Source organism: Streptomyces sp. RP5T (assembly GCF_003933965.1).
Classification (GTDB): domain Bacteria; phylum Actinomycetota; class Actinomycetes; order Streptomycetales; family Streptomycetaceae; genus Streptomyces.
The window spans coordinates 1-43,620 of record NZ_RSAJ01000010.1 but is presented as its reverse complement, the minus strand read 5'-3'; the positions used below and the strand labels follow the sequence as shown (position 1 = coordinate 43,620).

43 protein-coding genes and 1 pseudogene are annotated in these 43,620 nt (G+C 70.7%); 20 read left to right on the top strand and 24 right to left on the bottom strand.

The window, feature by feature from the left end:
• Nucleotides 1-809: 809 nt before the first annotated feature.
• The 7 genes from EHS43_RS02255 to EHS43_RS02225 all read right to left on the bottom strand — a co-directional run bounded on the left by EHS43_RS02255 (nucleotide 810) and on the right by EHS43_RS02225 (nucleotide 8,570).
• Nucleotides 810-1,757 (bottom strand): endonuclease/exonuclease/phosphatase family protein, encoded by a 948-nt coding sequence (locus EHS43_RS02255; RefSeq protein ID WP_125188849.1) that lies wholly within the window; start codon nucleotides 1,755-1,757, stop codon nucleotides 810-812.
• A gap of 405 nt (nucleotides 1,758-2,162) precedes the next feature.
• The gene (locus EHS43_RS02250; RefSeq protein ID WP_125188848.1) at nucleotides 2,163-3,437 is read right to left on the bottom strand and encodes a PHB depolymerase family esterase; all 1,275 of its coding nucleotides are present in this window, start codon (nucleotides 3,435-3,437) and stop codon (nucleotides 2,163-2,165) included.
• A 541-nt stretch (nucleotides 3,438-3,978) separates the two neighbouring features.
• On the bottom strand, nucleotides 3,979-4,515 hold the full coding sequence (locus EHS43_RS02245) for a lytic transglycosylase domain-containing protein (protein WP_125188847.1): 537 nt from the start codon (nucleotides 4,513-4,515) through the stop codon (nucleotides 3,979-3,981).
• A gap of 16 nt (nucleotides 4,516-4,531) precedes the next feature.
• Nucleotides 4,532-4,945 carry an STAS domain-containing protein gene (locus EHS43_RS02240; RefSeq protein ID WP_125188846.1) on the bottom strand — a complete coding sequence of 138 codons (414 nt, stop codon included), beginning with the start codon at nucleotides 4,943-4,945 and terminating at the stop codon, nucleotides 4,532-4,534.
• Nucleotides 4,942-6,027 (bottom strand): B12-binding domain-containing protein, encoded by a 1,086-nt coding sequence (locus EHS43_RS02235; RefSeq protein WP_125188845.1) that lies wholly within the window; start codon nucleotides 6,025-6,027, stop codon nucleotides 4,942-4,944. The genes EHS43_RS02240 and EHS43_RS02235 overlap by 4 nt, the downstream gene beginning before the upstream one ends.
• Nucleotides 6,024-7,634, bottom strand: a complete 1,611-nt coding sequence (locus EHS43_RS02230) for a PP2C family protein-serine/threonine phosphatase (RefSeq protein WP_260470348.1) — start codon at nucleotides 7,632-7,634, stop codon at nucleotides 6,024-6,026. The genes EHS43_RS02235 and EHS43_RS02230 overlap by 4 nt, the downstream gene beginning before the upstream one ends.
• A 513-nt stretch (nucleotides 7,635-8,147) precedes the next feature.
• The gene (locus tag EHS43_RS02225; RefSeq protein WP_125188844.1) at nucleotides 8,148-8,570 is read right to left on the bottom strand and encodes a helix-turn-helix domain-containing protein; all 423 of its coding nucleotides are present in this window, start codon (nucleotides 8,568-8,570) and stop codon (nucleotides 8,148-8,150) included.
• A gap of 105 nt (nucleotides 8,571-8,675) precedes the next feature.
• Here EHS43_RS02225 and EHS43_RS02220 point away from each other — a divergent pair, with 105 nt between their 5' ends.
• Nucleotides 8,676-9,284 (top strand): malonic semialdehyde reductase, encoded by a 609-nt coding sequence (locus tag EHS43_RS02220; protein WP_125188843.1) that lies wholly within the window; start codon nucleotides 8,676-8,678, stop codon nucleotides 9,282-9,284.
• A 264-nt stretch (nucleotides 9,285-9,548) separates the two neighbouring features.
• On the opposite strand, the gene EHS43_RS02215 is transcribed toward EHS43_RS02220, so the two are convergent.
• From EHS43_RS02215 to EHS43_RS02205, 3 genes and pseudogenes are all read right to left on the bottom strand, one after another.
• Nucleotides 9,549-9,890, bottom strand: a complete 342-nt coding sequence (locus EHS43_RS02215; protein ID WP_125188842.1) for a hypothetical protein — start codon at nucleotides 9,888-9,890, stop codon at nucleotides 9,549-9,551.
• 99 nt (nucleotides 9,891-9,989) lie between these two features.
• Nucleotides 9,990-10,349 carry a hypothetical protein gene (locus EHS43_RS47345; protein WP_260470347.1) on the bottom strand — a complete coding sequence of 120 codons (360 nt, stop codon included), beginning with the start codon at nucleotides 10,347-10,349 and terminating at the stop codon, nucleotides 9,990-9,992.
• A gap of 119 nt (nucleotides 10,350-10,468) precedes the next feature.
• Nucleotides 10,469-10,900, bottom strand: a pseudogene (locus tag EHS43_RS02205) (NAD(P)-dependent oxidoreductase); the annotation flags it as partial.
• A gap of 414 nt (nucleotides 10,901-11,314) precedes the next feature.
• On the opposite strand from EHS43_RS02205, the gene EHS43_RS48725 reads away from it, so the two are divergent.
• The 3 genes from EHS43_RS48725 (at nucleotide 11,315) to EHS43_RS02190 (ending at nucleotide 12,613) form a co-directional block, all read left to right on the top strand.
• Nucleotides 11,315-11,479, top strand: a complete 165-nt coding sequence (locus tag EHS43_RS48725; RefSeq protein ID WP_312023402.1) for a hypothetical protein — start codon at nucleotides 11,315-11,317, stop codon at nucleotides 11,477-11,479.
• Nucleotides 11,480-11,682: 203 nt separating this feature from the next.
• On the top strand, nucleotides 11,683-11,907 hold the full coding sequence (locus EHS43_RS02195; protein ID WP_125188841.1) for a hypothetical protein: 225 nt from the start codon (nucleotides 11,683-11,685) through the stop codon (nucleotides 11,905-11,907).
• A 163-nt stretch (nucleotides 11,908-12,070) separates the two neighbouring features.
• A complete protein-coding gene (locus EHS43_RS02190) occupies nucleotides 12,071-12,613 on the top strand; it encodes a hypothetical protein (protein ID WP_125188840.1) in 543 nt (180 codons plus the stop codon).
• Here EHS43_RS02190 and EHS43_RS02185 read toward each other — a convergent pair.
• Nucleotides 12,603-13,961 (bottom strand): NAD(P)/FAD-dependent oxidoreductase, encoded by a 1,359-nt coding sequence (locus tag EHS43_RS02185; RefSeq protein ID WP_125188839.1) that lies wholly within the window; start codon nucleotides 13,959-13,961, stop codon nucleotides 12,603-12,605. The two genes, EHS43_RS02190 and EHS43_RS02185, sit on opposite strands and share 11 nt — an antisense overlap.
• Nucleotides 13,962-14,259: 298 nt before the next feature.
• Nucleotides 14,260-17,040, bottom strand: coding sequence for a LuxR family transcriptional regulator (locus EHS43_RS02180; RefSeq protein WP_125188838.1), 2,781 nt, complete (start codon nucleotides 17,038-17,040; stop codon nucleotides 14,260-14,262).
• A 517-nt stretch (nucleotides 17,041-17,557) separates the two neighbouring features.
• Here EHS43_RS02180 and EHS43_RS02175 point away from each other — a divergent pair.
• The 3 genes from EHS43_RS02175 to EHS43_RS02165 all read left to right on the top strand — a co-directional run bounded on the left by EHS43_RS02175 (nucleotide 17,558) and on the right by EHS43_RS02165 (nucleotide 20,802).
• On the top strand, nucleotides 17,558-18,301 hold the full coding sequence (locus tag EHS43_RS02175) for an SDR family oxidoreductase (RefSeq protein WP_125188837.1): 744 nt from the start codon (nucleotides 17,558-17,560) through the stop codon (nucleotides 18,299-18,301).
• A gap of 84 nt (nucleotides 18,302-18,385) precedes the next feature.
• Nucleotides 18,386-18,856, top strand: coding sequence for a carboxymuconolactone decarboxylase family protein (locus EHS43_RS02170; RefSeq protein WP_125188836.1), 471 nt, complete (start codon nucleotides 18,386-18,388; stop codon nucleotides 18,854-18,856).
• A gap of 326 nt (nucleotides 18,857-19,182) precedes the next feature.
• Nucleotides 19,183-20,802: an MFS transporter gene (locus tag EHS43_RS02165; protein WP_125188835.1), complete on the top strand. Its 1,620-nt coding sequence runs from the start codon at nucleotides 19,183-19,185 to the stop codon at nucleotides 20,800-20,802.
• Nucleotides 20,803-20,832: 30 nt separating this feature from the next.
• Here the strand turns inward: EHS43_RS02165 and EHS43_RS02160 are convergent, their stop codons facing one another.
• Nucleotides 20,833-21,960 (bottom strand): PP2C family protein-serine/threonine phosphatase, encoded by a 1,128-nt coding sequence (locus EHS43_RS02160; protein WP_185806082.1) that lies wholly within the window; start codon nucleotides 21,958-21,960, stop codon nucleotides 20,833-20,835.
• 430 nt (nucleotides 21,961-22,390) lie between these two features.
• On the opposite strand from EHS43_RS02160, the gene EHS43_RS02155 reads away from it, so the two are divergent.
• Complete coding sequence (locus EHS43_RS02155; protein ID WP_125188833.1) at nucleotides 22,391-22,648, top strand: hypothetical protein; 258 nt, start codon at nucleotides 22,391-22,393, stop codon at nucleotides 22,646-22,648.
• A 151-nt stretch (nucleotides 22,649-22,799) separates the two neighbouring features.
• A complete protein-coding gene (locus tag EHS43_RS02150; protein WP_125188832.1) occupies nucleotides 22,800-23,036 on the top strand; it encodes a hypothetical protein in 237 nt (78 codons plus the stop codon).
• 15 nt (nucleotides 23,037-23,051) lie between these two features.
• Here EHS43_RS02150 and EHS43_RS02145 read toward each other — a convergent pair whose 3' ends face one another.
• The 3 genes from EHS43_RS02145 to EHS43_RS02135 all read right to left on the bottom strand — a co-directional run bounded on the left by EHS43_RS02145 (nucleotide 23,052) and on the right by EHS43_RS02135 (nucleotide 25,599).
• On the bottom strand, nucleotides 23,052-23,486 hold the full coding sequence (locus EHS43_RS02145; RefSeq protein ID WP_125188851.1) for a VOC family protein: 435 nt from the start codon (nucleotides 23,484-23,486) through the stop codon (nucleotides 23,052-23,054).
• Nucleotides 23,487-23,912: 426 nt separating this feature from the next.
• Nucleotides 23,913-24,917: a ketol-acid reductoisomerase gene (gene ilvC / locus EHS43_RS02140; RefSeq protein WP_125188831.1), complete on the bottom strand. Its 1,005-nt coding sequence runs from the start codon at nucleotides 24,915-24,917 to the stop codon at nucleotides 23,913-23,915.
• Nucleotides 24,918-25,035: 118 nt separating this feature from the next.
• Nucleotides 25,036-25,599: a GNAT family N-acetyltransferase gene (locus tag EHS43_RS02135; RefSeq protein ID WP_125188830.1), complete on the bottom strand. Its 564-nt coding sequence runs from the start codon at nucleotides 25,597-25,599 to the stop codon at nucleotides 25,036-25,038.
• Between the two features lie 239 nt (nucleotides 25,600-25,838).
• On the opposite strand from EHS43_RS02135, the gene EHS43_RS02130 reads away from it, so the two are divergent.
• A complete protein-coding gene (locus EHS43_RS02130; protein ID WP_125188829.1) occupies nucleotides 25,839-26,939 on the top strand; it encodes an AMP-binding protein in 1,101 nt (366 codons plus the stop codon).
• Nucleotides 26,939-28,333, top strand: a complete 1,395-nt coding sequence (locus EHS43_RS02125; RefSeq protein ID WP_125188828.1) for an aldehyde dehydrogenase family protein — start codon at nucleotides 26,939-26,941, stop codon at nucleotides 28,331-28,333. Before EHS43_RS02130 ends, EHS43_RS02125 begins: the two co-directional genes overlap by 1 nt.
• Nucleotides 28,334-28,506: 173 nt before the next feature.
• Here EHS43_RS02125 and EHS43_RS02120 read toward each other — a convergent pair whose 3' ends face one another.
• Both EHS43_RS02120 and EHS43_RS02115 read right to left on the bottom strand, forming a co-directional pair.
• Nucleotides 28,507-29,127, bottom strand: a complete 621-nt coding sequence (locus EHS43_RS02120) for a DUF5134 domain-containing protein (RefSeq protein WP_125188827.1) — start codon at nucleotides 29,125-29,127, stop codon at nucleotides 28,507-28,509.
• A 17-nt stretch (nucleotides 29,128-29,144) separates the two neighbouring features.
• Nucleotides 29,145-29,531, bottom strand: a complete 387-nt coding sequence (locus tag EHS43_RS02115; RefSeq protein ID WP_260470349.1) for a cupin domain-containing protein — start codon at nucleotides 29,529-29,531, stop codon at nucleotides 29,145-29,147.
• Nucleotides 29,532-29,902: 371 nt separating this feature from the next.
• Between EHS43_RS02115 and EHS43_RS02110 the strand changes: the two genes are divergently transcribed.
• Nucleotides 29,903-30,799, top strand: coding sequence for an RNA polymerase sigma-70 factor (locus EHS43_RS02110; protein WP_125188825.1), 897 nt, complete (start codon nucleotides 29,903-29,905; stop codon nucleotides 30,797-30,799).
• Nucleotides 30,800-30,899: 100 nt separating this feature from the next.
• Here the strand turns inward: EHS43_RS02110 and fdxA are convergent, their stop codons facing one another.
• Nucleotides 30,900-31,292 (bottom strand): ferredoxin, encoded by a 393-nt coding sequence (fdxA, locus tag EHS43_RS02105; protein WP_125188824.1) that lies wholly within the window; start codon nucleotides 31,290-31,292, stop codon nucleotides 30,900-30,902.
• Between the two features lie 202 nt (nucleotides 31,293-31,494).
• Here fdxA and EHS43_RS02100 point away from each other — a divergent pair, with 202 nt between their 5' ends.
• From EHS43_RS02100 to EHS43_RS02090, 3 genes are all read left to right on the top strand, one after another.
• Nucleotides 31,495-33,225, top strand: coding sequence for an L-aspartate oxidase (locus tag EHS43_RS02100; protein WP_125188823.1), 1,731 nt, complete (start codon nucleotides 31,495-31,497; stop codon nucleotides 33,223-33,225).
• Nucleotides 33,226-33,340: 115 nt separating this feature from the next.
• Nucleotides 33,341-34,084, top strand: coding sequence for an SDR family oxidoreductase (locus EHS43_RS02095; RefSeq protein WP_125188822.1), 744 nt, complete (start codon nucleotides 33,341-33,343; stop codon nucleotides 34,082-34,084).
• Nucleotides 34,085-34,272: 188 nt separating this feature from the next.
• Nucleotides 34,273-35,277, top strand: a complete 1,005-nt coding sequence (locus EHS43_RS02090) for an RNA polymerase sigma-70 factor (protein ID WP_125188821.1) — start codon at nucleotides 34,273-34,275, stop codon at nucleotides 35,275-35,277.
• On the opposite strand, the gene EHS43_RS02085 is transcribed toward EHS43_RS02090, so the two are convergent.
• Both EHS43_RS02085 and EHS43_RS02080 read right to left on the bottom strand, forming a co-directional pair.
• A complete protein-coding gene (locus EHS43_RS02085) occupies nucleotides 35,231-35,953 on the bottom strand; it encodes an RNA polymerase subunit sigma (protein ID WP_125188820.1) in 723 nt (240 codons plus the stop codon). The two genes, EHS43_RS02090 and EHS43_RS02085, sit on opposite strands and share 47 nt — an antisense overlap.
• Nucleotides 35,954-36,111: 158 nt before the next feature.
• Nucleotides 36,112-36,768 (bottom strand): TetR/AcrR family transcriptional regulator, encoded by a 657-nt coding sequence (locus EHS43_RS02080; protein ID WP_260470346.1) that lies wholly within the window; start codon nucleotides 36,766-36,768, stop codon nucleotides 36,112-36,114.
• Nucleotides 36,769-36,940: 172 nt separating this feature from the next.
• Here EHS43_RS02080 and EHS43_RS02075 point away from each other — a divergent pair, with 172 nt between their 5' ends.
• Nucleotides 36,941-37,678, top strand: coding sequence for an SDR family NAD(P)-dependent oxidoreductase (locus EHS43_RS02075; RefSeq protein ID WP_125188819.1), 738 nt, complete (start codon nucleotides 36,941-36,943; stop codon nucleotides 37,676-37,678).
• Nucleotides 37,679-37,846: 168 nt separating this feature from the next.
• Complete coding sequence (locus tag EHS43_RS02070; protein WP_125188818.1) at nucleotides 37,847-38,251, top strand: OsmC family protein; 405 nt, start codon at nucleotides 37,847-37,849, stop codon at nucleotides 38,249-38,251.
• Between the two features lie 93 nt (nucleotides 38,252-38,344).
• Here EHS43_RS02070 and EHS43_RS02065 read toward each other — a convergent pair whose 3' ends face one another.
• From EHS43_RS02065 to EHS43_RS02055, 3 genes are all read right to left on the bottom strand, one after another.
• Nucleotides 38,345-39,064: an alpha/beta fold hydrolase gene (locus tag EHS43_RS02065; RefSeq protein WP_125188817.1), complete on the bottom strand. Its 720-nt coding sequence runs from the start codon at nucleotides 39,062-39,064 to the stop codon at nucleotides 38,345-38,347.
• Between the two features lie 48 nt (nucleotides 39,065-39,112).
• Nucleotides 39,113-40,063 carry an alpha/beta hydrolase gene (locus tag EHS43_RS02060; RefSeq protein WP_125188816.1) on the bottom strand — a complete coding sequence of 317 codons (951 nt, stop codon included), beginning with the start codon at nucleotides 40,061-40,063 and terminating at the stop codon, nucleotides 39,113-39,115.
• A 127-nt stretch (nucleotides 40,064-40,190) separates the two neighbouring features.
• A complete protein-coding gene (locus EHS43_RS02055; RefSeq protein WP_125188815.1) occupies nucleotides 40,191-40,967 on the bottom strand; it encodes a DUF427 domain-containing protein in 777 nt (258 codons plus the stop codon).
• A gap of 424 nt (nucleotides 40,968-41,391) precedes the next feature.
• On the opposite strand from EHS43_RS02055, the gene EHS43_RS02050 reads away from it, so the two are divergent.
• From EHS43_RS02050 to EHS43_RS02040, 3 genes are all read left to right on the top strand, one after another.
• Entirely contained in the window at nucleotides 41,392-42,339 is a 948-nt protein-coding gene (locus EHS43_RS02050; RefSeq protein WP_125188814.1) for an alpha/beta fold hydrolase, read from the top strand.
• 130 nt (nucleotides 42,340-42,469) lie between these two features.
• Nucleotides 42,470-42,964: a cupin domain-containing protein gene (locus tag EHS43_RS02045; protein WP_125188813.1), complete on the top strand. Its 495-nt coding sequence runs from the start codon at nucleotides 42,470-42,472 to the stop codon at nucleotides 42,962-42,964.
• 227 nt (nucleotides 42,965-43,191) lie between these two features.
• Nucleotides 43,192-43,563, top strand: a complete 372-nt coding sequence (locus EHS43_RS02040) for a hypothetical protein (RefSeq protein WP_125188812.1) — start codon at nucleotides 43,192-43,194, stop codon at nucleotides 43,561-43,563.
• The last annotated feature ends 57 nt before the right edge of the window (nucleotides 43,564-43,620 follow it).

The following is a 43,620-nucleotide window of genomic DNA, read 5'->3' as shown; positions in this document are numbered from 1 at the left end:
CATACGCATACCGGGTTAAAACAAAGATAGAGAACGACCTCTAGGAGAATCGTGACGTCGACGGGCGGCACCGAAAGCGCGGTCAGCCCACCCATTTGACCTGGAAATGCCCTGCCACCCCTCCCCCATGCCGGCTCCGCCGCACGGCGTGGTGCTGTACGTCAAGCTCTCGACCGGTCGCTCAGCCTGAGCTGCACTCCGAAACAGGCCTTGCCTCACCTGCTGCCCTCAAACGCAGGCCCCGAGTGAGGGGCCCCCTTCCCCACCGTGCGCTGTGACCGGTGAGCCTTGGAGTCAGCCCTCAGCGAGTGTCGGGCCGGCGGGGCAGAGAGTGTCCGGTGAGCGCGGGTGCAGGGCGTGGCAGAAGTGGTTGTGGGAATGCGCATCCGGCGCAGGAGATCACGGGTGGCGCGCTTGCGCAGTGTGCCGGGGAGGGTGACCAGGGCGGTGCGAGGGGATGTCTCACGACCGGACCCGGCCGTCGGAGCCCGCCGACGCGAGCGTGCGGCGTCCGGTGCGAACGCCACCGAGAACACGCTCTCCCGCTCGTTCTTGAACGTCGTCACCAGCCGGTGCCGCGCCACGTCCCACAGCCGTATGGTCCGGTCGTCGACCCCGGAGGCCGCGCGCTCCGCCCGTAGGGGGCGAACGCCACCCCAACCTTCACGCGGGGGGCAGCATGCCTAGACCGCCCGCGAACAGGATCGTGTCACGAGCTCTGCAGAATGCTCACCTCCACGGAGCCGCAACAGCCCTGAGCGGGCGCAGGCTGCTGTCGGCACAACCTCTCTAGTCGACCCGGCGGCTGCTCAGGAGACCTCGAGGTTGAAGATGACGGGGCAGTGGTCGGATGCCTTGGGCTTGTCCTGCCCCACCCCCGGGAAGCGAGGGCCCTTGTACCGGGTGGCACGCAGCGGGGTCCCCTTACGGAAGATCTCCGGAAGCGCCTGCGGTACCGCTCGGGCGAGCGACACCGACGGCAGGAGGTAGTCCAGTTGCCGGTATTCGTCCGCGTCGTCCCAGTAGTGCGTCCACTGGTCCTCCTCGGGGAGGCGGGCCACGACGTTCTCGATCTGGGCCCAGGTGACGAGTTGATCGATGCCCGAACTCCCGTCGCCGTCCGGTTCCAGATAGTCGTTCAAGTCGCCCAGAACCACGAACGGATGGTCTCCCGGAGCCTCGTGGCCGAAGCGGTCGGTGACTATGTCCATCACCTTCTTTGCCTGGCGTTCCCGCTTCCCGCGTGTCTGCGCACGTCCACCGATCATCGATTTGAAGTGGTTGACGAACAGCGTGACCGATGTTGTCTGCCCCGGGTGCGCCTCGACATCTATGTCGACCTCAAGGCAGTCACGGGAGAACAGCGATGCCGTCGGGCTCGCCGGGTCCATGAGGTGCTGGTACGAACGAATACGCGTGATCGGCAGCTTCGACAGCACGGCGACGTCAATCAGCCGAGGGTCGTTGCCGTCAACCCCGGCGACATAAGGGTATTCGGAACGCCCCCCGAGGGCCTGAGCCCGGAAATGCTTGAGCGTGTCGACGTTCTCCACCTCTTGCAGGCAGAGCACGTCGGCCCGCAGCTCCCGAACCGCCGCCCCCGTGATCGCCTTGTCGTCCACGCCCAGTTCCTCGAAACGGGTCTGGTCGACAATCCACCCCCGCGTATTGGCAGTTGCGGGATCGACGTCGGCTCTGAACCGCCAGCGGGCAAACAGGTTCTCGACGTTGAACGTGGCCAGTCGCAGCGTTGTCATGGGTGCTCCCGAGAAGACGGGACTGGAGTAAGGCCGCTGCACAGCAACGGGCATGGGTGCGTGCGAGGCAGGGGCGAAAGATGCTCTGACAGAGTCGGCATTCGCTGGTGACAGCACGCCCGCACCGCTACGTCCAGTCTCCCGCCGGGCACGACGGCTGGCAAACGCAGGCTTTTGTGTGACCCGCCACTCGCAGTTGATTGAACGCGAAGCTGTGGAAGACGGCTATGTCGTCTGCGCCGGGACCGGTGCGGAACTTGGCGGCGTCCTCGGTGAACGTGGTGTCACGGAAGAAGTGCATCCCGTTCTCGATCCCCCGCTGCGAACGGGCCGGTTGCCCGGTCACCTGGTGAACAATGCCCCGATCCGCTCAACCAAAGGGATAGGGGCACCGCCCACCGCTTGTCAGTGATGGTGCTGGGCCGCCATCCACTGCCAGATGTGAGTTCCGCTGACGCTGGGGTCATTGCGAGCGACGTAGATCCACGACCAGTGGCCGTTGAACTGGTGGCCGTTCCAGACGACGTGGTCGTAGAGCGTCATCAGTGAACCGGGGATCACGTCATGCGCGTGCACGGTGTTGGCCTGCGGGTCCACGGTGGTGTCGTCGCGGGAGGTGACGAGCCAGGTGGGCGTGCTGATCCGGGCCAGTTCGCTGTCGGGGATCAGGGCTGCTCCGCCGGGCGGGAACGGTGCAACGACTCCGCAGATCGGAACCGACGCGGCGAACAGAGTGGGATAGACGGTGGTCATCTTCATGCTCATGTAGCCGCCGTTGCTGCAGCCGGCGACGTAGATGCGGTCACGGTCGATGCGGTTCCTGCGCGCCACTTCGTCGATGATCTCGTGGATGAGGGGGGCGAAGCGCGGGCCGTCCTCCATCCAGTACGAGGTGCTCTGCGGGGCGACGACGTAGGCCCCGTCGAAGATGCGCTGTGCCTGGGGGGTGGCGAAGCCCAGGGCGCCTCGGTTGGCTCGTAGCGTGGTCTCGTTGTCGTAGTAGTGGTTGGGCAGTGAGGCGCCCTCACCTCCGCCGTGCAGCCAGACGATCAGCGGACGCTTCTGGTGCCGTGGTGCGTGGGAGGCGGCCGGCGAGTACAGGCGGTACTTCATCCCCGACCCGGAGACGCGATAGCTGAAGGCATCCACCTCGGGGTCCGACAGTCGCGGGTCCTGCACAAAGGTGTGGATGGTGACCGTCCGGCCGTTGCGTAAGGCGATCGGGGCGTGCTGGGTGAGGGTGTAGACGAGGTCGAGCATCACGTTGCGGCCCTCGCCCGCGAGGTAGCCGAGCGTGCCGCCCCCGGATTGTCCCTCGCCGTGGCTCAGTTCGAGCACGATGTCGCCACGGTGGTCGAGCCGGACCGCGGTCACCGTACGGTCGAGGTCGTACTCGCCGAAGATGATGTCGTCCGGGGCGACGGGAAAGGGGCTGACGGCCTTGGCGTGCACGCTGAAGGTGTCGGTGGTCAGGCCGGCCGGGTCGATCGGGCCGAGCCGGGAGGTCCTGAGAGTGATCGACGTGACCTGTTCTCCGCCGTCGAGCACCCGGGCGTTCAAGGTGAATGTCACGCTGGTGGTCGCACGCTCGTCTGCGTACGCCGCGACGCCGGGCAGGGTCAGGGCGGCAGCGCTCGCTCCGGCGGTCAGTATGGTGCGACGGCTGATACGCGGTGCCATGCGGACTCCTTGTCGGGGGTTCGGAGGCTTCACCACGACCAGTTCGCGGCGAACTCGGCGGCGCGCCACCGAGGAACGCAAACGGTCGCCCTCGTCTGCCGAGGCTCACACGACCAGACCTCTCTTGATGGCAATAGTCAAGAGTCAGACGCGGCTGACGCGGGCACAACTGTCGCAGGGTCAGGCGGGCAGGACGCGGCGGGCGGCCGTGCATCGGTGTCGGGCTTTCGGCTGACCGGACAGCGGCACGCTGTGTCGGCGGTCAGGGTGTGGGCCCCAGAACAGCAACCTGGCGAAGGCCCCATCCAACACTCGCTCCGACGCAGCGTCCGCACAGCATGTATCCGTCCACGCACAGCGACGCCTGTGCGGAGCGCATTGTGCGCTCCTCCACCGCGGCGCACACCGGCAGTGGCAGCGGCGGCAGCAGCAGCCCGCGTGTCCGCGCCGGTTGTGTGGTGCTCACCCCGTCGCGGGAGAGTCCAGGCGTGGACCGCCCTCTCCCTGACGGCTCATCACGGATGAGGCGCCCCGGTCCCCGTCACTCCGCAGGCGAGCCTGCCAGGGCTTCGGCGGCACGACGCCGGCACGCGCGGAAGCGGCGCAGGTAGGACCACGCCATGGGTCCTGGGGGTACGCCGCGGGCGAAGGCGCGCATGTTGCGCTCGCCCGCGTTGTAGCCCAGGGCGAGGAGTTCGTCGCGGGTGTACCGGCGCACGTGGCGCGCCGGGAGCATGCCGTCGAGGTCCTTAAGGTGCAGCGCCGCCGCGCGGATGGCGAAGGCGGGGTCGTCCCGCAGATCCTGCCAGCGCCCGGACAGGCCGTGTGCCCGGCGTACCTGCTCGAAGGCGGCCCGGTGCATGTTGGCCACCCCGAAGGACGCTCCCGGCTTCCACCACTGCCACAGCCGCTCCAGCAGCGGATGGTGGGGCTTGTACGCCTCGTTGTGGAGGATGCCCATCACCAGTCGAGGGGAGACGCCGGCCTCCTCGGCAGCGCGCACCACCGCGCCGACGTAGGCGGCGGGGTCGTAGCCACCGGGCCGCAGCGGCGGCACCCGGACGCTGTCAGTGTCCATGCGTCCGCATGTGCCCTCAGGTTCCCGCCGCAATCCCGCCTGGGGCCAATCCGCCCGGCCCGGGAAGAACCTGCCCGCCCGGGGCGTCGGAGTGGTCGCGGCCGAGGAGGTGGTCCAGCACGTTGGTCATCTCGAGCATCCGCTCAAGTACCTCCGGGCGGTTGTCCAGGTAGAAGTCGGCCCCGAGCGCGCGGGCCCGCCGGTGGATCATCAGCAGGGCGGACAGCCCCGAGGAGTCGATCCACGTCAGGTCGCTGAAGTCGAGACGCACGGCCTCCGGGGGACCGTCGTCGCCGTTCAGGTTCTCGGTAACGGCGGTGACCAGGTCGTCGCTCGTGTCGTAGTCGAGCTCTCCACCCACCCGCGCGATCAGGGTGCTGTTCTCCCGGACGACGGTGACGGCGAACTCCGCGGGTGAAAGGTCGCTCATACGGCGACCCCGGAACCGGGTACGGGCGGAACGGATCTCGCGGCCAGGGCAGTGACGCCCCGGCTGATCAGCCGGGAGGCGCGGGGGAAGTCGTACAGCCGTCCGCCGAGGACATCCAGGCCGGCGGTCAGGGAGTCCGTGGGTACGTTGCGGACCTGCAGGATGTGGGCCGTCCAGGTGAGGAAGTCGGTGAACAGGTCGGCGTCGTCGACGTAGAGGGCGGCTGCCAGGAAGTCGACGACGTGGGCCAGGTCCTCGACCGTCCGCTCGCGCTGGTCGTCGCTGTACCCGCGCACGGCGGGGAAGCGGGACTCCAGGTCGATCAGGGCCTGTTTGACGAGCTGGGGACGGGACTGGACGACCATGGTGTACTCCTGGTCGGTCAGGTGCGGCAGATCGTCGACCGCATGTCGGCTCGCCGAGGTGTCGGGGCGGGTCATTCCGTCCTCCAGCACGGCCACGGCGCCACGCGCGTCGGCCGCCCAGCGGTCGGCGCGCAGGCTGCGGGCGTAGCGGCCGTCGGGTCCGAAGGCCCGTCCGCCCGCCAGGACGGGCACGCCGACGGCCTGGCAGGCCGTGATGGCGGCGTGCGCGGTCGGCAGGCGCACGGGCAGCGACCCGGACAGCAGAACGGCCTCGGGGTTGCTGCGGTGCAGGTGGGCGACCAGGTGCAGGGTGGGCGTCTGGGCGCCGAGGAAGTCGACCCGCCAGCCTCTGAGTGAGAGGACCTCGGCGACGATGCGGGCGGGAAAGGCGTGCCACTCGCCGTCGACGCAGCTCACGGTGACCCGGCCGCGGACAGCCGTACGGTGTGTCTCGCCGTCCTGGTGTCGCAGGTGGGCCATGTAGGCGACCACGCGCTCGTTGATGGCGGTGGCCGCGTGCTCCTGGGCGACGGTGATGCGATCGGCGGCCCATTCGGTCCCGACCCTTGTCTGGACCGGCGCGACCACCTCCAGCAGCAGAGTCTCCTCGTCCATGCCGTCCTGCAGGGCCTGGCGGACGGTCAGGGCGGCGGTGCGTTCGTCGCCGGCGGTGACGGCCTGCCACAGCTGCTCCGCCACCGCGGCGGACGCGTTCACCTGCCCCTCCTGCCGTCGATACGGTGCGGGTGTCCGTTGACGGCGGTCAGCGAGCCGGGCCTGGGCGCGCTGACGGCCACCACGGCCATGTCGTCGTGGCGCCCGCCGCCCAGCCACTGGGTGGCCAGCATCTGCACCCGCTCGACAACGGCCTCGGCCGGCATGCCCGCGCAGTCCGACAGCGCCCGCTCGAGCCGGCGCTCACCGAAGAAGTCGTCGCCCAGAGGGCCGCCGCGGGCCTCGATGACGCCGTCGGTGTAGAGCAGACAGGTCTCTCCGGGGGCGAGGACCGTCTCCACCGTCTGCGCGCGCACCGCGGGCAACGCGCCGACCAGCGTCCCCTTGGTGGGCACCTCCTCCACCGTGCCGTCGGTGCGGACGATCAGCGGTGGCGGATGTCCGGCACTGGTCAGGCGCAGTTCCGTCCGCCCGGCCCGGCGGCGCACGGAGGCGAGCACGAGGGTGGCGAATCGGGTGTGGTGCGAGGAGAGCAGGGCTCCGTTGAGGAGGTTCAGGATCCGTTCGTGGTCCTCGGCCAGGGGCAGCAGCGCCTGGAGCGTATTGCGGATCTTGCCCGTGAGGACCGCCGCGTCGAGTCCCTTGCCCGCGACGTCGCCCAGAACGACGAGGGTCTCCTGCGAGGGATCGGCTCCGGGGTGGACGTCGTAGAAGTCCCCGCCGACCTGCTCGTGGTCCTTGGAGGCCCGGTAGCTCCCGGCGTACTCGACGCCGTGGACGTGTTGGAGCGCGGGCGGCAGCAGATCGCGCATCAGGGTGGCGGTGATGGCCGTCTGCTCGGTGTAGAGCCGGGCCGCCGACAGGGCCGCACCGGCCCGCGCCGCGAACAGGCGCGCGAACACCTCCTCGCCCTCGGTGAAGGCGCGCTCGGTGCTGGAGCGCAGCAGGATCAGCGCGCCGGCCGGCACGCCGTGCCCGGGCAGCGGGGTGACGATGACGGAGCCGACGGGACCGGCGAAGCCGTCCGGGATCACCCACGCGGGAATGCTGTTCGGATCGATCCAGCGGGCCGGCACCGGCGGGAAGCCCTGGAGGGCCTCACCGAGCCCCGGCACGCCCGAGACGTCCACCTTGCGCTGCTCCTGGGTGACCGCCCCGCCGCGATGCGCGTACGTCAGCGGATGGCGCCGCCCCTGGGGCGGGGCGATGAGGACGGCGGCCTCGGCGAGGTGCTCGGCGGCCATGGAGGCGGCCACTTCCATGCAGCGCGGCACGTTCAGTGTCGACAGCAGGGCACTGGAGACCTCGGAGAGCACCTCGGAGCGGGTCCGCGCGTCCCGCAGCGCGGTCTCGGCCAGGTGCCGGTCCGTGCAGTCGATCAGCCACCACACCAGGTGGCCGTCGTCGTCGACGGTGTGGTGTGCCTCGAAGAACCGCCCGTCGACGGAACCGGTCATGGGCCGCGCGGCGCCGGGCGCCTCGTCACCGGCACCCGGCAGGGGCGGGGTGAGCCAGGACGGCGCCTTCCGGTCGAGCGGGTCGCCGGTGGCGACGTCGGGCAGGAGCAGCCGAGCCGCCTCGTTCAGGTACACGAGACCGCCCTCGCGGTCGGTGACGAGCACGGGGTAGGGGGCCTCGGCCCTGGTCACGCCGCTCCGGAGGCCGGGCTCGGACGGACGGGCGGACGTACCACGGTAGAAAGACACAAGCGGAGGCACGCGTCGTGCGCACCCCACCACCTTCCTGCAATTGACAAATACTGCCGTACGGCAACAGTCCCCTATTGGCCCCTGCGGTCGCAACCTGCCCCCGGGACGGACACGTAAGCCTCACACCAGTACGGTTTCGCCGGGTCACGGCGTTCGCGGTGCTGGGTCGGTCTACGCGGGTGCGGTGCGAATTCCTCGTCCAGGGCGACGGAGTCCGGGTCCGGATGGTGCACGAGAACGGTGGCCGGTGCCCGTGACCTTCGTAGGCTGCCTGCCGCAAAGCCGGGGAGGCCCACCCGGGAACGGACCGCTGCGCCCGCCGGACGGTCTCGCCGATGACTTCGTAGCCTGGAGGTCGCTCTGGTGCGCACCCCGGCAGCCGGGGTGCGGCGGGGCGCCCTTCCGCCGACCGGATGCGGGCCACGTCGGCTGATGCCTGGTCGCCGCGACAGCTCACGTGAGCCGGGAAGGGCGCGTCCTGGCGCGGCGCTGGGGGACGGCCGGCGCTTCGGGCAGGTGACGGGACGCCCAACCGGCCAGCTCGCCGAGGATGGGCATGAGGGCTGTCCCGTCCTGGGTGAGCCGGTAGCGGACCATGACCGGCGGTCCGGGCTCGACCTCGCGCACGGTGAGTCCCGCGCCGGACAGCTCGGACAGGCGCTCCGACAGGACGGAGTCGCTGATGCCTTCCACCGCGCGCCGCAACTCGGCGTAGCCCAGGGGCCCGTGCTGCAGCGTGGCCAGAATGACGCCGTTCCACCGCTTGCCGAGGAAGCCGAACGCCCTCGTCAGGGCACCGTCGCAGGCTGCCGGATGGTGCTGCCCGGTGAGGGCGTCGCCCGCGCGGGACGATCGGGGGTCCGCTGCTTCCGTCATGTTTCCAGGATAGCCAGGGTGCTACGCTCAGCTTTGTCACTCTGTTTTTCGAAGTGACATCGATAGACCAAGCAGCTTTGTGTTTACAAGCTAGGAGAGTTCGACGTGATCACCTCGGTCCCTCTTTCCCGGGTCGGTTCCGACGCCCGGGCCGCCCTCTTCACCGACGCGCGCACCGCGTACTCCTTCGCCGGCACACCGGTCGACGACGCGACGCTGACCGGCATCTGGGAACTGGCCCGCTGGGCCCCGACCGCCGCGAACCTGCAGCCCCTGCGCGTCCTGTACGTCCGCACGCCGGAGGGCAAGGAACGCCTGCTGCCACACCTCGACGAGGGGAACCGGCCCAAGTCGGCCTCCGCCCCCGTCGTCGCGGTCCTGGCCGTGGACGACCGCTTCCACGAGCACATCCCGCACATCCTGCCGATCAAGCCCGAGCTGCGGGAGCACTTCGCTGCCGATCCCGCCCAGCGGGACGGCATCACGTCCTTCAACGGCCCCCTCCAGGCGGGTTACTTCATCCTCGCCGTCCGTGCCTGCGGCCTCGCGGCCGGGCCCATGGCGGGCTTCGACGCGGCGGGGATCGACAAGGAGTTCTTCCCCGGCAATTCCTGGCACTCCGTGCTCGTCGTCAACATTGGCCACCCTGCGGGCCCTCCGGCGTTCGACCGCATGCCGCGCCTCGCGCACGAGGATGCCGTCGCCTGGGCCTGAGCCGACGAGCTCCTTCCCCACCAACGACCGGGCACAGCCGCCGACTGTGTCAGGGCCGGCGGGGCCGGGGAGCAGGCTCAGCAGGCGCACGGGCGGAGTCGATCGGGGTCTGGGCGTGCAGGTCCGCCGTGCCGAGCTGGGGTGGGCGAAGCGCCCGGGCGCGTAGGACGGTTCCAGGGCGGCGCCCACGCTCCGGAGTCACGGGTGGCCGCGGCCGCTCGGAAATGCCGTTCTTCCCCGCTCTCAACGGGGCCGCGGAGAGGATCAGGGGTGAGCGCTGACGAGAAGTACAGTGCCCACGAAGGTCAGCAGGGCCAGAGCGGTCACACCGGTGAGCAGCCACCGCATCCATCGGAGGAAGCTGCGGTGCCTGGCCGAGTCGGCCCGGGCGATGCTGTCGGCGATGTGCTGGGTCACCGTCGCCGCGACGTACTTCTGCTCGTCGAGGTACCACTCCTCGATGTCCCTCTTCTGCCGGTGGCTCAGCCCTGCCGACTGGGCCAGGAAGGCGGCCACGCGCAGCCGGGCGGCGCCGAGATGGGCCTCCTGGCACAAGTAGGACTCCAGTTCGGCCAGCCCGCGAGCGGCCTGCTCGTCCGTGCTCATGAATGCGCTCCCGAAGTAGGCGGCCCTACGTCCGTGGCGGAGCCGGGTCCGCAAGGACGGCGTGGTGCCGCGGACACCTCGCCTCAACAGCAAGGCAGTTCAGCCAGTGGCCCGTACCGCCTCATCGATCAGGCGGTCGCCGTCGCCCCGGTGGGAGACGGCGACCGCCTGGAAGGCGTCGGCGGTCACGGACGTGGCCTTCGCGCCGACCACGAAAATCTGCACCTGGGGCCGGGACGTGAGAGTCCTCGGTCTCCACCAGCCCCAGGACGGGGTGTCCCGCCAGGCGGGGGCCGAGGTGCTCGCGAGCAGCGCAACGTCGGCCACCGGCCGCCGGGGGGCGGCTGTAGGTCCGGACTGGACGTCGTCCAGGTGCTTGCGGGTGCCCGGCTCCCAGCAGCGGCGGCTTCGCGGTGGGGTCGGCGCAGTCCTGCCCGGCGGGTTCGAGAACGATGTCACTCATGGCGCGGTCCTTTACGGGCGGTGGAGTCCGGAGGCACTCCCCCACCGCAGACCGGGCGGCGAGGGTACGTGTGACACGCCGACGGCCATCGAGTGCGGAACACGGCGGCCCGGTGTCAGAGCGTGACGACGTTCTCCCATTCCCCGTCCGCAGCTAACCGGGCCAAATGCCGTCGCACGAGCGCCTCGAGACGGGGCCACAGGCCGGGGGTGAAAGCGCCGACGTGCGGGGTGACCAGGACACCGGGCGCGGTCCGGAGCGGATGGCCCGGCGGGAGCGGTTCGGGGTCGGTCACGTCCAGGGCAGCCCGCAGCCGGCCGCCGTGCACCTCCTTCAGCAGGCCGCCGTGCACCTTTTTCAGCAGGGCGTCGGTGTCAACGAACGCGCCTCAGGACACGTTGACGAGCAGGACGCTGTCCTTGACGCGGGACAGAAGTGCGGCGTCGAAGATCCCGCGCGCCGCCGCGGTGAGCGGAGTGCACAGCACGATCACGTCGACATCCGCGACGAGCCGGGGCAGCAGCGACAGGGAGTGCACCGGCTCTTGTCTCCGTCGGCGCACGCCCGCCGCACAGCGCGCACATCCTCCCTGCCGCCCCCACGGCGCCGGTCGGCCGCCCCCGGCGCGCAGGCCGTGCCGGGGTGCGGCTCCAACATGGCCGACCTTCGCCCTCACGTACCGAAGGGAACATCATGCGTACTTCAGCACGCACCGCTGCCGTCGGAGCCTGTTTCACGTAGCTCTCGCTCGCCTCGACAACCACCCAGGCCGCCCCGGCGACCCCGGCGTCAGCGGCCGGTCCTGGCCCAGCGGACTGTCGGCGACACCGACTACGTCCTCCGCGAGATCACCATCCCGCCCGGCCGGACGACCGGGTGGCATTACCACGACGGCTCCCTGTACGCCTTCGTCCAGCAGGGCACGCTGAGCCACTTCGACGCTTCCTGCGCCTACGACGGCGTGTATGAAGAAGGCAGCTCCCTGAGGGAGCCGTCGAGTGCGGACCACGCACGCATCGGCGAGAGCCAGGGAGCCACCGACCTCATCCTGGAGGTCCTCCACGTCCTGCCGCACGGCTCCCCCTTCTCCCAGGACGCGCCGTCCCCGGGCTGCGAACTGCCGTGACGTGGCGGCCGTGCGGTGGCTGTCACAGCTTCCTCCCCCACCCGGTCAATGCGGTGTCGACGGCTCGTGGCGGTCCGTGCCCGGGCCCCGCGGCGACCAAGGAGAAGCATGGCAGGGACATTCATCAGTCACGCACGGGCGAACGCCGGTCCCCCGAAGCCCGTCCGCCGGACTTCCGGCGCGGGCCGAGGCGGGACACGAGGATGACGCGAGACGCCGACCGCCGTAACGACCCAGCCGACGTCACCGCCTTGCTCGCCGCGGAGGCCGCCGTCCTGGAGGCACGGCTCGGAATGCTCCAGGAGGCGATCGCCGAGGTGGACGCCCGGATCCGCGCGGTGTCCGAGCAGATCGGACGGCTGCCCGCAGCAGGCACCCCCGACCGGAGGGCCACGGGGCTCACTCCGTCCCCGGCCCGCCCTCTCTGACGGCCCGATCAACGGTGTGTTCTGCGTGGGACCGCCCACTTTGTTCTCGGCCGACGGTACCGCTGCATATGATGTGCGCCAGCATCCCCCGGTGCCGCGCCGGTGGGCGGGCCGGGACATCGAGCGGTCCCGCCAGGACACGGGGTTGAGGACGAGAGGAACCATGGGCTCCATGACCCAGACGGCTCGCGCCATCAAGAGCACCGCCGAAAGTCTCCAGGAGGACCTGGCCCGGCTGGAGATCCAGAAGCAGGCTCTGGAGAGGGAACTGGCCGCGGTCACCGCCCATCTCGGTTCGGTGCAGCGGGCGCTCGACGCCCTTCAGGCGCTCATGCCCGGCACCGGCCCGGCGGCCGCCCCGTCCCTGCGGGCCCCCGCCCCCGTGAGCGTCCCGTCACCAGCGAAGCCGAAGGCCACGCGCGCCGCGGCAATCACCGACGCCGCCGCAGAGCCTCCGGCCACGCCAGGCAGGAGCGACGAGGCGGCCGACGGCGGCACTACGTACGGCAAGCTCACCGAGCAGATCCTGGCGTACTTCGCGCAGGCCGGGGACACCGAGGTCCGCGCCCGCGACGTCGCGTCGGCGCTGGGGCGCGACACCGACAGCGGCAGCATCAACGCCGTCCGCAGCACGCTCGACCGTCTCGTCGGCGCCTCGCGCGTCCAGCGGGCCGGCCGCGGGCTGTACCGCGCCGTCACGCCGTGAGCCGGCCTCCGGGCTGTGCGGGTTCCTCTCCTCGGCGCAGTTCGCCGCGGGAGACGAATGCCTCCCTCGGATGCTGCACCGACGCCAGCGACACGATGTCGCGGCCGTAGAGAAGGGCCGTGACCCACACGGCGAACACACGCGACTTGCGTTCCCAGCTCGGTATGGCCAGAACGTGGTAGCCACGGTGCATCAGCCAGGCCGGGAACCCCTTGATGACCAGACCCCGGTACTGGAAGATGCCGCGGCCGAGCCCGAGTGTGGCCACCACACCGAGACTGCGGTGCACGTAGTCCCTGGTCGGACGGCCGCGCAGCGACGCCAGGATGTTCTTCGCCAGCAGCTTGCCCTGACGGACGGCGTGCTGGGCGTTGGGCACGGTGTGCGCGCCCGGCCTCCCGGCCGCGAGATCGGGCACCGAGGCGTCATCCCCCGCCGCCCAGACGTCGGGTACCACCTCGGTGTCCCTGGTGACCCGCAGATCCGCCCGTACGGTGAGCAGGCCCCGCTCGTCGACGGGCAGGTCGCTGTGGTTGTGCACGATCGGGTTGGCGGCGTTGCCGGCCGTCCACACCAGCAGGCCGGTGTCGTACTCGGTGCCGTCCGACAGCCGCACCCGGCCGTCCTCGGCGGAGACCAGCTGGGTGTTCAGGTGCACCCGCGCCCCCCGCTTCTTCAGTGAACGCACTACCCAGGAGCCCGGCCGGTCCGTGACCTCGGGCAGGATGCGGTCCCGTGCCTCGACCAGGTGGAAGGCCGGTTCGTCCGTGCGGATCTCCGGATACTGCTTGAGCAACGCGGTCGCCAGGGCCAGCAGTTCACCAAAACCCTCCACTCCGGAGAATCCGCCACCGACGACGGTGACGGTCAGCAGTTTGGTGCGTTCGGGCCCGCGCGACAGACCCGCCGCGCGGTCGAACGAGGTGAGGAGGCGGTCGCGGATCGCCACCGCCTCCTCGACGTGCTTGAGTCCGTACGCCTGATCGCTCAGCCCCGGGATCGGGAAGGTCCGGGTGACCGCCCCCGCCGTGACCACCAGCACGTCGTAGTGCAGGTCGAGGGACGGCCCGGACTCCGGGCGGACCGTGACCGTGCGCGCGCTGTGGCGGATCTCCGTCACCGAGCCCGCCACCAGACGCGTGGAGTGGAGGTGACGGCGGAGCGAGACCGCCGCGTGCCGGGCCTCCACCGAACCGGCCACCACCTCGGGCAGGAAGGGCTGGTACGTCATGTACGGGCGGGGGTCGACGACGGTGACGCGCGCCTCGCCCGGCCGCAGCCTCTTCTCCAGGCCCCACGCGGTGTAGAAGCCCGCGTACCCGCCCCCCACGATCAAGATCTCACGCACGGTGTCCTCTATTCCTCTCGGTCCTACCCCTCTTGACCGATCGTCGGCGCTCGGTGTGACACGGTGGCCGGGATCGTGTGCCAAGGCTGCGTGCGCGGCCTCTTCACCCGCATGTCGGTTTCGTGGACCAGGGCCGTGCGTGCCGGAGGGTGCACGTTCTCGTGGACCACTGGCCGGCGCCGCAGCCGAGGTCGAGGACGCGCGGGCAGGTGACGTCGCCTGACGGGCGTTGCAGAGGGCCGTGCGCTCACAGGTGATGCGTGGTCGCTGTGGGATCGTGATCTCTGTCGGCTCCGGCTCACCGTGCCCGTGCGCTGTCGAGGACGTCCGGCAGGGCTCGTCGGGAGCTGATGCCGAGCTTCACGTAGACCTTCCGCAGGTGCCATTCCACGGTATGAGGGCTGATGAACAGCTCCGCGCCGATCCGCGCGTTCGTCATACCGTCGGCGGCGAGGGCTGCGACCTGCGACTCCTGCGGGGTGAGAACGTTCGCCGGTGTGGCCTCCCGCGCCGTCACCTGCTCGCCGGTGGCGATGAGTTCACGGCGGGCCCGTTCGGCGAACGCACGCGCCGGCATCGCCTCGAACATGTCGTGGGCCGTGCGGAGGTGCTCGCGGGCCTGCGCGCGGCGCTGTGCGCGCCGCAGCCACTCGCCGTACAGGAGGTGGGTGCGTGCCACCTCCACGACGACCCCGCCGCGGCCGAATTCCTCGATCGCCGTACGGTACAGGCGGTCGGCTGCCTCACCGTCGGCCAGCAGCGCCTCACTGCGTGCGCTCGCACCCCGCGCCCATCCGGAGTCGGCGGCGCGGGTGAGTTCGGTGAGGCGGGCCAACGAGGCGCGGGCCTGGTCGAGTTCACCGCAACGTGTCGCTGCCTCCACATGTTCGACCAGCGACAGACCGGTGAAGTTGAACCCGTCGTGCTCGATGCCGGTGCGGGCGGCCTGGAGCGCCTCTTCGTAGCGAGCCAGTCCGTTGAAGAGTACGCCTTGGATGTAGCCCATGGCACCGAGCAGGGATACCTCGCCCCGCTGCGCGGCGCGCTCTCTGGCTTCTTCGATGATGCCGGCGGCGACATCCGCCTCACCCCGCCACGCGGCCAGGACGAGCGTGGCGTACTTGTGCGGGGCGTGGCCGGTCGCGGTGGCGATCGCGTCGGCCTCGTCGATCATCCGGTCGGCCTCGGCGAAGTCGCCGTAGTGGATGTGCACCCCGCCCGCGTAGATCAGAGCCGGCGGCAGGCTGCCGAGTGCTCCGATGTCGCGGGCCAGACGCACTGCGCGCGTCGCGAGTGTGTCCCAGGCGTGCAGGTCCCAGGCCCAGTGGATGAACGACTCGAGCGCGACCGGTGCCAGCAGCAGCCACCGTACGGTCGCCTCCCGGGTGCGGAGTTCTTCGTGTTCGAGCAGGTCGAGTGCCTCGCGCAGGGCCGGGACGGCCGTCTCGGAGCCATCCGCGAGCAGGGCCGCCACACCGTCCAGGAGAGCGTCCGCGGCCTTGGAGCCCGAGGAGGGCGCCCCGGACGCGCGGGCCGCGATCGCCGCGGCGCGGGCGCCGGTCGGTCCATGGACGCGGCCGGCGAAGATGGTCGCGCTGATCGCCTCCAGGTACGTCTCCCGTGCCAGAGGGGATTCGGCCGCGGTGAACTGAGCGGCCGCGTTCAGGAGCAGCGGTGCCGCCTCGTCGCTGCGGCTGCGGGCGAACAGGATTCTGGCCCGCAGACGGGCCAGGCGGGCCCGGTCCAGGACGCTGAGGGGATACAGGTCTGCCACCGCGGCCAGTTCTGTGGCTCGTTCGGGCGCGGCGGCCGAGAAGTGCGCCTCGGCCGCCGCAAGGGCCCGGCGCCCACGCGGCCAGGGGTCGGGCGTCACCTCCACCGCGCGTTCCAGCAGAACCGCCTCGGCCGCGATGCCACCGCGCTGCCGGGCGCGGTCCGCGGCTTGCTCCAGACCTGCGGCGACCTCCTCGTCCGGCCCGTCGGCCGCCTGCGCGGCGTGCCAGGCGCGCCGATCCGGGTCCAGGAGGGGGTCCGTGGCCTCGGCCAGGGCCCGGTGCACCGCACGCCGTTCCTCCGGCTCGGCTCCGTGGTAGACCGCCGAACGGACCAGCGGGTGCCGGAACCGTACGGGTTCACCGAACTCGATCAGGCCGGCTGCCTTGGCCGGTGCGGTGTCCGGAGTGATGCCGAGGGAAGCGGCCGCGCGAGTCAACAGGCGTACGTCGCCGACCGGTTCCGCCGCGGCGATCAGCAGCAGGGTGCGGGTCGCGGCCGGCAGCGCACCGAGCCGCCCGGCGAAATCACGCTCGACGCGGCTGGCCACCGGCCCTTGGACCACCGGGGCGCTCGACGCGTCGACGCCGTAGGCCAGTTCGGCCGCGCTGCGGCCGCGGGAGAACTCCAGCAGTGCCAGCGGGTTGCCGTGCGTCTCGGCCACGAACCGGTCCCGGACCCGCTCCTCCAGCCGTCCGCCCACAGCTCCCTCCAGGAGTTCCCCGGCCGAAGGGGCGTCGAGTCCCCTGAGTTGCAGCGCCGGCAGGCGCGCGAGCGCGGACTGCCCCTCGGGGTCGCGGACCGCGAACACCATGGCGACCGGCTCCGCGAGGAGTCTGCGGGCCACGAACTCAAGTGTCTGCAACGACACTTGGTCCAGCCACTGGGCGTCGTCGACCAGCACCAGCACCGGCCGGGGCTCCGAGGCGCGGGTGAGCAGGGTCAGCACGGCGAGGCCGACCAGGAAACGGTCGGGCGGGTCACCGACCGCCGTCCCGAACGCCACGCGCAGGGCGTCACGTTGGGGGTGCGGCAGTTCTTCGACTCCGTCCAGGAAGGGCGCGCACACCTGGTGCAGGCTCGCGTAAGGGAGCTCCATGTCGGCCTCGACACCGCGCGCCCAGGTCACCTGCTCCCGCGACGCCTGCGCGGCCACGTACTCCAGCAGCACCGACTTGCCGATGCCCGCCTCGCCCCGGACGACCGTGACCCGGGAACCGCCGTCCCGGAGGCCGGCCAGCAGGTTGTCGAGCTCCGTGCACTCACGCTGCCTGCCGACCAGAGCGGGAAGCGGGCTGGCGATCATGCGACTCGGCTCCTCGGCGGAATCCGGCGGGAACAGAGCTCCCACAGCGGTGTTCGGAAGAATCCTTGTCACGGTACCCGCGGCCCCTCCCCCGCCGCGCGGACAGACGGTGTGACTACTTCCACGCCCCGAAGCACGCTGAGGTTGTCACAAAACGAGGGCTTGTCCGGTCGATCCCCACCAGTGATCCTCTCTGTCTGCTGTGGTCGCCGAGGCCGGTGTCGCGCTCGTCGTGGTCACCCAACGGGCCCGCGCCGCCGCACCGGCCGGGGCGGCGGCGCCGCCACACACCTGTGGCCCGCCCCGACCGGAATCACCGAACCCTGGCCAACGCGTCCCGCGATGCCGGACCCACCGTGTGGAGGCCGTTCGACAGCGGCGCGAAATCTTTGTTCGCCGCCCTGTCACAGATACCGGGGCCGCCTGGTCAAGGGGGTACGAGCCATCGCGCCCCGGAGCCGGACGAGGTCACCGCAGACCCACCGGGCACCGTGCGAGATCAATGAAGGGAAAGTCCATGAAGGTCGTAGTGATCGGCGGAACCGGACTCATCGGGTCCAAGGTCGTCTCCAAGCTCAACGAACACGGCCATGAGGCGGTGGCCGCCTCCCCGAACACCGGAGTGAACACGGTCACCGGGGAAGGCCTGGCCGACGTCCTGAAGGGCGCCTCCGTCGTCGTCGACGTCTCCAACTCCCCTTCCTTCGACGACGACGCGGTGATGGAGTTCTTCCGCGCCTCCACCACCAACCTGCTCGCCGCGGAGGCCGCCGCCGGTGTCACCCATCACCTGGCGCTGTCCGTCGTGGGCACCGACCGCCTCCAGCAGTCCGGCTACTTCCAGGCCAAGCAGGTCCAGGAGGACATGATCCGGGACTCGGGACTGCCGTACTCGATCGTCCACGCCACGCAGTTCTTCGAGTTCGCCAAGACCCTCGCGGATTCGGCGACCAGTGGTGACACCGTGTCCGTCGCCCCCATCAAGATCCAGCCCATCTACTCAGGGGACGTGGCCGTGGCGGTCGGACGCACGGCGGTCGGCACTCCGGTCAACGGAATCGTCGAGATCGCCGGCCCCGACACCTTCAGCCTGGAGGACTTCATCCGCCAGGGCCTCGCGGCCCACAACGACCCCCGCACGGTCGTGACGGACCCGGAGGGCCTCTACTGGGGTGCCGTCCTGAAGGAGTCCGACCTGCTGCCCGGCCCCGACGCACAGCTCGGCGAGACGCACTTCGCCGACTGGAGCACCGAGCAGTAACGGCCGGCACGGAGCCCATGGCCCCGAAATCGGCACAGCATCACGTCAGTTCACCTCCCATCTCTCGACTCTGAGGATCCCTGCATGGACGCTCGCATCAACTTCTTCGGCAACGCTCTCGCGGGCAAGGTCATGAAGCACCTCAACTCGGCCGGGGCCGCGGTGCACTCGGCGCTGCCCGTCACCACCCAGGAACTGGTGAAGATCCGGGCCAGCCAGATCAACGGCTGCGGGTTCTGTACCGACATGCACACCAAGGACGCCGTCGCCGCGGGTGAGGACCAGCAGCGGCTGCACCTGGTCGCCGCCTGGCGCGAGGCCACCGTCTTCAGCGACGCCGAGCGCGCGGCGCTGGAGATCACCGAGCAGGGCACCCGGATCGCCGACGCGGCGGGCGGGGTGTCGGACGAGGCCTGGGCCGGCGCCGCCAAGCACTACGACGAGGACCAGCTCGCCGCGCTGATCTCGTTGATCGCGGTCATCAACGCCTACAACCGCATCAACGTCATCAACCAGCAGCCCGCCGGCGGCTACAAGCCGGGCATGTTCGGCTGACCCACCGCTCCGGCCCCGCCGGACGCGCACCGCCCGTCTCCCGCTCGCCCCGGCCCACCGAGCGGGAGACGGGCCCTGCGGCACTCCCGCGTCCACACGACGCCACGCCGCGAACCGCACCCCCGGGTCCCACGCGAAGGCCCGGCCGCGAACCACTGCACTCCGGGCGATACGCGACGCGCCACCCGTGAACCGCCTCACCGGGCATACGCGACGCCCCCACCCACCAGCGCACCCGTGCGTCCACGAGAAGACCGACCCGCCGCACCCGCTGCCCGGCACGAACGCACCGGCCGCCTCCTGGCCCACTGTCCCAAGGAGACGACATGCACTCCTCCCCCGCCCCGGGCGCCCCGGCCTTCCTGCGCATCGCCAGCGCCCGTGGCCGATGGACCCTTCTGGCCACCGTGCTCGGCTCCAGCGTGGTGCTGCTCGGCTCGACCGTCACCAACGTCGCGCTGCCGCACATCGGCGACGACTTCGACGCCGACCTCGCCGCCCTGCAGTGGACCGTGAACGCCTACATGCTGACCCTGGCGGGACTCATCCTGCTCGGCGGCTCCCTGGGCGACCGCTTCGGCCGACGCCGGATCTTCGTCCTGGGCGTCATCTGGTTCGCCGCGGCGTCCCTGCTGTGCGGACTGGCTCACGACACGACCACGCTCATCGCCGCCCGGGCGCTCCAGGGCGTCGGCGGAGCGCTGCTCACCCCCGGCTCACTGGCGATCATCGAAGCCTCCTTCCACCCGGACGACCGGCCGCGCGCGATCGGCCTGTGGTCCGGGTTCGGCGGCATCGGGGCGGCACTCGGGCCGTTCCTCGGCGGATGGCTCGTCGACGGCCCCGGCTGGCGCTGGACCTTCCTGCTGACGATCCCCCCAGCGCTGCTGTGCGTGCCCCTGGCGATGCGCCACGTCCCGGAGTCCGTCGGCAGGCCTCAGCAACCAGCCGTCGCGGCCGGTACCCGCACCCCGTCCCGGCGGGGCTTCGACCTCGCCGGTGCGGCGCTGGGCGCACTGACGCTCGCTCTGGCCACCTACGCGCTCACCGAGGCCCGTACCGGCGGGCCCGTCGCCCTCGTCGCGGCCGCGGGCAGTGTCGTAGCCGGGGCCGCGTTTCTGCTGGTGGAGCGGCGCAGCAACGACCCGATGATGCCCCTGTCGATCTTCTCGTCGCGGCCGTTCACAGCCATCAACCTGATCACCCTGTGCGTCTACGCCGGGCTGGGCGGGTTCTTCTTCCTGACCGCCCTGCAACTGCAGATCGTCGCCGGGTACTCGGCACTGGCGGCGGGCGCCGCCATGTTGCCCAGCACGGTGCTGATGCTGCTGTTCTCCGCCCGCTCCGGGACGCTCGCCCAGCGCCTGGGACCGCGCATCCCGCTCACCGTCGGCCCCGTGGTGTGCGGGGCGGGAATGCTGATGACGGCGCGGGTGGGCACGCACGCCTCCTACTTCGCCGACGTTCTGCCGGCCCTGCTGGTGATGGGCACGGGCATGGTCATCCTGGTCGCTCCGCTGAGCGTGACACTCCTGGCCTCGGTCGAGGCCGCCGACGCGGGCCTGGCCAGCGGAATCAACAACGCGGCAGCACGCGCGGCCGGGCTGGTCTCCGTGGCCGCACTGCCCCTGCTCGTCGGCATGAGCCCGGACGCCTACCGCTCCCCCGACTCCTTCGACACGGCGTTCAACCGGGCCATGCCCCTGTGCGCGGGCCTGCTGACCATCGGTGCGGCGCTGGCCTTCACTCTGTTGCGCAGGACCGCCGACACCCCTGACGCACGGCACGGCCGGGCGCACGGCTGGCTGATGGAGCCGCCGCTGGTGTCCCGCTTCGCGCATCACCGGGCTCTCGACCGGGTCGAGCGTCCGGATACCTTGACCGGGGCGGCGCGTTTGCCGGCCGGTGGTCACCCTTTCCCCGGCGGGAACCGGCTTCGTCCGTAGGCCGGGCAGGCCCCAAGGGCCGGCAGAGCATCAAGCCACACCCTCTCCGTCGCAGGAGAGATGAAGCACCGCCACGTCGTCCCGCAGCCCACCGAACGGAGCGGCCAGCAGCGACACGCCGCGTACCAGGGCGTCGACGAACGACTGCGCCTCCAGGTGCGCGAGCCGACCGGCCAGCCTCACCAAGCCCTCCTCCCCGAGCCGTCCGCCGGCCGTACGACCTTCGTAGAGGCCGTCGGTGAACAGCACGATGCCGTCCCCGTCCCGCATCGCCATCTCGCTCTCACGCCAGTCCCCCTGCCCCGGGAAGAGTCCCAGCGGGAGACCCGGCGGCGACTCCACCCAACGGACCTTCCCCCGGCGCCTGTGCAGAAAGCCCGGATGGCCTGCGGTGACCGTCCGCATGCTGCGGCGGTGGGGCGACAGGACCAAGGACACGACCGTCGCGTAGGTCTCCTCCTCCGCACGCTCCTCGGTCAGGATGCGTTCGAGCAGCTGGAGTTGTTCCGACTGGCTCTGCCCGCACAGCACGGCCGTGCGCCATGCCAGGCGCAGGTGGACAGCGAGCGCGGCCGCGGCGCCCCCGTGCCCGGACACATCGCCCATGACCACGTGGGCGCTGCCGTCGTCGCCGCGCACCACATCGCAGAAGTCACCGCCCAGCAACGTGTGCGCGCGACCCGGCGCGTAGTGGAAGGCGGTGGTCAAGCCGTCTTCCCGCAGCGTCAGGTCGGGCAACAGGCCCCGCTCCAGCACAGCGTTGTCCCGGGCGATCTCCGCACCCGCCACGGTGCGCCCACCGGCGGCGCGTTGCAGAGCGACCCAGATCTTTCGGCAGAACTCGTCGCGAGCGCCGCGGCGGTGATCGGCCCGGCCCTGCACCGAGCCGGCGACAGAGCGGAAGGCGTGGGACGCATGCGTGCCCTCAAGAACGAGTACGGCCGCGTCAGGGGCGTGGCGGCGTACCCGGGTGACGACGTCGGCCAAGGTCCGTCCCGCCGGCCCGCTGCCCACCAGAACGCACAGCGGGCCGTGGGTACCGGACGTACGGCAGCCTTCCTCGACACTCGTGTGCCGGACCAGGGCATCGGCCAGCCGGTCCGGAAGCAGTCGCCGGACGAGCACCGCGTCCTGCTCGTCCTCGGACAGCAGAACCACTCGGAGGCCGGGGCAGAAGGAGAGAACCCCAGGGGGACGGTTCTCGCGAGCCCGAGGTCCTCCGCAACGATCGACGGCCGGAACGTCCGGCCGCGGAATGGGGATGCTCATGTGTGGTCTTTCGTCTCCGGACTCGGCGAGCGGCGATGGCGGATCCACGCACGAGTGTGGACGGCACGCGGAACGCACACCCTTTGTCTCCTGCCTGGCCCGATCTGTTCGCCCATGAGACAGGAACGCACCCCTGCCTGTGACACCGGCATTCCCATCCGCCCACCACGCCACGGCAGTTGAGGAGGGCAGCCGCATCGGGCCGATCGGCTGTCACGAACCGGGGCGCTGTCCAGTCAATGAGGAAAGGGCGGACTCCTCCCGGAGCCCGACCGCTACTGCCGCCGTCGCCGCCGGCAGGGAACGGAGACGAGACCTCATGTTCAGCACACCCGGAGACTCCCGCACCTGGTTGGTCGGGCTGCCGTGCCGGTCGGACGGCTCCCGGATCGTCTGGCTGTACTACGTCGTCGGCGAGGCGCCGGACAGCGCCGAAGCCCTGTGCGCGGCGGTGCGCCTCGCCAACAGCGCCCGCGAGCGGGACGCCCGCGGCCAGGTGCCCGTGGAACTCGATCGTGCCGAAGTGCAGCGGATACGACAGCACATCCTGGGCGACTACGTTCTGGAAGCCTGCTGAACCCAGGCCGTGTCAGCCGCGGCCCCGCCACCCCGGGCCACGGCCCCGCCACAAGCCCCATTGCGGGGACGACGCCTCCGGCTGTCACAAGCGCGCCCCCTGTCCGGTCAGTACGGGGATTGGTGTCCGACACGATCCGAGGAGGACCGGGATGATGTCCCAAGGCGTTGATCTTCAGGCGGACCCCGCCACCGTCGCGGGGTCGCTCACAGCCGAGGCGACCGCTCTCGAAGGGCGGCTGCGCCAGCTCCGTGAGGCCGTGCAGGTCGTGAACACACGTATCGCGTCAATCGCCGAGTCCCTGCAGACCCTGCGCGGCACCGCGACGACACACGGCGGAGAGAGGGCGCCCTCCGCGTCGCCGGAGAACGCCCACCCTCGCGATTGAGAACGCACGAGCCTCTCAGCCCCGCGCCGACACCTCCTGAAGCACCCATGCGTTGCCGTCCGGGTCGCTGAACTCGGCGTAGGAGTGATAGTCACGACGCTGCGGGTCGGGCCCCTCGACCCGCTTCTCGTCGGTGCTGCGGTGAAACACACCGCTCGTGTCGTGGAAGATTCCGCCCGTCACCACGCCTTTCGCATCGAGTTCCCGGCAGGCCCGCTCGATGTCGGAGACGACGAGGTGCAGACCCCGCACCGAGCCCGGGGCAGCCGTGGTGACTCCGGCCCCGAACAGGATCGAGCACGCCGATCCCGGGGGCGTCATGTGCACCACGCGATAGGAGGCGTCGAGGGCGTGGTCGGCATCCAGTCGGAATCCGACGGACTCGTAGAACGACTTCGCCCGGTCGACGTCCGAGACAGGCAGTACCAGGACGGCCAGCTTGAGCTGCAGGGCGTCCGCGCGCTCTCCGGCGGCCGGCATGCCCGCCGCCTCGGCTGACGCGCCCGCGCCCTCAGCGCCGCTGTCCGCCCGCGCGTCGTCCTCCACCTCCTCGATCTCCACCCGGTACCGGTGGATCCCGGTCCGCGGACCGTGGGCCTCGACGGTCCAGCCCTCCACCACACGCCACAGCGCGTCGGTGCCTTGCAGGTACGTCCCTTCCGGCGCGGCGGCGGCCCGGAGTTCGGCGTCCAGTACCGCGTGCCGTTCGTGCGGCACGTGGAGTTCCAGGGCGAAGCGGCGCAGCGACCGCGTGCCGTGCGCGGCTTCCGCCGCGGGCAGTGGTACGGCGGCCATCTCGCGGAGCCCGCCGAGCAGGGTGACATGCAGCGTCGTCATGAGACCGTCACCGGCTCCCTTCCGTGCCGGCCCGCGCGATCACGAGCGCTCCTCGTCGTCGACCCAGCTCATGAGCTTGCGCAACTCCTTGCCGGTGGTCTCCAGCAGCAGTTCGGAGTCCTGCTTGCGGTATTCCTGATACCTCTGCAGGCCGCCGTGGTACTCGGCCATCCACTCACGTGCGAAAGTGCCGTCCTGGATCTCGGCGAGGACCTTCTTCATCTCAGCCCTGGTGGCGTCCGTGATGATCCGCGGGCCGGTGACGTAGTCGCCCCACTCGGCGGTCTCGGAGATCGACCAGCGCATCTTCTCCAGGCCGCCCTCGTACATGAGATCCACGATCAGCTTCAGTTCGTGCAGGCACTCGAAGTACGCGATCTCCGGCTGGTAGCCCGCCCCGGTCAGCGTCTCGAAGCCTGCTTTGACCAGGGCTGACACGCCACCGGCGAGCACGGCCTGCTCACCGAACAGGTCGGTCTCGGTCTCCTCGGTGAACGTCGTCCTGATGACACCCGCACGGGTGCCGCCGATGCCCTTCGCGTACGACAGAGCCAGCGGGAAGGCGCTTGCCGTGGCGTCCTGCTCGACCGCCACCAGGCACGGCACACCGCGGCCCTCCTCGTACTGACGACGCACGAGGTGACCCGGCCCCTTGGGGGCGACCATGCACACGTCCACACCGGTCGGCGGCTTGACGAAACCGAAACGGATGTTGAAGCCGTGCCCGAAGAACAGCGCGTCCCCGTCCTTCAGGTTCGGGGTGATGTGCTGCTCGTAGATCTCGCTCTGGAGCGGGTCCGGAACAAGGATCATGATCACGTCGGCCTCGGCGGCGGCCTCCGCCACCGTCACCACACGCAGGCCCTGCTCCTCGGCCTTGGCCTTGGACTTGGAGCCCTCGTGCAGTCCCACGCGCACGTCGACACCCGAGTCACGGAGCGACAGCGCGTGGGCGTGGCCCTGGCTGCCGTAACCGATGACCGCGACCTTGCGGCCCTGGATGATGGACAGGTCGGCGTCGGCGTCGTAGAACAGCTCGGCCATGGCAATCCCCTCACTCGTAGCCGCCCGCATCGAACGGCGGGGCAGAAACACCCGCCGTCGAGGGACAGCAGAAACACTATCTCATTCAATGTGGTCACACGTTTTGCATTGTCCGGGTTCAGCAAGTAGGCGATGCGTCCTCGAGGGGGCGGCGCAGAGTCCGTGCACCGCGTTGCCGCCCTCCACGCCCCGTCGGCGAGCAGGCGAGGGCGAGACCGATGTCCCGCGTCCGGGCCCGGACCGTCGTCGCGCTGCCCGTCTCCGGGGCCGTGCGCAGCGGAACGCCGGTACGGTGCAGCACGGCCGCCATACGGGGGTCGTCGGGGTGGACGACGCCGTAGACCTCGGGTACGCCCAACACCACGGCGAACCGGCCGAGTTCTTCCAGGAGCCGGGTGCCCAGTCCTCTGTTCTGCCAGGTGTCCTCCACCAACAGCGCTGCCTCGGCGTCACCGTCGTCCGACAGCAGATGCCCTATCGCGACGAGCCGCCTACGCGAGTCCTGCACCGCCAGGTGCACCGAGCGGGGTCGGGACAGCAGCGGCCCCAGGTAGGTGTCGGGGTCACCCATGGCCCGGTGGTAGCGATGCCACCGGGCGGCGGCGGAGCACCGGCGGTGCAGAGCGGCCACACGGCGCTGGTCGTCCTGGTCGACGCGCACGATCCGCAGTGCCTGTCGCATGTCCCTCTCCCTCGCCCTCGGCGCACCGCCGGTCGGCTGGGGCCCAGTCATCAGACCGGGGGACACGGGTCGTTGTGACGGTGTGCCGTTGCCAGGGGGCGCTGCCGCGTTTCTGTGGGGCTGTCACATACGCCCGCACACCTTGGTCTTCTCTGCGAGAGCGGGTCGGGCCCGCGGGACCGCCCGGGACGCGCGGCTCTCACGCGTCCACCCTCAGCGACTTCGAGAAAGGCAGTTTCATGCCGATCGGCTCAATCACCGTTCTGGACGCCGGCCCCTTCGACGGGGTGGACCCCGACGACTACGTCAGGGCGGCCATGCGGTGGCACTTCGCACCCGAGACGGGGTCCCGGTACTGGCTGGAACGGGTCGACCGGCTCGGTTTCGACCCCCGCCACGACGTCAAGGGCGTGGCGGACCTGGCGCTCTTTCCCGATCTGACGGACGAGCTGCGCGAGGTGCGGGTGTCCGATCTCGTCCCCCGCGGCTACGGTCCGCGGGTCCGTCCGCTGCACGTGTTCGAGAGCGGCGGCACGACCGGGGCGCCCAAGCGGGTCGTGCAGATGGAGGACTGGGCGCGGCACGGCAGCGAGCAGGTGACCCGCCGCCTCCGGGACCACGGACTGCCCCTCGGCGCACTGTGGCTGACCGTGGCGCCGACCGGCCCGCACCTCGTGGGCGATGTGCTGCAACGGGCCGCGGCAGGTCTCGGCAGCCCCGGGCTGGGGGTCGACATGGACCCCCGCTGGGTCAAGAAGCTCCTCGCCGCGGGCCGTCGCGACGAGGTCGACGCCTACACCGACCATCTCGTGGACCAGTGCCGGCGCATCCTGCTCGGCCAGGACATCGGTGTCATAGCCGCCACCACCCCGATGCTGGAGCGCTTCGCGCGGGACAGCGACCTCGTGGAGGTCCTCAACGGCAAAGCCCGGGCGATCATCTGGGGCGGCACTCACATGGATCCCGACACCCGGGACCTGTTGCGGACCGAGGTGTTTCCCGACGTGCCCCTGGTCGGCATGTACGGCAACACCATGATGCTCACCGCGCTTCTGGAACGGGTCGGTCTCACGGCGTCGGAGCCGTGTGTGTTCGACCCCGTCTCGCCGCACGTCTTCCTGAGGGTCACGGATCCCGACACCGGGCAGCAGGTGGCGGAGGGCGAGCGGGGCCAGGTGGTGGTGAGCCACGTCAGCAAGTCCATGCTGATCCCCAACAACAGGGAGCGGGACACCGCGTTGCGGGTCCGCCCGGCTGCGGGTCACGCCGGGGACGCCGTCGCCGACATCGCGCCGATGCCCGCTGTCGAGGGTGAGACGGTCATCGAGGGTGTCTACTGATGGCCCCCGTACCGGCCACCGAGCCGCCGCACCTCGACGCCCTGGGCCCGCGGGGCACCTACCGCACACGTGTACCGAGCACGGTGACCGACGTGGCCGGCGCCCCGATCGCGCGGCTGAGTCTGGTTCCCCCGCTGTACGCGGCTCGGGCGATCGACGCCTTGCGCCAGGCGCCGCCGATCGCCGCGGCCGATCTGGAGACCGTGTTCGCGACCGCCGGCGAGGCCTTCGTCGCGGGCACCGTGGGGGGCTTGAGCGTCCGGGAGTACGAGCGTCACGTCAGCCGGACCTCGGGCACGCCGCTCGCCGTGGTGCGCGCGGCAACCCGGGGAACGGCGCACTTCGTACGACACGCCGCCTCGTCCGCCGACCGTGGCAGGCCGCGTGGCGCCGCCCGCGGCCTCGGCGACCCCGCCCTGCATGAGACACACACGGTGTGGGCACGTCAGGGCGACGTGTTCGCCGTCAACGCGTCCGGCAACCACCCCGGCGTACACCGGGTCTGGCTGGAGGCGCTGGCGCTGGGTTACCGCGTCGCCGTGCGCCCGTCCCGGCGCGAGCCCTTCACCCCCTACCGGCTCGTCGCGGCACTGCGTCAGGCGGGAATCCGGGACGACCAGCTCATGCTGCTGCCCACCGACCACGCGACCGCCGACACACTCGTCCACGGCGCGGACCGGGCCGTGGTCTACGGCGGCGACGACGTGGTGACCAAGTACGCGCACGACGCGAGGATCCTGCCGCAGGGGCCGGGACGGTCGAAGATCCTCATCACCGCGGACACCGACTGGCGTGACCATCTGGACACCCTCGTCGCGTCCGTCGCCGGCGAGAGCGGCACCGCGTGCGTCAACACCACCGCCCTCCTCATAGAGGGCGACCCGGCCCCGCTCGCCGAGGCCCTCGCGGCACGTCTGGCCGCCCTGCCCAGCCTTCCCCCACAGGATGAAAGGGCCCGCCTGCCGGTGTGCCCGCAGGAGCGGGCGCGAGCCCTCAGCGCGTACCTGAAAACAGTCGCGGCCGGAACGCACGCCTGGCTCGGCGGCGACGGGATCGCCGACGACCTCGGGGACGGCAGCGCCGTCCTGCGACCCGCCGTGCACCAGACCGCGAGCGCCCGAGCCCCTCAACTGCGGACCGAACTGCCCTTCCCCTGCGTGTGGATCGCCCCCTGGACCCGCGCCGACGGCATGGTGCCGCTGCGCGACACGCTCGTGCTGTCGGCGCTGACCCGGGACCAGGAGCTGTGGGAGGCCCTGATCGCGGAACCCAGCATCGCCAACGTGTACTTCGGCGATCAACCGACCCACTGGATGGCGCCAGGTGTCCCGCACGACAGCTACCTCTCCGACTTCCTGATGTGGAGCAAGGCGGTGTACGAGGCCCCGTCCTGAACGGTGTTCGTCTCCTCGGTGCGGGCCTGCCGTGATGGGCACCCGCTCCCTCGGTAGGGCGACGACCGTCGCTCGGGCCGTCCGGCGCGGTGGTCCGCGGTCAAGCAGCGCTTGACCGCGGACCACCGCGCCTTCGCCGCGTCGGGCTCGCGCCCGCCTTTTCCGTCCCGGGCTCAGTGGGGCATGACCAGCATCACGGCCGTCCCTAGTGCCATCGCCCCCTCGCCCACGTACCGTGCCGGCGTCGCCGCCGCGGCACGGCGCGCTGCGCTCACGGCCGAACGCAGCGTGGGCATGGGGCGGGTCAGCGACCACAGCGCATACGCCAGCAGGCAGGACGCCAGCGACAACGTGATCGCGGAGCCGCCGGGAGAGACTCCGGTGCCCAGAAGAGCAGGCCCGGTGGAGTGCGCGGCCGCTCGTAGGTGTGCGCGCGCCGGTCCGGTCCCGGTGTGCGGCACGCGCAGCATCCAGGCCATCGCGGCCATGCCGGCCGCATGCGGCAGCCGGTGGATCGTCGCCGCCGTCCTGCCGGTCTCCCGGCGGCCGACCGGCAGGAGAAACCACACCGCACCGGCGGTGAAGACACCGCCGGCGACGGCAGCGTGCCCCGCGGGGACGTCGATCCAGGGCATCGCCGCCATGGACACGGCCATGGCGGCGGCCAGCAGGCGGTCCACCCGGACACCGAACCCGGTCCCGGGTGACCCGACGCCCCGCGCCGGCCCCTGCAGGAGCACCGCCACGAAGAGCAGCGTCAGCAGACAGTGCACCAGGACGACGGGCGTGCCCATGCCGTGTCCGTGCCAGGTCAGGCGGTGGGGCGCGGTGCCCGCAGGTGGGCGCGCTCCGCCAGTTCCTTCTCGTCGACCAGTTCCAGCATGGGCTTGCCCGGAGCACACATCATGGTCACCACGAAGCGTGTGCGCGCGTCGGGAAGAGCGTTGCCGTCCTGGTAGTGGATGGCGTCACCGCCGGGCTCCCAGAAGGTGCCGCCCGCTTCCACCACGCGCTCGGGCTCGCCCTCCAGCTCGAAACGGACCGCGCCCTCGATGACGTAGCCGAAGGCGGGGCCGGAGTGCCGGTGCGGGGGCGTGCCCGGGTCACCCGGCTCCCACTCGACGAGAATGGTCATCGCCGACGCCCCTTCCGGGACGGTGATCGGTGCGGCGTCCTGGAGCACCTGCGCCGCCGTCATCCAGCCGGCGGTCCCCTCCTGGTCGCCGTGCGCGTGGTGGCCGTGGGCGGAGTGGTCGTGTCCTGTCATGTTGTCCGACACTGTGTTGCACCTTCCGTAGGCGTGAACATCGTTCGTCACTGGTGACCGGGTACCTAACGCATATGTGACAACCGGCCTTCTCCCACAGTCCGTTCACTTGTCGGCCACGGTCTCCCTGAGCATCGGGCGGGCCATGGAACCGGGAGGGTGAGTCCGGGGGATCGGGCGCGACGATTGCCACCGTGTGACCGGGGATCGCGAAGGAGATAGCGTGAGCGGATGCGGCCCGCGGCGCGTGCTCTTCCCCCTCGCGCGTAGCATGTAGGGCGCAAAGCCAGAAGGGACGACCCATGCGCGCTGGCGCCCACCCCGACACGTTCGACCGCGGTCTCGAGGACTTCCTCTCGGCCAGACCCCGGTTGTTCGGCATCGCGTACCGCATCCTCGGCAGTGCCGTCGAGGCCGAGGACATCGTCCAGGACACCTGGCTGCGATGGCAGAACACCGACCGCGCACAGGTCCATGAACCGGCCGCCTTCCTGACCACGGTCACCACCCGGCTCGCGATCAATCTGGCCCAGTCCGCGCGGGTACGCCGGGAGTCCTACGTCGGGCCCTGGCTCCCCGAGCCGGTCGACACCACCCAGGACCCGCACCTGGGTGCGGAACGCGCCGAGGCGGTCGAGCTGGCGGTGCTGTTGCTGATGGAGAAGCTCAACCCGATCGAGCGTGCCGCCTACGTGCTGCGGGAGGCGTTCGACTACCCCTACCAGCGGGTGGCCGAGATTCTTGAGACCAGCGACGCGAACGCCCGGCAGCTGGTCAGCCGGGCGCGCAAGCATCTGGGTGCCGAGCGCAAGGAGCGCGTCAGCCCCGCGGCCCACCGGCGTCTGCTCGAAGGTTTCCTCTCCGCCGCGCGCACGGGAGATCTGTCCACCCTGGAGAACCTGCTGACCTCGGACGTCGTCAGCTATGCGGACGGCGGCGGCATCCGCGGCGCGTCCAGGATCCCCGTCATCGGCCGCGATCACGTCTCGCGTTACCTGGCCGCCTTCGCCCCGCGGTTCTGGCCGGATGCCGAGACCCGGTTCGTCGAGGCCAACGGCCGGCCCGCGGTGCTCATCGCGCGGGACGACGCCCCGGTGGCCCTGTTGTGCGTGGACACGTCCGAGGCCGGCATCGAGCGCATCATGTGGGTGATGAACCCGGCAAAGCTGAACCCGTACGTCCTGTCCCTGGAGGCCTGACAAGCACCCCTTCGTCCTGTCATTGGGGGCCTGGCCGGCCCCCCTGCACGTCGTCCCTGGGTGCCTGCGCCTCCGGCCCGCCGCGCCGGGCCCGGGCGGTTCACCACGGGAACCACGGGTCGGCGTCGACGGTCTCCTCCTTGCGGGCGGCGAATCCGGACAGGTCGTTCTTGACCGCGTGCTGCGGGGGCAGGGCGGCGACCACGGGATGGTCGGCCCGCGCGGCCCGCGCGGCCCGCCCGGTGCCCTCCCCCGGCGCGTCGCGGAAGTACTCGGCGTTCACGGACCGGTATTGCGCCCACCGTGCCGGCAGGTCATTCTCGTGGAAGACGGCCTCGACCGGGCAGACCGGCTCGCAGGCGTGGCAGTCGACGCACTCCCAGGGATTGATGTACAGCGTCCGCTCGCCCTCGTAGATGCAGTCGACCGGGCACTCGATCACACACGCCCGGTCCTTGATGTCGACGCACGGCTCCGCGATGACGTAGGTCATCGTCCCCACCTCCCCTTCGCCGGCCGGCGGTTGCGGAGCGCACGGCCTTCGTGCGCCCGGCCGGTGTGCCGTATGACCGGCCCGGCCGCCAAGGTGTGACACCGACAGGCGGGCGGGCCCGGCCCGAGCCCGGGCGACGGTGTCACAAAGCGTCGCTCCACCTGGTCGTAGCAGGTGACCACCCCGAGCGATGGGAGCAATCGTGGTTGCCACCGAACAACGTCTTTCCACCACCGTGCTGGTGATCGGCACCGGCGGAGCGGGCCTGCGCGCGGCCATCGAGCTGGCCGAGGCCGGCGTCGCTGTCCTCGCCGTCGGCAAGCGCCCCAAGGAGGACACCCACACCTCTCTCGCCGCCGGCGGGATCAATGCGGCCCTGGCCACGATGGACCCCGAGGACACCTGGCAGCAGCACGCCGCCGACACCCTCAAGGAGAGCTACCTTCTCGGCGACCCCCGCACCGCCGAGATCGTCACCCGGGGAGCCGCCCTCGGCATCGACGACCTGGAGCGCTACGGCATGGCCTTCGCCCGGGAGGAGGACGGCCGGATCTCCCAGCGCTTCTTCGGCGCCCACAAGTTCCGCCGCACCGCCTTCGCGGGCGACTACACGGGCCTGGAGATCCAGCGCACGCTCATCCGGCGCGCGAACCAGCTGGACATACCGGTGCTCGACAACGTCTACATCACCCGTCTCCTGGTCCACGACGGCGCGGTTTTCGGCGCCTACGGCTTCGGTCTTGCCGACGGCAGGCGCTACCTCGTGCACGCGGACGCCGTCATCCTCGCGGCCGGCGGCCACACCCGGATCTGGCGGCGCACCTCCTCACGGCGCGACGAGAACACCGGTGACTCCTTCCGGCTGGCCGCGGAGGCCGGGGCCCGGCTGCGCGACCCGGAACTCGTCCAGTTCCACCCCTCCGGCATCATCGAGCCGGAGAACGCGGCCGGGACCCTGGTGAGCGAGGCGGCCCGCGGCGAGGGCGGCATCCTGCGCAACGCGCTCGGCGAGCGGTACATGAACCGCTACGACCCCGTACGCATGGAGCTGTCCACCCGCGACCGGGTCGCCCTCGCCTCCTACACCGAGATCAAGGAAGGCCGCGGCACGCCCAACGGCGGGGTGTGGCTGGACGTCTCCCACCTGCCCCGACAGACCATCATGAACCGGCTCCCCCGCGTCTACCAGACACTGCTGGACCTGCAGATGCTGGACATCACCCGGGATCCCGTCGAGGTCGCGCCCACCGCGCACTACTCGATGGGCGGGGTGTGGGTCCGCCCCGAGGACCACAGCACGGACGTGCGGGGCCTGTACGCCATCGGTGAGGCCTCCAGCGGACTGCACGGCGCCAACCGGCTCGGCGGCAACAGCCTCATCGAGCTGCTGGTGTACGGCCGCATCACCGGACAGGCGGCCGCCGCCTACTCGGAGTCCCTGACCGCACAGCCGCGCTCGGCCGCCGCGGTGGCCCGGGCCCGCGCGGAGGTCGACGACCTGCTCGCAGCGGACGGGCCCGAGAACGTGCGCGCCCTGCAGCGCGCGATCCGCAACACCATGACCGAGCACGCGGGCGTGGTCCGTGACGAGGAGGGGCTGCGCACTGGGCTGGCGGAGCTGGACGCCATCGAAAAGCGCATGGAGGACGTCGGCGTCCATCCGGACATCGCCGGCTTCCAGGACCTCGCCCACGCCTTCGACCTCAAGTCGTCGGCACTGGCGGCGCGAGCCACGCTGGAAGCGGCGCTGGAGCGGCGCGAGACGCGCGGATGCCACAACCGCAGCGACTACCCCGACATGGATCCCGCGCTGCGGGTGAACCTCGTCTGGTCCCCGACCGACGGGATCACCCGCGAGCCCATCAGCCCGGTCCCCGACGAGATCGCGGCCCTCATGGAGGACGTTTCGGCGGACGGAAAGCTCGTCGAATAGCAATTTCCCGCCCGTAGAGAATTTCCGGAATGCGGGAAAGGTGTCACAGCTCAGATCGGTTCCCGGTCATACCTCGTGCAGGCAGCAGATGAGAATGAGTGAAAGGAACGTCCCCATGAAGGTCGTAGTGATCGGCGGCACCGGACTGATCGGCTCGAAGGTCGTCAGCAAGCTCAACGAACACGGCCACGAGGCGGTGGCGGCCGCCCCGAACACCGGCGTCAACACGCTGACGGGCGAGGGCCTGGCCGAGGTGCTGGAGGGCGCGGCCGTCGTGATCGACGTCTCCAACTCGCCCTCCTTCGCGGACGACGACGTCATGGAGTTCTTCCGCACCTCCACCACCAACCTCCTCAAGGCGGAGGCGAACGCCGGTGTCACCCACCACGTCGCCCTGTCGGTGGTGGGTACGGAACGGCTCCAGGACAGCGGCTACTTCCGTGCCAAGCAGGCGCAGGAGGAACTGATCAAGGCCTCCGGGATCCCGTGGTCGATCGTGCATGCCACGCAGTTCTTCGAGTTCATGAAGGGCATCGCCGAGTCGGCGACCGAGGGTGACACCGTCAAGCTGGCCCCGGTGAAGATCCGGCCCGTCCATTCGGACGACGTCGCCGCCGTGGGCCGCACCGCCGTGGGCACGCCGGTCAACGGTGTGGTCGAGGTGGCCGGTCCCGACACCTTCCAGCTGGACGAGCTGATCCGCAAGGGCCTGGCCGCCAAGAGCGACCCGCGTACGGTCGTCGCCGACGTGCACGCCCCGTACTTCGGCGCCGAGTTGCAGGAGACCACGCTGCTTCCCGGACCGGACGCCCGCATTGGCGAGACGCATTTCGTCGACTGGCTCGCCCAGCAGCAGTAGGCGCGTCTTCACCGGCCTGTCGTTCCACGCCCCCGTGGAACGACAGGCCTGTTTTCTGAGCTTCGAAAGGCACTGTCACAGCGTCCTCGGTCCCCCGGTCGTTGAGGGGGAGACGATCGCCGGGTCTGTGAGCGCCTCGTGGCCGCATTCCGACGACCCGGGCCCCGGAGGAACGGAGTCAGAGGGACATGTATCCAGAGGCATTCCCCACAGAGGCACCCCCCGCGGACAGGAGCCTCGCCGAGGCCGTCACCACCTTCGTGGAACTGCGGCCCCGGCTCTTCGGTATCGCCTACCGCGTCCTGGGCAGCGCGACGGAAGCCGAGGACGTCGTGCAGGAGGCGTGGCTGCGCTGGCAGCGGACCGACCGTTCGGCGGTGCACAGCCCCGCGGCGTTCCTGTCGAGCACGACGACGAGGCTGGCCATCAACGTGGCGCAGTCCGCCCGCGTGCGCCGCGAGACCTACATCGGGCCCTGGCTGCCCGAACCCATCGACACCAGCCTCGACGCGGTGGCCGGCGCCGAACGCGCGGAGGCCCTGGAACTCGCCCTGCTCCTCGTCCTGCAGAAACTCACCCCCACCGAACGGGCCGCCTACGTGCTGAGGGAGGCCTTCGAGTACGGCTACTCGGAGATCGCGGAGATCCTGCGCCTCACCCCGGTCAACGCCAGGAAGATCGTGAGCAGGGCGCGCAAGCACCTCACGGACGAGGAGCGGGACAGTGTCGACGTCCAGGAGCACCGCAGTCTGCTCGATGCTTTCGTCGCGGCCGCCCAGGAAGGGGACGTGGCCTCGCTGGAGGCACTCCTGACGCCCGACGCGGTCAGTCTGTCCGACGGCAACGGGCTGCGCGGCGCGGCCCGCGTGCCCGTGGTCGGTCGTGCCCGGGTGGCGAACCTGTCGACCGCCGCGTCACGCTTCTGGCCGACGGTCGAGATCGCACCCGTGCAGGCCAACGGGCGCGCCGGGGTCCTGCTGCACCGGGACGGCCGGCCTGCCACCTTCATGACCATCGCCGCTACACGGCGGGGGATCCACCGGGTGCTGTGGGTGTTCGCCCCCGACAAGATCGCCACCTTCCTCGGATCCCGCGCCGACTGCGCGCCCCCGCCCGCGCGTCCCGTGGACGCCGTGGCACGTGATCTCACCCGGGAAGGGAGCGGTTCCAGCTACGCAGTTTGTCGGGGTTGAGAACCGCCCATATCTGAATCACCAGCGCGTCCGCGATGTCGAGCGTCAGCACCGCGGCGACCTGGTCGTCACACCGGGCGACGAGGCCGGTGCGCCCGTTGACCGATCCGGTGCGCAGGGTCACGCGCCGCTGTCCCGCCAGCAGGACCAACAGGCTGCGGGCGACCTGCTCCTCACCGCGAACGGGCCGGCTCAGCGCCCGGATCTTGCCGCCGCTGTCGAAGAAGGCCATCGCGTCGGGGGCCAGCAGCGACCGCAGCCGGAGGCCGTCCTGATCGCTGCACGCCTGCCGCACGGCAACGGTGATCTCATGCTCGCGGCGCGCCGACACGGGCCGTGCACGCCGCGCAGCCACAGTCAACCGGGCCTGCTCGACCGGGTCCACGTCCTCGCCGCACAGGGCGCGCAGGGGCTGGATCTCCCGTTCCTCCCCGCCGGGCCCGGCCGGCGCCGGTCGCGTCAGACATGCCTCGTCCACGGCCCGGGTCAGCCAGACGCGGGGGGACGGCATCCGGAGCCGCTCCGGATCGGTGAGGTGGTACCACCGCCGGTATGCCTCGTCGACGACGCGTTCGGCCGCGACGGGACTGCCGAGCGCGCGGCAGGCGACGTCCAGCAGGTGCCGCCGTTCGTCGAGCGACTCGGCGAGCGGTACCGCGCCAACCACATGATCCATGGAGCGACCCCCACGCCGACGAGAGTCCGGAGCGCAGCCGCCGCGACGGCATGACTCAGACGTTACCCGCCCCCGTCCGCACCCGGTTGGTCGGCCGACCGATCGAGACGGAAGCTGCGGCATGATTTCACAACACACTGATGATGTGCCACTTAGTGTCACGTCTTCGTCGGTCCTGGAACGCCCGACGGGTCCGCCATCCGCAGCCGGGCAGGGGGTGGGTGCGGCAGGGCCGCGCGATCACGGGCCCGCAGTCCGTCGAACGCGATCTCCAGGAAGCGTTCCCAGGCCCGCGGTTCGCGGTCCAGCAGCGGTTGGGCGGTCTGGTGGATGCCGCCGAGGAGCAGCACGATGTCGGTTCCCGTGATGTCACCGCGGACGGATCCCTGTTCTCTGGCCCGGGCGGTGAGGTCCTCGACCGTGTCGCAGAGCCGGTCGATCGCCTCGCGTACGTCGGCGTGTTGCAGCGAGGGCCGGCCGATGACGTCGCAGAACGCGCGGTCGGCGGCGAGCAGGCCGATTCCGTGTGCCATGAAGTCCTTCAGCGCACGGCCGGCGTCATCGGCGCGCAGGAGCCGGTCCGCCGTCGCCAGCAGCCGGTCGAGCAACTGCATCATGATCGCCGCGAGAAGGTCGTCCTTCGTCGGGAAGTGCCGGAACACCGTGCCCTTGGCGACGCCGGCCCGCTGGGCGATCGAGTGCATCGACACATCCACCCCGCATTCGGCGAAGGCCTCGGTGGCCGCTCGCAGGAGAAGCCGCCGATTGCGCACGCTGTCGGCCCTGGCCTGCACTGCCGCCGTGCTCCCGGTCACGATACACCCCCCTTTCAGTGTCACAACGTTAACACTGAACCTGACTCGATGGTCATGTTCAGTGTTACGCTCGCCCAACATGACCCCCCGGTCATCTTCTCGGGCGCCCTGTCCTGTCCTCGCACACGACACGGCCTGCCCGTCTCACCTCAGAATCCCTTTCGGAGTTGACATGAGTTCCGTTCTCGACCCCAAGGTCGTCCTCGTCACCGGCGCCTCGTCCGGCATCGGCAGGGCGACCGCGCTGGCGCTGTCCAAGGCGGGGGCCACCGTGGCCGTCGGTGGCCGCAGGACCGACCGGCTCGAAGCTCTGGCTCAGGAAGCGCCCGGGGAGATCCTCGTCCTGGACATGGACGTCAGCGACCCCGAGTCGGTACGCAAGGCCGTCGACCGGACCGTGGAACGCTTCGGCACCCTCGACATCGTCGTGAACAACGCCGGCATCATGCTCACCGGCCCCGTCCTGGGCGCCGATCCCGCGGAGTGGACCCGCATGGTGGAGACCAACCTGCTGGGCTCCATGTACACGGTGCACGCGGCGCTGCCCCATCTGCTGCGCTCCCGCGGCGCGGTGGTCCAGATCTCCTCCACCTCGGGCCGTATCTCCTCGGCCGGCGCCGCGGTGTACTCCGCCACCAAGTTCGGCGTGAACGCCTTCGCCGAGGCGCTGCGCCAGGAGGTGACCGAGCAGGGGGTCCGCGTCGTCGTCGTGGAGCCCGGCTTCGTCTCGACCGAGTTGGCCGACCACATCGCCGACCCGGCCCATCGAGCCGCGGTCAAGGCCATGGCCGAGTCGATGCGGACCCTTCAGCCGGAGGACATCGCGGCGGCGGTGGTCTACGCCGTCACACAGCCCGACCATGTCGCGGTCAACGAGATCCTCGTACGCCCCACCGACCAGTCCCGCTGATCTTCCCTGGTCACCCCTGGTCACCCGCGGGGCGGCAACCGCCGCCCCGCGCCCCCTGCTTGCAGCCGGGTACGGGCACGCCGGCCGTCACAGTCGGGCGCCCCGCACGGTCTGAGCTTCGGGAGGCACAAGTCGTGCCTCTGCCGCCACCTCGGCTGAGAGGCAAGCATGAACACGCGCATCGTTACCGTGGCCGAAGGAAAGCAGCTCGCGCGCTCCGTGGCGATCGGTACACACCGCCTGACAGCCGACGAGCCGGAGCCCGTCGGCACCGACACCGGCCCCACCCCGGGCGAACTCCTCCTGGCCGCGCTCGGAGCGTGCACGTCCATGGCGGTACGGGCCTACGCGCAGCGCCACGAATGGGCGCTGGACCGGGTCGACGTCGCGGTCCGCTTCGGGGTACAAGGGCAGGTGGTCAAGAACATCGGGCTCGTCGGGGAGTTGACTCCCGCGCAGCGTGACCAGCTCCTCGCGGTCGCGGGACGCTGTCCCGTCCATCGGCTGCTGACCAAGGACGTCACGATCATCACCGTGCCCACGTTGCTCGCGGAGCCCGCACCACTTCCGTGAAGCGTCAATCCCCACACAGGAACGTGGGGTGCGGGGACCGGCTGTGAGGCCGGTCCCCGCACCCCACGTCCGTCATGCGTGGGACTCCTGCGCTCAGGCGGTCGCCTGCGCCGCCTCGTTGATCAGACGGGCCACGTCACCGGGTCGCGAGACGCTGACCGCGTGGGAGGCGGAGACCTTCATGACGGAGGCCCCGGCCCGCTCGGCCATGTAGCTCTGCACCTGCGCGGGGATGTTCCGGTCCTCGTCCGCCACCAGCACCCAGGAGGGAATGTCCCGCCACGCGGGCGCGGACGCGCCCTCCGCCAGCGCGACTTCGGCCACCGGGCGCTGAGCAGCGGCCATGACGGCCGCGGTGTCCTCGCGGACGTCGGCGGCGAACTGCTTGTGGAACGCTGCCTGTTCGATGTACAGGTCCATGACCTGCTTTCCGTCGGGCAGCGTCACCGGCACGGGCCGGAGCGTGTCGCCGAGGGTGCTGCCGGGGAACTTGCCCGACAGGGTGACGGCGCTCTCGCCCTCCTCCGGCAGGAACGCCGCGACGAAGACGAGCGCCTTGACCTCGGGCAGCCCCTTGGCGGCGTTGCTGATGACGGACCCGCCGTAGGAATGGCCGACGAGGACGACGGGGCCCTCGACGGACATCACGATCTGCCGGACGTACTCGGCGTCGGTGGTCAGTCCGCGCAGCGGGTTGGCGACGGCGATCACCGGATAGTCGTGCGCGAGCAGCTTGTCGACGACACCGTTCCAACTGGAGGCGTCCGCGAACGCGCCGTGGACGAGGACGATGGTGGGCTTGTGTGCACTCATGAAATTGGCCTTTCGACGTGCCGGGGGATGAGGTTCGGGTGGGCGGCGTCAGTCGGTTCCGAGAGCCTTGCGCAGCACGTGGATGGCCTGCTCGATCGCGGCGGTCGACGCCTGGGTGCCGCGGACCGTGTTCAGCATCATGAAGTCGTGCAGGGAGGCGTTGTAGCGGATGCTCGTCGTCGGCACACCGGCCTGGACGAGCTTGCGGGCGTAGGCCTCGCCCTCGTCGCGCAGCACGTCGTTCTCGTCGACGACGACGAGCGCCGGCGGCAGATCCCGGAGATCTTCCAGCGTCGCCCTCAGCGGCGAGGCGGTGATCTGGGCGCGCTCGGCGGGGTCGGTGGTGTAGGCGTCCCAGAACCACTCCATGGCCTTGGCCGTCAGGTGCGGGCCGTGCGCGAAGGTCCGGTAGCTCTCGGTGTCCTGGGCCGCGTCGGTGACGGGGTAGTACAGCGACTGGTGCACGAAGGCCACATCGCCCCGTTGCTTGGCCATGTGGGTCAGGGCGGCGGTCATGTTGCCGCCGACCGAGTCACCGGCGACGGCCAGGCGGGAGGCGTCGAGCCCTTCGGCGGCGCCCTCGGTGGTGATCCACCGGGCGGTCGCGTAGGCCTGCTCGATGGCGACCGGGTACTTGGCCTCCGGGGAGCGGTCGTACTCCACGAACACCAGGGCCGCCTTCACCCCGACGGTCAGCTCGCGCACGAGCCGGTCGTGCGTGCCGGCGTTGCCGAGGATCCAGCCGCCACCGTGCACATAGAGGATGACGGGCAGGGGGCCGGTGGCGCCGACGGGCTTGAGGATGCGCACTCGCACATCGCCGACCGAAGCCGGAACGGTGATCCACTTCTCGTCCACGCCGGGCTTCTCGATGGGCTGCGCCTGCACGTCGTCGAGCAGCTTGCGCGCACCCTCGACCCCGAGCTCGTACAACAGCGGCGGCTTGGCGGTCGCGTCGGCGAAGCCCTGTGCGGCGGGCTCGAGAACGATGTCGTTCATGGTGTGTTCCTTCTCTGACGACTAAGGAGGACTTTTCACACCATGGGACCGGACCCGCAGCAAATGTGTGACACGAGAAGGTCCCGGGCCGCGGAGCACGGCCCGGGACCGGACACCGGAGCGGGGGCTAGGAACGGAGTGCGCCGGGTTTCGGCAGCGGCTCGCCGTCCACGAACAGGTCGACGTGCTCGTTGTAGAAGGCCGTCAGGCCCGCGATGCGGTGGGCGTGGATGGTCGGGAAGTCGTACGCCCAGGCGATGTCCTCGTGGGCAGCGGTGGAGCCGTCGAACGACCAGTAGCCGCTCGTCGTTCCCTTGTACGGGCAGCGGGTCACCGTGCCGGTCCGCCGCAGTCGGGCCCAGTCGACGTGCGCGCGGTCAAGGTAGTAGCGCGTCGGCAGGCCGGTCTCGAAGAGTTTGACGCACGCCGGCGCCTCCGCCAGGACGACGCCCTCCAGCTCCACGCGGACGCTGCTGGAGGAACGCACGGCGTCCACACGCGCGTACGGACTCCGGGGGTGGACGAAGACGGGTTCGTCCTCCTCGAACCAGTAGTCGATGGCCGGCCACTCGAAGCGCACCGTGCCCTGGAGCGGCGCCGGGGCGTCCTTCCCCCACACCCAGGCAGCACCGGGGCGCGAGTCCCCGCCCACGGACAGAGTGTGCCGGTGCGCCATGCCCGCGCCGTGCTCCTCGACGACCCCTTCGTCGTCGAGGACGCCATCGACGAGGTCCCGCACCGGGATGCTGAACTGCGGATAGGCCTGCCACTCCCAGACGTACAGGGCGCGCCGCGTGTCGAAGACGGTGCGGCCGCCGATCACGCCCCTGATCCGGCGGGGCACCGGCTCCACATGCCCGACGGGCACGAGGAAGCTCGGATGCAGAACACTTTCGGTTTCCATGGTCATCACCTGAGTCGGTCGGAAGTTCCGCGCCCGTTCGGACGGAACACGGAGTGGGTGTGCGCCCGGAATGCCCGCGTCCTCGGGCCGTCACGGACCTCGGGGTCCGTCCGGCGCCGGCGCGCACAGCGCTGAGCAGGGCTTGTTTCGCTGTCACAGCAGGTGGCGGAGGCCGGTCTGTGCGGGGAGACAGTCCCCCGTGGAGAGGAGATCACGCCGTGCGCACGCCCACCCATTATGACGCCAACACTCTTGACACTAACAAGACAACCTTCTCATGCACACTGTGCACACTGTCGTCGAGGGCCGGACCCCGCAGCGGTCGGGCCCGGTAACGCGCCCGACCACACCATCCGGTACTCCAGCCGCGCCCGACCGGAACCGCGGCTCCTCTCCCCCACCGCTCCTTCGTCGGAGGATTCGCATGTCAGCCCTGCCCCTGCTCGCCCCGCTGCGACGCGTCACGACAGACGTGCTCGAAGTCGCCTATTACGAGACGGGCTCCCCCGACGGTGACGCCGTCGTCCTTCTGCACGGCTTCCCCTACGACATCCACAGTTACGTGGAGGTGGCCCCCTTGCTGGCCGAAGGCGGCTTCCGGGTCATCGTCCCCCACCTGCGAGGGCACGGCCCCACGAGATTCCTGTCCGACTCTCTTCCCCGTTCCGGCCAGCAGGCGGCCCTGGGGGCGGACGTCGTCGCGCTCCTGGACGCCCTCGGCATCGAGCGGGCCTACCTCGCCGGCTACGACTGGGGCGGTCGGGCGGCCACGGTCGCCGCGGCGCTGTGGCCCGAACGGGTCCTCGGCCTGGTCTGCGTCAACGGCTACCTGATCCAGGACATCGGCGCCGCCATGAACCCCATCTCCCCCGAACTGGAGGCGGGTTTCTGGTACTTCTACTACTTCCTCACCGAGCGCGGCCGCACCGGACTGGCAGCCGATCCACGGGGCGTCGCCCGGGTCATCTGGAAACGCAACTCCCCCGTGTGGGGCTTCGGCGAAGCCGAACTGGAGCGGGCCGCCGAGGCCTTCACCAATCCCGACTACGTCGATGTCGTCATCCACTCCTACCGGCACCGCCTCGGCCTGGCACCGGGCGCGGACGAGTACGCCGAGATGGAAGCCCGCCTCGCCGGCCTTCCTCCGATCACCGTCCCCACGGTCACCCTGGACGGCACCGCCGACGGCAACTTCCCGGCGACCGACGGGTCATCGACCGCTCACCACTTCACCGGCCCCCGCCTGCACCTTCAGGTCGCGGACGCCGGCCACAACCTGCCGCAGGAACGCCCAGAGGCATTCGCCGCGGCGGTACGGGACGTACGGGCCCTGCGACGGGGACACCCCCGCCACGACTGCCTCACCCGCTGACACGCGAGCGCGCGGCCCATCGGCGCGCCGACGTCACATCTGACTGTGCCCACCGGTCACATCGAGTGCGGCGGGCATGCGACCGCCTGACTGCCTCAGCCTCAGCCTCAGCCTCAGGAAAGGAACCACCATGTCGTACCCGTACCCGGAACAGAAGTACTTCGGCGAAGAGGGCGAGGTCAGCGCCGTGTTCCGGCCCGCCGACATCCCACCCGACCTCGGCGAGAGCGGGCCGGGCAAGGACGCCACCCACTACCTCGCCACCACCGCGACCACCCGCGGCGAGTTCGGGCTGTACCGCGTCGAGATGAGGCCGCGGGCCGGCGGCCCGAAGACGCACTTCCACAAGCGGATCTCGGAGTCGTTCTACATCCTGGACGGCACCGTGCGCATCTTCGACGGTGTGCGCTGGGTGGACGCCCGCAAAGGCGACTTCCTGCACGTGCCGCAAGGCGGACTGCACGCCTTCCGCAACGACTCCGACGCACCGGCGGACATGCTCCTGCTGTTCACACCGGGCGCGCCACGCGAGGAGTACTTCGAGCAGGTGTCGCAGCTGGCGCACGCCTCCGAAGAGGAGCGCTCCGCGTTCTTCGACCGGCACGACTCCTACTTCGTGGAGTAGGTCCACCCCTCCGGTGTCCCGCGGCGCCCACGCGCTGCCCGCGGTCGTCGTCGCGGGACACCCGCCGCCGGGACGACCCAGGTTCGGGCGACGGGCACTTTGTCACACCCACACCCTTCGTCCGGTCAACCAGGCAGGGCGCGCGGGCGCATCCGACCTCGCCGCCGCCCTCTCAGCACGTCCTGGCCGTCACGTCCGACCGTCCCGCCCTCAGCGAAGGAGACCGCATGAAAGCCGTCGTTGCAGGCGCCACGGGACGGATCGGATCGACATCGGTCACCGGTCCGCGGGACCACGGGGCGCAAGCGGTACCGCTTCCCCTGGGCGCCTACCGCGTCGCCTCGGGTTGCCTCCGGGCCAAGGCCGCACAGCAGGACCTCGTCCACCGCTCCGCGCTGCCGTGTTCCCTGGTGCGCGGCACCCCGTATTTCACGTCCGTGCAGAGCGCCGTCCACGCGGGCGTGGGCAAGGACGGGGTGCACCTGCCCCCGCTGCTGTTGCGGCCGGTCAAGGCCGACCGAGTCGCCGCGCGTGCGGCGGTGCAGACCGGCCGGGGCGCCCCGAGCTATGGACCACTGATCCGGATCGTCAACCCCTGATCCACTCGCGCCGCACCGTCCGACGGCCCGCGGCATCCACCGCCCCCCTCCCTCCCC

What these genes read in the sequence shown, in the direction of transcription:
- EHS43_RS02255 (WP_125188849.1), bottom strand. Translation starts at nt 1,757, where the DNA reads ATGACAACGCTGCGACTGGCCACGTTCAACGTCGAGAACCTGTTTGCC.
- EHS43_RS02250 (WP_125188848.1), bottom strand. Translation starts at nt 3,437, where the DNA reads ATGGCACCGCGTATCAGCCGTCGCACCATACTGACCGCCGGAGCGAGC.
- EHS43_RS02245 (WP_125188847.1), bottom strand. Translation starts at nt 4,515, where the DNA reads ATGGACACTGACAGCGTCCGGGTGCCGCCGCTGCGGCCCGGTGGCTAC.
- EHS43_RS02240 (WP_125188846.1), bottom strand. Translation starts at nt 4,945, where the DNA reads ATGAGCGACCTTTCACCCGCGGAGTTCGCCGTCACCGTCGTCCGGGAG.
- EHS43_RS02225 (WP_125188844.1), bottom strand. Translation starts at nt 8,570, where the DNA reads ATGACGGAAGCAGCGGACCCCCGATCGTCCCGCGCGGGCGACGCCCTC.
- EHS43_RS02215 (WP_125188842.1), bottom strand. Translation starts at nt 9,890, where the DNA reads ATGAGCACGGACGAGCAGGCCGCTCGCGGGCTGGCCGAACTGGAGTCC.
- EHS43_RS02195 (WP_125188841.1), top strand. Translation starts at nt 11,683, where the DNA reads ATGACGCGAGACGCCGACCGCCGTAACGACCCAGCCGACGTCACCGCC.
- EHS43_RS02190 (WP_125188840.1), top strand. Translation starts at nt 12,071, where the DNA reads ATGGGCTCCATGACCCAGACGGCTCGCGCCATCAAGAGCACCGCCGAA.
- EHS43_RS02180 (WP_125188838.1), bottom strand. Translation starts at nt 17,040, where the DNA reads ATGATCGCCAGCCCGCTTCCCGCTCTGGTCGGCAGGCAGCGTGAGTGC.
- EHS43_RS02175 (WP_125188837.1), top strand. Translation starts at nt 17,558, where the DNA reads ATGAAGGTCGTAGTGATCGGCGGAACCGGACTCATCGGGTCCAAGGTC.
- EHS43_RS02170 (WP_125188836.1), top strand. Translation starts at nt 18,386, where the DNA reads ATGGACGCTCGCATCAACTTCTTCGGCAACGCTCTCGCGGGCAAGGTC.
- EHS43_RS02165 (WP_125188835.1), top strand. Translation starts at nt 19,183, where the DNA reads ATGCACTCCTCCCCCGCCCCGGGCGCCCCGGCCTTCCTGCGCATCGCC.
- EHS43_RS02155 (WP_125188833.1), top strand. Translation starts at nt 22,391, where the DNA reads ATGTTCAGCACACCCGGAGACTCCCGCACCTGGTTGGTCGGGCTGCCG.
- EHS43_RS02150 (WP_125188832.1), top strand. Translation starts at nt 22,800, where the DNA reads ATGATGTCCCAAGGCGTTGATCTTCAGGCGGACCCCGCCACCGTCGCG.
- ilvC (WP_125188831.1), bottom strand. Translation starts at nt 24,917, where the DNA reads ATGGCCGAGCTGTTCTACGACGCCGACGCCGACCTGTCCATCATCCAG.
- EHS43_RS02135 (WP_125188830.1), bottom strand. Translation starts at nt 25,599, where the DNA reads ATGCGACAGGCACTGCGGATCGTGCGCGTCGACCAGGACGACCAGCGC.
- EHS43_RS02130 (WP_125188829.1), top strand. Translation starts at nt 25,839, where the DNA reads ATGCCGATCGGCTCAATCACCGTTCTGGACGCCGGCCCCTTCGACGGG.
- EHS43_RS02125 (WP_125188828.1), top strand. Translation starts at nt 26,939, where the DNA reads ATGGCCCCCGTACCGGCCACCGAGCCGCCGCACCTCGACGCCCTGGGC.
- EHS43_RS02120 (WP_125188827.1), bottom strand. Translation starts at nt 29,127, where the DNA reads ATGGGCACGCCCGTCGTCCTGGTGCACTGTCTGCTGACGCTGCTCTTC.
- EHS43_RS02115 (WP_260470349.1), bottom strand. Translation starts at nt 29,531, where the DNA reads ATGACGGCGGCGCAGGTGCTCCAGGACGCCGCACCGATCACCGTCCCG.
- EHS43_RS02110 (WP_125188825.1), top strand. Translation starts at nt 29,903, where the DNA reads ATGCGCGCTGGCGCCCACCCCGACACGTTCGACCGCGGTCTCGAGGAC.
- fdxA (WP_125188824.1), bottom strand. Translation starts at nt 31,292, where the DNA reads ATGACCTACGTCATCGCGGAGCCGTGCGTCGACATCAAGGACCGGGCG.
- EHS43_RS02095 (WP_125188822.1), top strand. Translation starts at nt 33,341, where the DNA reads ATGAAGGTCGTAGTGATCGGCGGCACCGGACTGATCGGCTCGAAGGTC.
- EHS43_RS02090 (WP_125188821.1), top strand. Translation starts at nt 34,273, where the DNA reads ATGTATCCAGAGGCATTCCCCACAGAGGCACCCCCCGCGGACAGGAGC.
- EHS43_RS02085 (WP_125188820.1), bottom strand. Translation starts at nt 35,953, where the DNA reads ATGGATCATGTGGTTGGCGCGGTACCGCTCGCCGAGTCGCTCGACGAA.
- EHS43_RS02075 (WP_125188819.1), top strand. Translation starts at nt 36,941, where the DNA reads ATGAGTTCCGTTCTCGACCCCAAGGTCGTCCTCGTCACCGGCGCCTCG.
- EHS43_RS02070 (WP_125188818.1), top strand. Translation starts at nt 37,847, where the DNA reads ATGAACACGCGCATCGTTACCGTGGCCGAAGGAAAGCAGCTCGCGCGC.
- EHS43_RS02065 (WP_125188817.1), bottom strand. Translation starts at nt 39,064, where the DNA reads ATGAGTGCACACAAGCCCACCATCGTCCTCGTCCACGGCGCGTTCGCG.
- EHS43_RS02060 (WP_125188816.1), bottom strand. Translation starts at nt 40,063, where the DNA reads ATGAACGACATCGTTCTCGAGCCCGCCGCACAGGGCTTCGCCGACGCG.
- EHS43_RS02055 (WP_125188815.1), bottom strand. Translation starts at nt 40,967, where the DNA reads ATGGAAACCGAAAGTGTTCTGCATCCGAGCTTCCTCGTGCCCGTCGGG.
- EHS43_RS02050 (WP_125188814.1), top strand. Translation starts at nt 41,392, where the DNA reads ATGTCAGCCCTGCCCCTGCTCGCCCCGCTGCGACGCGTCACGACAGAC.
- EHS43_RS02045 (WP_125188813.1), top strand. Translation starts at nt 42,470, where the DNA reads ATGTCGTACCCGTACCCGGAACAGAAGTACTTCGGCGAAGAGGGCGAG.
- EHS43_RS02040 (WP_125188812.1), top strand. Translation starts at nt 43,192, where the DNA reads ATGAAAGCCGTCGTTGCAGGCGCCACGGGACGGATCGGATCGACATCG.